This is a genomic window from Cellvibrio polysaccharolyticus (assembly GCF_015182315.1).
Taxonomy (GTDB): Bacteria; Pseudomonadota; Gammaproteobacteria; order Pseudomonadales; family Cellvibrionaceae; genus Cellvibrio; species Cellvibrio polysaccharolyticus.
The window spans coordinates 574,938-632,608 of the sequence record NZ_PRDL01000001.1; the positions used below are offsets into that span (position 1 = coordinate 574,938).

The window sequence follows — 57,671 nt, forward strand, 5'->3', positions numbered from 1 at the left end:
ATTCAGCGCAAAAGGCGCCTGGATATCGAGGATGCGTTTGCTGGACAAGGCGCGGAGGCAGGTGGCACCGCCGGTTTCGCATCCGGCTTCTTTTGCAAAGGCGTTCCCCACTTCTCTTGCAACGCTTAAAGGGAGTGGCGCACCAAATGCCGGGTGTCGGGTCATGATGCCACCGCCGCTCATGGCAATAACATGCTGGAACAGGCCTGCCGACCGGGGCGATACCATATGTGCCATTACACTATTGCCACCAGATGACTCGCCTGCGATGGTTACGTTGGAGGCATCGCCCCCGAAGAGAGCTATGTTCTTCTGTACCCAATGCAGTGCAGCTTGTTGATCCATCAAACCGTAATTGGCGACATGGTGATTTTCATCGTCCAGTGCGGAATGCGCCAGAAAGCCGAATAGCCCGAGTCGATAATTAATGGTAACGATCACCGCATTACCGCGACGCGCCAGTTTTTCGGGGTTGTAATCGCCAGCCGCGCCGACCTGAAGTGCTCCACCATGAATCCAAACGAACACCGGTTGTTTCCGGTGGTTTTCTGCCGCATCGCTTCGGTAAACATTCAGGTAAAGACAGTCTTCACTTCCGCCAGCATTGGCGAATACACCAAGATCGGCATTTTGCGCACAACTGCTTGCCAGGGCATTGGCTTTAAGCGGTGTGTTCCATGGTTTTGCCGGTTGTGGTGGCTGCCAGCGCAGTTGCCCAACAGGTGGCTCAGCATAGGGAATTCCTCGCCATGATTCGATGCCACCGGAGGATATTCCAACCACAGAGCCGGAGGCTGTCGCTATGGCAAGCGGTTCTTTGGCCTGACAAATTGCCACGGTCAGGCCAAGCAGGCTACCCAACGCTATCCGGTAGAAGCTATTGCGCTTCAATGGCGTTGTAATGTTCATCGCTGATTTTCTCCATCCAGCCGGAATTTTTTCCATCTACCTGTACTCCAGTCATAGCCAAAACATGTCGATTCTTATGCAGTTCAGGTGAAAGACATAAGGGGACTTCACCGGCAGTGGTCGCGACTGCTCATCATGGTAGGGATTTCCCATTGTGTTGATAAGATGGTAAAAACAGAATGTACTGTTGCAAGGAATTCACCAATGGCAAAGCCAACCCTAAATGATCTGCAAGCATTTGCGACAATCGCTCAGGAACGCAGCTTCGCGCGGGCGGCTGCGCAATTGGGTCTATCCCGCTCGGCGTTGAGCCACAAGATCCGAACCCTGGAGAAACAGCTGGGCGTGCAGTTGTTAATACGCACGACCCGCAGCGTTTCTACCACGGAAGCGGGTGCCCGTTTGCTCGGTGTTATTGGTTCCCGTATTAACGAAATTGAGGAAGAGTTGGGAAGTCTCAGCGCAACGCGTGCGAGGCCTGCGGGAACCGTCCGCATAACCGCCAATGATCATTCCATACAAACGACGCTCTGGCCGCGACTATTACCGTTGCTGCAAAAGTATCCCGAGATCCGGATTGAGTTCAGCGCGGACTATGGGTTGACTGATATCGCCGCGAATCAATTCAACGCGGGAGTAAGGCTCGGTGACAGTATTGATAAAGATATGATTGCCGTACGTATTGCGCCGGATATGTGCATGGCCGTTGGCGCTGCACCGGGATATTTAAAGACGCGACTACCACCCGCAACACCGGGAGAGTTAACCGGGTTCAGTTGCATTAATCTTCGTTTGCCTACCTACGGTGGTCTTTATGCCTGGGAATTTGAGAAAGAGGGTCATGAGTTAAATGTGCGTGTGCAAGGACAAGTGACCTTCAATAACGTATATCTCATGCTCAAAGCCGCTATTGATGGTGTGGGGTTGGTCTATGCACCGCGAGATCTTTTAGAGCCGTATTTTTCCTCCGGGGAATTGCTGCCACTACTCGACGACTGGTGGGCAACTTTTCCCGGCTATCACATTTACTACACCAGTCGGCATCAGGTGTCGCCAGCACTGTCTTTAGTGATAGATGCGCTGCGTTATCAATCACCATTAATAAACCCCTAATCTGTTTACAAATACAGGTGGTGAAGCTGCCAATGGGCAGCTTCACTGGTCGGGATAATTACCCCCGCTATAGTCATGAACTCACTCATCAAGCATCCGGTAATTTTTTCCGACTGAATACCGTCAAACCGGTTAGCAATAAAGTAGTCGTCAAAATCGCTACCAGACTCATCGCCATACCCACACCCGGGGATCCCTGTTCAAACTGGCCGAATACAAAGGTGGATACGGTTTGCATGCCGGCGGGGGTAACCATGAGCGAGGCGACCAGTTCGCGGGAGGCGATGGCGAAGACCATGAGCATGGCCACCAGCAGGCTGGGGGCGAGCAGGGGCAGCAGTATGTGGATAAAGCTGCGGGTAAAACCGGCGCCGGATACGCGCGCGGCGGCTTCGAGGTTTTCACCGAGTTGTCGCAAACTGGCGCTGGTGTAACGCACGGGATAAGGCAGTAATAAACAGCTGTAGGCGAGCAGCAACATCAGGCTGGTGTTGTAAACATTCACTGGCCAGAAGGTTTGATTCCACGCGAGGATCAAACCGACCGCGACCACAATAGCGGGTAAGGTGTTGGGCAATAGCGATAAAAAATCCAGCCAGCTTTTACCTTTGAAGTTGGAGCGCACCACCAGATAAGCGACCAGCGCACCGAGAATGCCGGTCACCAGCGCGGTGACGGTGGCGAGGCTGATGCTGGTAATCAGTGCTGCCAGGGCGCCATCCTGGTTGGCAAACAATGCTGCAAAATGGCGAGTGGAAAAATTATTCCACTGCAACCCGCCCGATAAAGTATCGGTAGTAGCTGTCGCCAGCACGGCAAGCAACGGCACTCCGACCGCGAGAAAACAAACCAGCGTAAAAAACGCCAGCACCGGCCAGCGCCATACACCCAGCTCGACTTTTTCAAACGGCGTTGGTTTGCCGGTGAGACTGACGTAGCTGCGTCGGTTGATCAGCCAGTGTTGCAGCCAGAAGGCGAGCAGTGCCAGTAACACCAGAATCAAGCTCAATACCGCAGCGCCCGGCATATCCAGCGGCCAGTCGGAAAAGCGTCGATGAATACCGGTGACCAATACTTCAAAACCGATGGCGGCGCCGAGTGTGGCGGGTGTGCCGAACTCTTCAATGCTGAGCGCAAACGCCAGTAATAAACCGGCAGCCAAACCGGGTAGTGATAATGGCAAAGTAATTTTCCAGAAAGCAGTCCACGGGTTGGCACCACACACCTGGGCGACGGCGGCAAAGCGGCCGCCTACCGCGCCCAGCGTGCGTGATACGGCAAAATAAATAACCGGAAAAATATTAAAAGCCATCACCAGCACTATACCGCTGAATGAAAAAACCAGGTCGTCACCGGAAAACCCCAGCAGTTGTTCATTAAAACCGTTGGTTTGCAGCGTCATTACCCACGCCAGTGCGGCGATGTAAGGCGGGATCATAAACGGCACCAGCAGCAACACGTCCCACAATGCGGCACCGGGTAATTTTGTGAGTGCACGCACTACGCCGAGTGGTACAGCAATCAGCGCCGATACCACTACCACACTGACACCGAGCTTGATGCTGTTGCCGGTTAATTCGATCAATTCCGGATCGGCAAGATTTTTCCATAACGGACTGAATGCCTGCGCCAGGCTACCGCGCGTTAACTCGGGGAAAATGACCTGCAACAAAACAAACAGCAGCGGCAAGCCGACCAGTAACAATAAACTGGCGGTCGCCACGAGCATCGGCATGCGCGCACTGATAAACGTAAGGGCGCGCATTAACGGGTCACCTTGCGAAACTGGTTGAGAATTTCACCGCGACGGGCTTCCAGGGCATGGCTATCAATTTTAATCAAAGCGATGTCAGCCAATCCCGGGCGACGGGCGGGAATATCCTCGCGGGCGGGAATTAAAAAGGCATTGGCAACGGCGGTTTGGCCTGCATCCGATAACAAATAATCGACAAAGGCTTTGGCCTGTTCCGGCTGTTTGCTGTAATTCAGAATCATGATGGGGCGCGGCGCAATAACAGTGCCGCTGGCCGGGAAAATAATATCAATGGCTTCGCCGCTCGCTTGTTGGTTGTAAGCGATGTAATCGACCGCACCAATAGCCGCCGCTTTGGCGCCTTGCAAAACCGGGTTGAGTGCACGTGCATTGGGGCCGGAAACCAGCATGCCGTTGCTGCGAAGTTGGCTGAGAAAATTCCAGGTCGCGGTTTCACCCTGAGCAGTGAGCATGCCGCCCAGCCATTCAAAGGCCGCGCCACTTTGTGCCGGGTCGGGCATTAATACCTGGCGGCGATAATCGGCATGCGTGAGATCACCCCAGTCAGCGGGTTTGGGCGTTTTGCTTTTGTTGTTCCACACCAGTGCCAGCGCGGTTACGCCCTGGGCAATGTAATGGCTGTCTTTTAAAAAATCCGGAACATGTTCGGCGCCTGCTGGCGAGTAAGCCAGTAAGTCTCCCGCTTTTTTCAAAGCCGTGGCTGAATCCCAGGAGGCCGAGATCACCACGTCGGCAACCGGGTTGCTGCGCTCGGCTTCGAGGCGCGCCATGATTTGGCCGGTGGTTCCCTGGAAAACCTGCACTTTGGTGCCTGATTTTTTTTCAAATTTGCTTGCCAGCGTTTGAATCAAATCATTCGGGTTTGCTGAATAAACGGTAAGTGATTGTGCTGTGGCGGTGCTGCCTAACACTATAAAAACAATAAAAGATAAAATTTTCATGGGGTGTCCTCTTCGGGATTCAGAAAATAAGTGAGTAATGTGGTGTGCCGTCAGGGTTTGCAAAATGGGCTCTGGCAACACCATGAATGCGCGACGGTTGGAAAAATAGCGACACTTATGCCAGCTCTCGTTCACGCACCACTGCCAGCGATAATGTCAGCGGGTTATTGTTGTGCCAGGCATGCAAGCTGCGGCTGACCAACGCCAAATTCACCGGCATATTAGCGGCAGGGCAATGGCTCAGGTGTAACTTGACTCGCGTACTCTGTGCGGTGCCCATATCCAGATCAATTTCTGCCAGATAATAATCACCTTGATAAATACGGCTGCGCACTTTACCTCTCAAGGGGCCATCGTCATGCAGCACCAGGGCGCGATGCGGCAATAGCACGCGAACATCGCCAAGGCTTGAGGCCGTCGTTGATGTTAGCGGCAGGTGATGTTTTCCCCATTGCAAACCGGCAGCGGTGATGGAGGTTTCAATAATGGTGCCCGCATCCAGAAATTCAGCGATGTCCGGTGTGGCCGGCTGGTTAAATAATTCAACCGGTGCAGCCAGTTGCGCGATACGGCCGTTGTGCATAACCGCCACTTTGTCGGCCAGCGCAAATGCTTCGTGTTGATCGTGGGTTACGAACACCGCAGTGAGGCCCAGGTCATCAATCAGGGTGCGAATTTCCAGAGCCAGTTGCGTCCGTAAATTTTTATCGAGATTGGATAGTGGTTCATCCATCAGCAGTAAGGCCGGTTGTGCAACAATTGCCCTGGCCAACGCAACACGTTGCTGTTGCCCGCCAGACAAAGTGCCGGGGCTGCGGTCAGCCAGGTGGGCCAGCCCCACCAGATCAAGCGCCCAGCTGATACGCTGCTGCTGTTCTGTGTGTGGCAGTTTGCGCATGCGCAGCGGGAACGCGAGATTTTCCGCTACGGTCATATGTGGCCACAGTGCATAGTCCTGAAAGACCATGCCGAGCCCGCGTTTTTCCGGCGGCAAATTTATTTTTTCGTTGGCGACCAGGGTGCCGCGAATACTGATTTCTCCGCTATCGCCGTCCAGCAGCCCGGCAATGCAGCGCAGTAACGTCGTTTTGCCGCAACCCGAGGGGCCGAGTAATGCCAACACCTGGCCTGGTTCCAGTGACAGATTGAGATTATCCAGTGCGATGTGGTCACCAAAGGTTTTACCCAGGCCACGAATGCGCAGTGGTAGTGAGTTTTCATTTGCAGAGATCATGGCGTGTCTTTGAAAAATAGGGCTGGACGGAGTGCCCGCCTTCAGCCCGGATAATAGTGACATTATGGTGACGTTTTGATGACAGATCCGAGTCGAAGCCTGCTTTGCTTTCAACCCGGCCTGTGTTGTGTCCCGAGTGCCTGCCGGTAAAAAATACCGGCAGGCTGGTCGTCGATTAATAGCGTTCCATAATGGTTTCTGTTTTCAACGCCGAATCTGTCAGCAACCAGCCTTTGCTATCCAGCAATTGGAATAACTGATCACGTTCGTTGGCGGCCGTTAATGCATTGCCGGTTTTGAATGAGGCCTCAACGAGATATTCCATGGCTGTGCCGGTTTCGTTGCGGATATGCCAGATTTCGATATTCAGTTCCAGGCCGTTAAAGTCACCGGTGTAACGTTCGAAATAGACACTACCGAACAAACGTGCATTGTCGATTTGATCGTAACCCCAGCCAGTGCTGTTCCAGTGGGTCAGTAACGGCACAATGTTGGCGGCGGCAATGGTTTTATTATCGGCGAGGTTGGGTAAATTAAGGCCGCTGTACAGTGGCAGAGTCAAATCAACATTGCGTTGAAAACTGACGGTTTTTCGGCTGTATCCCCAATCCACTTCCACTTCATTGCTATTACAAAGCGTAACGCCTTGCTGGTAAGCGGTTTGCAAGGTGCTGGCGATAGTGCCGGTAGTAACCGCTTGACGTTTTTTGTATTGCAAGCGGTAGGTATTTTGATCTTCACGCTTGCGGGTGCGAATGCTCCAGCCTTCGTCGTACAAGTCCAGTGCATTGGTATCCATAAATTGCACCATAAACTTTCTTACCGATGTGCCGGTGGCAAGTTCATTGCGTAGGCTGCTGATTAACTTCTGGCTGCTGTTCAGCACGATATCCGGATTTAACAGCGCTTTAACTTCATAAGAACCCACCTCAGCGGGTGCATCGCACGAAAGCGCGGCATCCAGGTTTGCTGAATCTACGAATAAAGTGCGCTGAAAATTATCCGGCCCTGTGCCAGCACTATTACTGCGATCACGGGCACGAATGCTGATGCGTGCGGATTGAATACCACTTAATGCTGCAGTATTGCGAAGATCGGCGGTTACCAGATTGCGCCATTCACCCGGCACATTATTGAGTACAAAATCTTCGCGCAATTGCAGGCCGCTGTTAACGCCGCTGCTGCAGTCATGGCTGCTATAAAAATCTACATTGAGGCGAATACCCAGAGCGTCATGCGGTGTAGGGCTCATCACCCTGACGGATGGGCGCAAGTCAGCGGTACCACTGACTGTTACGCATTGGTCAAGGCTGCTGCTGCCGAAGTTGCCGGTCAGGTTTTGAAAATAAAAAGCCTTATTGCCAACCGATGTTGTGTTTAATTCACCTGCGCCAGCACGCAAAGCGGTGTCGCCATCGCGATCAAGGCGCCAACCGCTATTGGCCAACAAATAATCCTGATGGCGCACATCTATATGATCAAAATTACCGTTGCGAACCAGGTTATCACTGCTGCCGGGTTGGGTAATTTGAATGTCGTCTACCCAGATACGCCGTACAGATGATGCAGCGTCATCGCGCACGCGCAATGAAAAACGCATGACGTTGGTGCCCGCCGGAAAATCACTGGCGCTATGAATTAATGGGCCGCTAGTGCCGTGGGTTGCCGCGGTAATGGTTTGCCATTGATTGGTTTGCAGACCACTGACAGAGCCGAGTCGAATATCCCGGTCAGCATTGGCTAATGAACCGCTGGTCAAGCGGCGAGTGGTAGCATCACCTTGCATATCTTTTTCGCAACTTTCCATGTCGCGGTAAAAGGTCGGGTTCACGCGCAGGCGCAAATCGTTGGATACCGGGCTGACATTGGTGCGCACTTGAAAACTGATACTCAGATCTTGATTCGCATCCAGCGGCATACACTGATCAAGTTTGTTGTCCCCGAAATTGGCACTGAGGGTGTGAAAACGAAACACGCTCTGGTCGGTCGCTGCTGCAACCCCCAGCGTTTCGATAACACCGCCATTAGTACCCAGCAATGTCCAGGCGGGCAGTGCGCCTTTTCCGGCTGCGGTGGTGTAGTGCTGACTACCGGCAGTGCGGCTGTTCAGCTGAGAGAAGTTATTGTTATCCAGCGCCAGACTGCAAGGTGACAGTACGGCAATGCCGAGCCCCAGCGTGACAAATCCTGATGAAAAATACTTAAGCATGGTCTTGTTCCTGATGATCATGGCAGAGAAATATTCCGCAAAAAAATGGCATGCCACAGCGTGCGCGCAGCGATAGCGATTTTTTAAGGAATATAGAAGAGAGCCAGCGAGAAACACCACTCGCCGTCTGATCAGGTAGTGGGTGACAATGCGGATATAGCAGTAAACACGGAGCAGCCGCAGGCCTACCGCCAAACAGGTAAGAAAGCACAGGTTGTTATCCTCTTTGGGACTTGATCAGAAACTGTATGCTCGTAAAGACCTGCTACAAGAGAATGACGACTGTGTGAATTATTGATGACACGGGCGGACTGTGAACCTCAGGGGGGCATCATGCCAGCTAGGGTGATTAACGCTTTTTCAATGCGCGGGCTCCACACCAGCGCGCAGGACAGCCGAATAAAATTACGGTACTGCTGGCCGGGTGAAAAGATAGGGCCCGGTGCAATACTGATACCTTGCGCCAGGGCTTTGCGGGCGAGATCAAAGGCGTCCACGTAATCCGGTAATTCCAGCCAGAGCACAAAGCCACCTTCGGGGCGGGAATGCGTGTTCCTTCCGGAAAATATTCCAGCAAGCGCTGCGTCATCTGCGCAATGGCTTGTGCATAGTTGCGGCGTACTTTGCGCAAGTGCCGTTCGTAAACACCGCTTTCAAACAAATCGGCTACGGCCAGTTGCGGCAGGGTGGGTGTGGCAACGTTCAGCACATATTTCAAATACTCGACGCGCTGCTGAAAGCGGCCGGCGGCAATCCAGCCGATGCGTAAACCGGGTGACAGGGTTTTTGATACCGAGCTGCATAAAATAACGTTGTTGGTTTTGGTCATGCCCATACATAGCGGCGGCCGGTGTCCTGAAAAAGCCAGGTCACCGTAAATATCATCTTCAATCAAAACAATATTTCGACTATCCAGCAGTTGTACCAATCGCTGCTTGTTGTCTACCGGCATGCAGTAACCTTGCGGGTTGCTGAAATTGGGCACCACCACACAGGCTTTTACAGGCCAGCGGTTGATTGCCAGTTCCAGCGCATCAATCGCCATACCGGTTTGCGGATGAGAGGGGATTTCCAGTGCTTCAATGCCGAGCGACTCCAGCACTTGCAACAGACCATAAAAGGCGGGCGACTCAATCGCGACAACATCGCCCGGTTTGGTAACCGCGCGCAAGGCAATACTTAAAGCTTCCTGGCCGCCGTTGGTAATAACCAGATTGTCGGGGTTCACTCCGCAACCGGCTTCGGCCATGCGCCGCGCAATTTGCCGACGCAACTCGGGTGCGCCAGGCGAGAACTCATAATTGGCCGAGCGCACCCGGTGGTGGCGAGCCGCGCGTATCAGCGCCTGTTCAATCGCGCGTGTGGGTAAAAATTCCGGGGCAGGTATTGCCGTTCCCAGTTGCACCATCGCCGGGTTGTTCGCCGCTTTAATTAATTGCAGCACCATGTCTTGCCCGGTGACCAATGCCGGGGCTGTGGTGCTGTTTAAAAAGCGGGGTTGCGGGCGCTGTTCGTTGTGCCGAGCGCGAACGTAAAAACCGGAGCGTTCGCGACTTTCCAGTAAACCCTGATCTTGCAGCAAGCGGTAGGCTGACATAACCGTGGCAATACTCAGGTTACGTTGTTTACCCAGTTGTCGCACGCCGGGCAGGCGATCGCCAGGCTGAAAGCTGCCCTGTCGGATCAAGTCGTGTAGTTCGTTAGCCAGTTGCTGGTAGCGGGTTTCCATGGTGCCGATTTTCCGGCCGAACAGGGTGTCGGCATAGGTACAGAAGGATTATTTAATCATCGGTACAGATAGGAAAAAAGTCCAACTGTACCGATGCAATTTTTATTTTTTGCAACTGTAACGATGGTGGCGGAATTTCTAGAGTGAACTGTCTGCGAACAGGAAACCCCTTATGAAATTCCCTATGTATATTGTTGATGCTTTTTCTTCATCGGCTGATCCTTTTAGTGGCAACCCGGCAGCGGTATGCATATTGTCTGAAAACCGGTCTTCGGCGTGGATGCAGCAGGTAGCAGCAGAAATGAATTTGTCAGAAACCGCGTTTCTGCAACGTCGGGATGGTGATAGCTGGAATTTGCGCTGGTTTACTCCCCGTTGCGAAGTGGATTTGTGCGGCCATGCCACCCTGGCGGCGGCGCATGTGATCTGGCGGGAGCTGGGCGATAGCCGCTGGGATTTGTTGTTTCATACCCGCAGCGGCTTGCTCACCGCGAGTAAGGCGGAGGCGATGATTTCGCTCGATCTGCCCGCAGACCCGCCGCAAAAACTGGATGTGGCACCCGAAGCGCTGACGAGGTTATTGGGGCAAGCGCCTTACTGGGTGGGGCAGGGGCGGCATTTTTTATTGGCTGTGGTGGAAGACGCCCGGCTGGTGCGTAATCTTCAGCCCGACATGTCGCTGGTAGCATCGCTGCCTGCGCTCGGGCTTATTGTTACGGCGCCTGGTGATGAGCCGGGGTTGGATATGGTGTCCCGCTTTTTTGCGCCTCGCATGGGTGTGCCGGAAGACCCTGTCACCGGAGCAGCGCATTGTGTGCTGGCGGTGTATTGGTCAACGCGGCTGGGCAAAAACCGCTTGCAAGCCTTTCAGGCCTCGCAACGTACCGGAAGGCTCGGGTTGGAAATTACTGGAGATCGGGTTTATTTGTTAGGCCGCACCCGAACACAACTGGCCGGTGAATTTCGCGGTTGACCACAACGATTTTCAACCGGTTTGCCCTACAAAGCAGGAGAAACCCGTCTTTTCAACTTGCATTTACCATTCTTAGGTGTTTATTTATCGTTTTTCGATAATTAATAGTTGAAATTCATGATTTTTTCGATATGCTTGGTTTTTTCGGCCGGGAAGCAAGGGAGAGTCTGATATGAATGTTCAGCAACATGAGCGCATCGCTCGCATTAAACAGTTAAGTCATTATCTGTACCTATGTCTGACCGGGATATATTACTTACTTCAGGTTTTATGCCCTTTGGCAGTGATTTTTGCTTTGGTCAGTATTGGGGGTAAATTCACATTTATGGGGGTTGTTTCGATTAATAATACAGAACTATTTTTTCTGCAACGCCTCATCATTGCGATAGTTATGATCATTATTTTTTTCCTGATATTGAAACTTACCCATCACTTTCGTGAGTTAATTCGGCATTTTGCCAATGGTGATATTTTTAATAAAAAAGCTATAGAACATGCTCGCAAGGCTTTAATGAATGGGCTTGTAATCTATGGGGTGTACTTGAGCGGTATGTTTGCGGGCTGGGTTTATACTTTTATAAAATATCCATCGATATTAATTTCAATCAATGGTGGTTTTATCGTTGGGTTTATATTTTTTGGTTTGATGTATGTATTGCTGTGGGCGCTCGAAATCGGGTGTGACATCAACGAAGAATCCGAGCTGACAATATAAGGAGTGTGTATGCCAATTATTGTTAATTTGGATGTCGTTCTCGCCCAAAGAAAAATGCGTCTGAATACTTTGGCGGAACTGGTGGGTATAACTCCACAAAACCTTTCGGTACTCAAAACCGGCAAAGCCAAGGCCATACGTTTTGATACCCTGGATAAAATCTGTGAAGTGCTGTCGTGTCAGCCGGGAGACATTTTGGCCTTCACGAAAGACTCTATTCCTGATTCCTAGGTAATCTTTTTCCCTATTTCCTATTTCCTATTTCCTATTTCCTATTTCCTATTTCCTATTTCCTATTTCCTATTTCTGCGCTGAGCACTTATCAGTGGCTTGGGGATTCTTTGCCACAAAATTTTGAAAAACTTGCAAGGAAAGCATTATGAATTGGTTAAAATTATTTTCAATCGGTTTGCTATTTTCATACTCAAGCCATTCGCTGGCAGAAAAAAACTACATTGTTCCGTCTATGGTAACTATTCCGGCGGGAATATTTACTATGGGAAGCAACATCGGAGAACCGACCAAGGTACCTCACTTTCCTGAGTATATTGTGAAAGTTGATACATTTCAGCTTTCACAATATGAAGTCACAATCAAGGAGTTTCGAAAATTTGTCGAGGCGACAAATTATGAGGCTAGCTCCGAATGCTGGACCCGAAAAACAGGAACGAGACATGTTGAATTCTTGCCGGGAAGCTGGAAATCGCCCCAAAATGCCCCCTCCGATTTTCACCCGGTAATGTGTATTGGACAAAAGGATGCAAAGGCATACATTACCTGGTTGTCGCATAAAACGGGGACAAAATACCGGCTTCCTTCCGAGGCAGAGTGGGAATATGCCGCCAGAGCGGGTTCAAAGGAGGATTATTTTTTTGGTGGCGATGAGAAAAATTTGTGTGAATATGCAAATGTTTTTGATGAGTCTGGAGCGCGCGCATTTGAGCGCGATATAGGTTTGGATTGGACGGGGGTTGACTGTAATGACCATGCGGAATACACCTCAATTGTGGGCGTGTACCAGCCAAATGCTTTTGGACTCTTCGATATGATTGGTAATGTGGGAGAGTATGTAGAGGATTGCGAGCACGCCAATTACAACGGCGCTCCATCAGACGGCTCAGCCTGGGTAACTGAGTGCGGTCGGCAGCAATTTTTCTTCGGAATGATCAGGTTTGACAAAAAAATTATTCATCGTGGCGGCAATTATAGTTCAAATGGAGCATGGAGCCGTCTTTTTGTGAGAGGGCATGCCGGCGAGTCCAACCCCAGTAGTCTTGGTGAGGGGTTTCGACTTGCTCAGGATATTGAAGAGGATACATCCATTCTTTCAGCGCATCGGGAAAGCACTTATATATTTTTAAAAGAACTCTATCGCGCGCAGCAGCAATTCAGGGAGTCGCTGGAAAACTCCTCAAAATGATAATTTCTGTGTTTGATTGCTTTTTCCAAACAAACGCTATTATTTGTTGCCGATGCCCTGAACATTCAGACGAATGGCACGAGCCAGTTCAATAATCGACAGTGGCGCCGAGCCTTCGGCTTTATTGCTGAGTGTGACGTAAACATTTTGCCCGGCGCCTGCGGTGCCGGCAATGACGCGAACCAGAGCGGAGCGGGTTTCCAGATCGGGATCAACCATGCGGTTAAAAGGTAAATACAAGTCCCGCGCTTCTTCATAACCGTAAGCGCCGTGCAGCGCATTCAAATTCCAACGGCATACCAGCGGGCCGGGCCAGAGCGCACGTAAAATCGGTAACTGCTCGGCAATCGGCGGCATCTTGGGGTGTAGCCCCATACAATAAGTTGCGCCGGCATCGCGCAGTGCTTGCACAAATTGCGGCACCAGCCACTGCGGGTCGCGTACTTCTACGGCCACCACACCATCCGGTGCAATGCTGCGTAAATCCGGAATGGCTTTTAATAAACGGTGCAGCCGGTTAATCATTTCCGGCATGCGCATTAGCAATTGTCCGGGCAGCGGGCTGATTTGAAAAACCAGTGCGCCGAGTTTGCTGCCCAGGCCTTCCAGCGCGGGTTCAACAAATTTTTGTACGGCTTCAGCGGCGTTTAAGAAGGTGGCATTGGCGCGCATGCCCCGGCCGGATTCATCGCGCACCAGCGCATCGGTGACCAGGCTGGGTGCTTTGACCACAAAGCGAAAATCCGGCCCGACTTGCGAGGCGTGTTCGGCAAATTGCGCAACGTTCAACGGACGATAAAAACTGCGATCAATACTCACCGTGCGAAACAGCGGGTGCTGCGAATAAGCGGTTAAACCCTGGCGGGATAAATGATTGGCGGTGTATTCGCCATCCCACACCAAACCATTCCAGCCCGGATAATTCCACGATGATGTGCCCAGCCGCAAATGGGCCGGCAACGCATCGGCCAGCGCCATTAATTCTGCTTCGGCTACCAGGGGTTCAACCGGGGTGCCGGATTTTATTAGCGGTTTTTCGAAAAGAGGTTCCTGTTCACCGAACAGCGACTTTTGCATAAAAAATCCATCGTGCGGATGCGTGGTTTCACGCATTATAACCGGCCTGTCAAACGCAGATCGTGATTGGCTCAGCGGATCAGGCGGTAACACATATCTGGTTTCTGCCAGCGTTTTTTGCCTGGTAGAGCAACGCGTCGGCGCGGCCGATGGCGGCGGGGAGATCCTGAAGCGAGTTGACTTCAACCAGACCAAAACTGCCGGTAACTTTTTCAGCGCTGTGGCTGAAGGTGGTTTGTTCCAGTTGGTAGCGAATACGTTCCGCCAGACTGCTGGCATCGGTCATGTTGTTGCCTTTCATCAACATAACAAATTCCTCGCCCCCAAAACGGGCAACCAGGTCGCCGCCCCGGACATTGGTCAGCAGGGTGCGGCTGACTACTTGCAGTACCTGATCACCCTCCAGATGACCCCAGTTGTCATTGATGTGTTTGAAATGATCAATGTCGCACACCAGCAAAAAATACCGCTGGTCGCCGGGTTGGCTCATAAAAATTTTGGCAGATTCAAAAAAACCACGCCGGTTCAGCAGCAGAGTGAGCGAGTCGCGATAACGTTCATCACTCACTTTTAACAGGATATCCCGCACTGTGATGGCAAATACCACCAGCGCAAACCACAGGCAAAGCAGCACACTGGTTGCCAGCATCAACAGCCATAAGTTGGAGCGGGTCAGGTTATCCATATCCACTGCTGGCACAAAGCTGTAAACCACCAGCGGGCGGGCAAGCGTGTAGGCAATGGATACGCTGTAGGAAATGTTCAACACCCGCTCAGACAAGTCTTCCGGCGTTGGGCGCGCAAAAAGGCTGCGCACGGCCAATAGCTGCACCAGTGCAATACCGGCATTTAAAATGACGATACGGAACCACAAGCGGTCATCAATATGGGAAAAATAGAACAACAGGGCCAGTGTTATAGCGGCGATTAGCAGTGCAATACAAGGATGGGCGTGGCTGCCGTTGCGCACTGCCATGCCTTGCGCGACTGCCCAGGAGCCAAATAAATAAAAGGTCGCAATGACAACCGACCAGTCAGCCAATTGCGCATTGGTCATCAAACTTTGCGCGCTTAATGCCAGGGAAGGGATGATGTAGCCGGCGGCTACCCAGGATAAAAACCTCTGGTCGCGCAAGATCCATCTGCCAAGCAGGAAGGCCAAACCCAGGAGTAACAAACAGCCGGGAACGATCAAAACAAAATATTGAGGTTCTTGCTGGTTCACGGGGGTAATGATCAGTAGATATTAAGCCGCCAGCATACTTTATTCTGCCTGCAGAAAACAACGCGCAGACCGGGCTGCGCGTTATCGTAGGGTATTACTCGGTAGGAATCAGGCCCAGATTGGTAACGATTTGAGCGGTCGGCTCGGTCTGGTTCATGGTGTAAAAATGCAGGCCTGGCGCATCGTTCTCCAGCAGCACTTCGCACAGCTCGGTGACCAGATCAATACCAAAACTTCTCATGCTGGCTTCATCGTCGCCGTAGTTCTCCAGCGCCTTGCGCAACCAGCGGGGAATTTCTGCTCCGCAGGTGTCTGAAAAACGGGTCAGATTGCGGTAGTTGAGAATGGGCATAATGCCGGGGTAAATCGGCTGGGTGATGCCTTGCTTCTGACATTGGTCAATAAAGTAGAAGTAAGAATCCGGGTTGAAGAAATACTGGGTGATGGCACTGTTGGCGCCCGCATCAAACTTGCCTTTCAGGTAACGCACATCATCGCTGTAGCTTTTGGCCTGCGGATGAATTTCCGGATAGGCTGCAACTTCGAGGTGGAAGTCATCACCGAAATGCTTGCGAATAAAAGCCACCAGCTCGTTGGCATACACCAACTGGTAAGTGCCGCCGATACCGGAGGGCACGTCACCACGCAACGCGACAATACGCTCAACGCCCATGTCTTTGTATTCGCGCAGCAATTGTAAAATGGTTTCTTCGTCATCGCCACCAAAAGACAGGTGCGGTGCAGCCGCGATGCCGGCTTCACGCAATGAGGTGATAACGCCTTTGGTATTTTCGCGAGTAGAGCCACCTGCGCCGTAAGTCACCGAAAAAAAGTCCGGTGCAAAGGCATTCAACTGATTGCGCACAGTAAGCAGTTTTTCTTTGCCTTCCGCGGTACGCGTTGGAAAAAACTCAAAACTTAAACGCGGACTTGAATCGTTCATATTCTATTCCTGTGGGTTGGCGCTCAGCGTCCAACAAAATGGCCGGTCGGATTTTTGCTCCGACCGGCTTATTTATTAGTATTTGTAAGCATCCGGCTTGAACGGGCCTTCCACTTCTACACTGATGTATTCCGCTTGTTGTGGTGTCAGGCGAGTAATAACACCGCCGAAACCTTCCACCATGTCTTTGGCCACTTCTTCGTCCAGTTTTTTCGGCAATACGCGCAAATACAAATGCTCATTTTTCTGATCGGCCGGCAAGTCAGCAAACTTGCGTTCGAACAAATACATTTGTGCCAGCACCTGGTTGGCAAAAGAACCATCCATAATACGCGACGGGTGACCGGTGGCATTGCCCAGGTTAACCAGGCGGCCTTCAGACAAAATAATCAAATGATCGTTGGTGGCTTTATCGCGGTACACTTTATGTACTTGCGGTTTAACCTCTTCCCACTCCCAGTTTTTGCGCATGAAAGCAGTATCGATTTCGCTGTCGAAGTGGCCAATGTTACAAACCACAGCGCTGCGCTTCAGAGCACGCAACATGGCTGAGTCACACACGTTTACGTTACCGGTGGTGGTTACAATCAGATCGGTGGTGCCGAGAACAATGTGGTTAATATCTTCGTAGTTGCCGGTGTTCAAACCGTCATTATAAGGAGACACCACTTCGAAACCGTCCATACACGCCTGCATGGCACAAATCGGATCGATCTCGGTCACTTTAACAATCATGCCTTCCTGACGCAGAGACGCAGCAGAACCTTTACCCACATCGCCGTAACCAATAACCAACGCTTTTTTACCCGACAGCAAATGGTCGGTGCCGCGCTTGATAGCATCGTTCAGGCTGTGACGGCAACCGTATTTGTTGTCGTTTTTGCTTTTGGTAACGGCATCGTTCACGTTGATAGCTGGAACTTTCAACTCGCCTTTTTTCAGCATGTCAGCCAGACGGTGCACACCGGTGGTGGTTTCTTCAGAAATACCGTGAATGTTATCCAGCAGATGCGGATATTTTTCGTGGAGGATTTGGGTCAAATCGCCGCCATCGTCCAAAATCATATTGGCGTTCCATGGCTGGCCATCTTTTAGAATGGTCTGCTCAATACACCACCAGAACTCTTCTTCGGTTTCGCCTTTCCAGGCAAATACCGGAACGCCGGCAGCAGCAATAGCAGCGGCAGCGTGATCCTGGGTAGAGAAAATATTGCACGACGACCAACGCACTTCTGCGCCCAGTTCAACCAGTGTTTCAATCAACACGGCGGTTTGAATGGTCATGTGAATACAGCCAAGAATACGCGCGTCTTTCAGCGGCTGGCTGTTTTTGTACTTGCGACGCAATGCCATCAGTGCGGGCATTTCGCCTTCAGCAATATCAATTTCCTTACGGCCCCAGTTAGCATCTAATGCAAACTGCTCGGCGGTTTTAGCGGCAACTTTATAATCTGTAAAACTCATCGTTCTTGTCCTGTATCTGGTTACATGGTTTGGCTGGTGGGAAGAATAAATATTTTTTACATATTTCAGTTTGCTGACTAAGTCCCTTATTTTTCGGAGCAGCATGGCACCTACTATTCTGTCCGTTTGTCATTAGGACACTTGTTCCAAAAACGCATGAATACATCCCTGTAGCTCCGACGAGTCATCCTTGACTCGACGGTTTTGGAGCAAGTGTCCTAACGCCAAACTACATTGTGCCAGCCTGATATGTTTTTCATATTTATTTCCGGTCAGCTTGCATGTCTGGTAAGTATTTTTGTGTTCAGTACTTGGCTGGCATCAAATGAGCGCCTCAATCTTTCTATTAAAGCGCTTTCTTCAACAAATCAGCCTTGTCAGTTTTTTCCCAGGTGAAATCCGGCAGTTCACGACCAAAATGGCCGTAAGCAGCGGTCTGGCGATAAATCGGGCGGCGTAAATCCAGCATCGCAATCAAACCGCGCGGACGCAAATCAAAATGCTCGCGCACCAGATTAATAATTTCCGCATCAGACAATTTACCGGTACCAAAGGTATTCACGGAAATTGACGTCGGCTCGGCCACACCAATGGCATAACTCACCTGAATTTCGCAGCGATCTGCCAAACCGGAAGCGACAATATTCTTCGCCACATAACGACCGGCATAAGCGGCAGAGCGATCCACTTTTGATGGGTCTTTACCAGAGAAGGCGCCGCCACCGTGACGAGCCATACCGCCGTAGGTGTCTACAATAATTTTACGACCGGTCAAACCGCAATCGCCCACCGGGCCGCCAATAATGAACTGACCGGTTGGGTTAATGTGATATTGGGTGCCAGCGTGCAACCACTCGGCAGGCAACACTTTTTTAATAATTTCTTCACGCACCATTTCACGAATATCAGCTTGGCTAACATTCGGTGAATGCTGGGTAGACAATACCACTGCATCCACTGCAACCGGCTTGCCATTTTCGTAACGCAAAGTCACCTGACTTTTTGCATCCGGGCGCAACCAGGGCAGCACATTGTTTTTGCGCAAATAAGCCTGACGCTCTACCAAACGGTGTGCGTAATAAATCGGTGCCGGCATCAGCACATCGGTTTCATTGGTGGCATAACCAAACATCAAACCCTGGTCGCCAGCGCCGAGGTCTTTTTCTTCGGCTTCGTCTACGCCCATGGCGATATCGGAAGATTGTTTACCGATTGCGTTCAATACCGCACAGGACGCACCATCAAAACCCACGTCGCTGGAGTTGTAGCCGATATCCAGAATTACCTGACGAATCAGATCTTCCAAATCAACGTAGGTAGAAGTACGCACTTCACCGGCAACAATCGCCATGCCGGTTTTTACCAGGGTTTCAACGGCAACACGCGCGTGTGGATCGTCTTTAATGATGGCATCGAGAACGGCATCGGAAATCTGATCCGCCATCTTGTCGGGATGGCCTTCGGATACAGACTCGGACGTAAAAACGGCATATTCAGACATGATTTTTTCCTTCAAAAAATAGCAATTAAATCGGCTACAAAAATGTGGTAAATAATTTTAAACGATTAACACGGGTTAGCGTTGGCACACTGCGAGTTTGGTGTCAGGTCGCGTATTTCAAAACCGTCGGGTCATGGATGACCCGTCGGAGCTACAGGGATGTATTCATGCGTTTTTGAAATACACGACCTGATGCCAAACGGTTGCGAAGCACAAGTCGCTTTTAACCAGGCTTAAAAAACTGTCGCAACTGCACCTGAAAACCATTGCGCAGCGCAACATAAACACTCTGTCCTTCTTCCAGCCCGGCTGCTTTCGCCCAACGGCTAAAATCCTGCGGCTCAAAACCCTGCCACAAATCACCACACGTCTCGCGTGCCCAGGTTTGTTCGTGACGACACAAATCGGTAATCAACAACGCACCGCCGGTGCATAACGCATCCGCCAAATGCTGAAAAATATCGGCGGGTGAAGGCGTATGGTGCAACACCATATTCACCACAATACAATCCACCGCGACCGCATGTTTTGCCAGCACCGCCGTATCACCACCAATAAAGGTGATATTGCCCAGCGCATGTTTGTTGGCGAACTGCTGCGATTTTTCCAACATGCTATCGGCATTATCCAGCGCAATCACCTGATCAAAACGCTGCGCCAGCACTGCCAAAAATTCACCTTCACCGGGACCAACTTCCAACGCGCGGGAAGTGGCCGGCAGCGGCGTGTTGTGCAACAACTGGCTGATGTGCTCGGCATACACCGGGTAGCTGGCAATCAAATCCTGCTGGGCACGAAATTTATGGGCGTTATCCAGAAAAAACTGACGCGATGCTTCGCTGCGCTCTGCCTGCAAGCTCGCCAGTTGAACGGCCAGATAATCGGCAATCGGGCGTTGATCCAGCGTTTGAAACAACTGCTGCTGCAATGCCGCCAGCGGGTGATCCGGGGCAAAACTGGCGCGACGGTAAAAGATGGAATTCCCCTCGCGACGGGTGGTCAGTAACCCTGCACCGGCCAGCACCTTTAAATGGTGGCTCATGCCAGACTGCTTGACGCCAAACAATCCGCTCAGCTCCAGCACCCCGAAAGAGTCTTGCGCCAGTACGCGCAAAATATCCAGACGCAAAGGATCGCCCGCCGCCTTTAACAGGGCTGGAAGCGAAAAATCGGGGTCGTCGAGGGTTTCAGACGTGGCCTGAAGGCTGGTAATCAACATGGCGGCGAGTCTAGCAGGTTGGTAATTCTATATCAAAATATTTTGATATAGGGTGGCTGTAGCCCCCATGAAAATGCAGTTGAGAGTCATTTGTTGGCTTTCTATACGTCTGCGCCTTTACGGACTGCGACAGGTAAGGGAAAATGCTGCCTTTTGTTTATCCTGTTTGCAGGATTTTCCAGGCGTATACATCAACCAACCAATGATTCAGGGCCCAGCAGAGGCCATTCAAGCTTGTCGCAGACGACCGCAATCGGCTGGCCGTCCTTTTATAACAATTGCGTAACGAATTTAAGGAGCTTTAAGCCTCATGCCTTCTCGTACCGAACTTGCCAACGCCATCCGCGTTCTCAGTATGGATGCTGTCCAGAAAGCCAATTCCGGACACCCGGGCGCTCCCATGGGAATGGCAGACATTGCCGAAGTCCTCTGGAATGATTTCCTGAAGCACAACCCGAAAAACCCGTCATGGGCTGATCGCGACCGTTTTGTACTGTCCAACGGTCACGGCTCCATGCTGACTTACTCTTTGCTGCACCTTTCCGGCTACGACCTGCCGATTGAAGAGCTGAAGCAATTCCGTCAGTTACATTCGAAAACTCCGGGTCACCCGGAACTGGGCTACACCCCGGGCGTTGAAACCACTACCGGCCCGCTGGGTCAGGGTATTGCCAACGGCGTCGGTATGGCCGTTGCTGAAAAAATCCTCGCTGCCCAATTCAACCGTGAAGGTCACGACATTGTTGACCATTACACCTACGTATTCCTCGGCGATGGCTGCATGATGGAAGGTGTATCTCACGAATCCTGCTCACTGGCCGGTACTCTGGGCCTGGGCAAACTGATCGCTTTCTATGATGACAACGGTATCTCCATCGACGGCCACGTTGAAGGCTGGTTCACCGATGACACGCCGAAGCGTTTTGAAGCTTACGGCTGGCATGTTATCCGCTCGGTAGATGGTCACGATGCCAATGCCGTTCGCGCTGCGGTAGAAGCTGCCCGTGCAGAAACCGGCAAGCCAACCCTGATTTGCTGTAAAACCGTTATCGGTTTCGGTTCGCCGAACAAACAAGGCTCTCACGATTCTCACGGTTCGCCGCTGGGTAACGATGAAGTGGCACTGGTGCGTAAAACCCTCGGCTGGGCTCACGAGCCGTTTGTTATTCCGCAAAATGTCTACGACGGTTGGGACGCAACTGCCAAAGGCGCTGCTGCTGAAAAAGCCTGGCAAGACAAACTGGCTGCTTACCGCGCTGCTCACCCGGAGCTGGCTGCTGAATACGAGCGTCGTGTGGTTAACAACGAACTGCCGGAAAACTTTGCAGAAGTTGCCAATGCATTTATTGCAGAAAGCCAGGCCAAAGGCGAAAAAATTGCCAGCCGTAAAGCCTCTCAAAACAGCATCGCCGCTTATGCTGCGGTACTGCCGGAACTGCTGGGCGGTTCTGCTGACCTCGCCGGTTCCAACCTGACCATCGTTAAATCGTCCAAAGGTATCGAAGCTGCAGATGCCAGCGGTAACTACATTTATTACGGTGTGCGTGAATTCGGTATGAGCGCCATCATGAACGGTATTTCTGCCCACGGCGGTTTCATCGCTTACGGCGCTACCTTCCTGATGTTCCAGCAATACGCCGCTAACGCTGTGCGTATGTCTGCGCTGATGAAACTGCGTAACGTGTTTGTTTACACCCACGACTCTATCGGTCAGGGTGAAGACGGCCCGACTCACCAGCCAATCGAAGTACTGGGCACTCTGCGTTTGACGCCGAACCTGGAAACCTGGCGTCCGGCCGATGCCACCGAATCAGCCGTTGCCTGGAAAGCCGCTATCGAGCGCAAAACCGGCCCGTCTGCTCTGGTATTCAGCCGTCAGAACCTTGACCCGATCAACCGTACCGATGCACAGGTTGCTGACATCGCTCGCGGTGGTTACATCCTGTCTGACAGCGAAGGCGAGCTGGATGCCATCCTGATCGCTACCGGTTCGGAAGTTTCCATTACTCTGCAAGCGGCTGAAAAACTGCGTGCCGCCGGTCGCAAAGTGCGTGTGGTTTCCATGCCGAGCACCAGCGTATACGACCAGCAAGATGCAGCTTATAAAGAATCGGTTCTGCCGCTGTCTGTACTGAACCGTGTTGCGGTTGAAACTGCACACGCTGACTACTGGGCAAAATACGTGGGCCTCGATGGCCGCGTCGTCGGTATGACCACTTTTGGTGAATCTGCACCAGGTGGCGTACTGATGGAACACTTCGGCTTTACCGTTGACAACATCGTCAACACCGTAGAAGAGTTACTGCAAGACTGATGACTCGAAACACCCGGCTACGGCCGGGTGTTTTGCTTCACAAATAAGATTTTTTAGAAAAATGGCCAAGTGTCGGTTTTTATTCGGAGCAAACCATGACTGTAAAATTAATGAAAGACCAGGATCTCGCCGGTAAGCGCGTACTGATTCGTGAAGACCTGAACGTACCTTTGGATAACGGTCGCATCACCAGCACCGTGCGTATTGACGCTGCCATTCCTACCATCAAGGCCGCGCTGGAAAAAGGCGCAAAAGTTGCCGTTATGTCTCACCTCGGCCGTCCGGACGAAGGCGTGTACGAAGAATCTTCTTCATTGGCACCGGTAGCCAAATACCTCAGCGAAAAACTCGGCCGTGAAGTGCCGCTGGTAAAAGACTGGGTAGACGGTTACACCAGTGACAGCGACCTGGTATTGCTGGAAAACGTTCGCTTCAATGTTGGCGAAGGTAAAAATTCCGATGAGTTGGCGAAAAAAATGGCCGCTCTGTGTGACGTATTTGTTATGGACGCCTTTGGCACCGCACACCGTGCGCAAGCGTCTACCCATGGCGTAGCCAAATTTGCACCGGTAGCGGTTGCCGGCCCGCTGTTGTCTGCTGAACTGGAAGCGCTGGGCAAAGTGCTCGACAACCCGGCTCGTCCGCTGGTGGCGATTGTTGGTGGTTCAAAAGTTTCCAGCAAATTGAGCGTGCTCGAAGCCGTATCAAAAATTGCTGACACCCTGATCGTTGGTGGTGGTATTTCCAACACCTTCGTAGCCTCTGCCGGTAACGAAGTAGGCAACTCACTGTACGAAAAAGATTTGATCCCGGAAGCACAACGTCTGCGCGCTGCAACTGACGTAGTGTTTGCGACTGACGTACGTGTCACCAAAGAAGGTTTTAAAGCGTGGAACCACAACTCTGTTGCGGTCGCTAAAAAAGCCAACGAAATTCAGGCTGACGAAGAAATTATCGACTACGGCCCGGAAACCGCTGCACGCGTTGCTGACATTATCAAAAACGCCAAAACCATTCTGTGGAACGGCCCTTGCGGTGTCTTTGAATTCGATGCTTTCGCACAAGGCACTGAAACCATCTCCCGCGCCATTGCCGACTCGGAAGGTTTCTCGGTAGCTGGCGGCGGCGACACACTGGCAGCCATCGACAAATGGAACCTCGCTGACAAAATCTCCTACGTATCCACCGGCGGCGGCGCCTTCCTGGAATTCGTAGAAGGCAAAAAACTGCCAGCCGTTGCGATTCTGGAAGAGCGCGCTAAAGGCTGATTGCTGAAGCGCTCAAGTACTTTTTGAGCGTAAGATAATAGCCCGGTTTTCATCCGGGCTATTATCTTGTTTGTGCCTGTTGTTATTTTCGTTTCTCTTCAAAGTCATTATTTCACTAGATTACGTCATTCGGAGCTCACGGTTGTATATCCTGAAAGCATAGATGAATGATGAGCGGGCTTTTTCATTGAACAGTAGGTTTTGAGGAAATTTGCATGTGACGGTAATTTTTCGACGGCTGCAGCAATATTTGCTTTCATTGAGTTGAGGCCGGAAAAAATTCTCTCATCAGTTAAAGTATGTGGAATGTGATGGTAACCTTGAGGTTCTATACGTTGCCCTAACATTACCTGCAACCATGAAGTCACTCTAAAAACATCATCTGCGTCATGGTGCACATGGCCGGTTGCTTTGAAGAACTCAATTTTCTCTGCAAGCGAATCCGGTATGGTCATATCGCGGCAGTCGCGCCAGTAGGGGGTGTCATCGCGCTCGGTCGCTTTGTAGTGCAATATAATAAAATCTCGCACATGTTCGTACTCGCTACGAGCTAGCTCATTGTAACGGCGAATCAACGGCTCATTACATCCTTCAAATGGGAATAGCTGCAGTAATCTGAGTACTCCTATTTGAATCAAGTGAATACTGGTTGACTCTAGCGGCTCCACAAATCCACCCGCCAAACCTACAGCAACACAGTTTTTTACCCATGATTGCTTGCGGCGCCCGGTGTTGAATTTAAGCAATCGAAGCTCTGCTTTGATGTCTCCATCCAAATTTTGTAACAAGGTATTTCTTGCATCTTCATCGGAAATATACGCGCTGGAATAAACATGGCCCGTACCCTGGCGATGTTGCAGCGGAATTTTCCACTGCCAGCCACTGTCATGGGCAATCGCTCGGGTATAAGGAGGAATGTCACCGGAAAATTCTGTCTGTAGCGCCACAGCGCTGTCATTGCGCAGCCACTGTCCCCACTTTTCGTATCCGGCGTTTAATGTGTCTTCAATAAGCAGCCCGCGGAATCCGGTGCAATCGATAAACAAATCACCTTCAATGCTGGTACCTGACTCCAGCACCACAGATTCAATAAAGCCAGTATCAGCATTTTGTTTAACCTGAGTGATTTTCCCTTCAACACGCGTTACGCCTTTTTCTTCGCTAAGCTTGCGCAAAAATTTGGCGTAAAGGCTAGCGTCAAAATGGTAGGCATAGTTGAGTTTCGGGTTTTCGGTGGGGGCAAATTTATGGGCTTTTGCAGCTTGTAACTCAAAGCAGAGGTCATCAAGCTCGCCTTCATAACCCCGGGCTTTAGCGGCCAGCCAGTAATGATAGAAATCACCCATCCAGTTGGGCTTGCCGAATGATCCAAACGGATGGATATACCGATCACCCTTGCGCGCCCAGTTTTCAAAGGAAATGCCCAGCTTGATACTACCCATGGTTGCACTTAAAAAATCTTTCTCATCAATGCCGAGAATTTTGTGGAAAGAGCAGATAGTTGGAAAGGTCGCTTCGCCTACACCTACCGTACCTATTTCAGCTGACTCGATGAGTGTGATATCTAACAAGATACCTAGCTGATTTGATAGCGCCACTGCCGTGCACCAACCTGATGTTCCGCCGCCGGCGATTACCACTTTTTTTATTTTTTGAGACATTTCCACCTCGGTAGTCATTATTTTATTAAAAGCCACGGCATGCTTGTAGCCGCTACGAGCGTTGCGGTGGCGTTTTCCGAAGTATCACAATGAGGCAATTGTAGCGCTATTAATTTTGACTATTAAGAAGCTCCGCAGGGCGCTGCCATTTTATTGGCAATAATCAATCCCTAAACCATCCTCAATCCTGTACATAAAGCCAGCAAAGGAATTTGCTATGATGCGCTCGCGTAGTTAGCTTATTCCATTAGAGAGCGCAACAACCTTCATTACTGTGTTAACTGTTGTGCACGGCGCGCATTTTTATGTAGTTGCGATGGCGACTTCAATGTTGAGCATTGGTACGGTTGGATAATGGTTGGTTAAAAACCACACCAATTCACCTACTCATCTTGTTCGTAAGTGGGAAACACCACCACATTGAACACTTTGCCATCAAACACCCATGCCATTATTTCCAGTTGTTCATCGTAATAACTTTTACCATCGGAGCCATAGTCTTCATCGAGTGAAAATGCAGGAAATTGTTCTTGTAGTACATGTTCGGAAATACCAACAATGGGCTTGGCATTTAACAACTGCTGTTCATCGGACAAAGTAATCGAAGAAAGCCGATCATCCTCAAATGCTAACTCAACGCCATTGGCATATTCCCAAATATCTTCCTCGGCGGTCGTTTCTTTGCCGATTGGAGCGCCCAGTTCTGCCTGAACCTGCTTTTGGCTCATGCCAAATTTAATCGTATCAACCCCGATTTTTGGATAAATTTTCATTGAAACCTCGTGTGATTTTTGTGATTTATACCTGGCAGCAAGATAGACTCGCTGCGGGCGTTAAATTAATATTCGCGGATTCAAGTAATAACTGCAATTCAATTACGCTGTGCAATTCCCCTCGCAGCCCCTTGAATAACTTATTTGGGGATCGGCAATCTCGTGTTTTCGTTGGGTGATTGTTGAGACGATCCATAACATGTTGGATCGCTTTATCACTTACCTGATTAAAATCAGTACCCTTGGGAAAATACTGCCGAATAAACCCGTTTGTATTTTCGTTGATTCCTTGATCCCAGGAGGCATAAGGATGCGCAAAATAAATATCCGCATCCAGGGCTTGAGCCATTTTTTCATGCGCTGAAAACTCAAGACCATTGTCGAGCGTAATGGTTTTAATTCGATCTTTGAGCGATTTCATTCCTCTTATCGCTGCCTGAACCAATAAATCTGCATGCTTGCCCGTTAACCTGATAATCACGTATAAAGCGTTTTTCGTTCCACCATGGTTAACAAAGCGCTCTGGCGACCTTTGCCTATAATCGTATCACCTTTCCAATCACCAATACGGCCACGCTGTGTAACTACCGCCGGTCTTTCATCAATATCCACGCGGTTTTTAATTCTTCATCGTCGGTCATAATTGCCATAGCGCTTACGATAGGCTTTGATATCACGCGCAGGTGCCTATAAAAGTCGCCGTCCGCTGCTTTGTCCGCATAAATCAATTGATAAGTGTTTCATGGTGCAGCGACAGATTTTTGTGCGCCTTCAAATAATCGACCGCTTGCTGCGGTCTCAGCTCCTGACGAATGAGCTGCTCAATCCAGCCCCGCACCTCGTCGGTAATTTTTATAGCCTTGGCGACCGTTGCTCGACGGTTATCACTAAGCCGGTGGGCTTGCGCAGGCCTGTACCCTCTCAGCCCACCATTGCGCCTCAGCTCTCTGCTGATTGTCGCGGGGCTTCTTTCCAGCCCTGCAGCAATCTGGTCTTGTGTTAAACCTGCTTTCTTTGGCGCGTAAATTTGGTATCTTTCGTTTTCGGTCTGCTGGCGGCAATTCATCTGTGCTTCATCTCTTGGTCGGGAGAAGCTCAGACTCTACCAGCTGACCTCTCACTTACCAATTGCATTTATTATCCGAAACCGCCACCCGCGATTTTTAATCTAATTATAAAATTCTTGCAATATTACGCGCCATCGCTATGATTCTTCACTCCCTGAATTCAGGGTGAGAAAGGCGCTCACGCCCATTAGCCCTTTCGGGATTCAAAGTCTTCCATTAATGAGTGATCAATTTCCACCTGTTGGTGGAGAAATAAGGAAATGAATGTGAAAATATTTTTTGTGCTGATAATTAGCTTCCTGATGACTGCGTGTGCCGGCCCCAGATACGGCGGTGTTGCTATCCCCGATGAAGTAAAAAACAAAAAAATTGATGTGGTAATTATCCGGGATAAAGAAACCAGAGAAGGTTTTGGTAAGGCCATAGAAAGCTGGCTTAGAAAAAATAACTATCGTTACACAGTTCAGCCAGATGGTTCCCGACATGACTTGAAAAAGATAACAATCGAATACGTCGGTCATTGGAAGTGGGATTTGGCGCTCTATCTGAGCGAAGCAAGAATCGAGGCCTTTAACCAGGGTCAAAGAATTGGTGAAGCTACTTATAAGGCACCTAACACATTGAACAATAATAAATTTAGTAATGCTGAAGAGCGCATCGAGTTTATGATGCGAGTGCTGTTCGGGCAAATATCTCCTGAAGAGGCCACCAGGTCGATTTAGCCGAATTTTCGGTGATTCAGGAATAGATCCTTTCATCATCGTAGTAATGCTTTAAGGGTAGTAAATGCAAATTCAGGATTTAACTGTTACCAGTTTTTTGCAATTACAAGCATCCATTACTAGCGAGCTGCGATCACGCGGCGTTGTTCGAACGCATAATAATCCGTTGGGAGATTATACTGAGTGGCTTGTGGCAAGAGCTTTGAATCTTAAGCTGCAGGCCAGTTCAACGGCAGGGTATGACGGCATAGGTCGCGACGGGTTGCGGGTGCAGATAAAGGGGCGGCGAACCACGCCCAATAGCTCATCGCGCCAGTTAAGTGCCATAAGAAAATATGATGAAAAGGATTTTGATGCGCTGGTTGCGGTAATCTATGATGAAGCTTTCAACATCATCGATGCGTTACTGATCCCGCATGGGGTAATTCGCGACTATGCAGTTTATCGCGCCCATGTAAATGCCCATATTCTTATTCTTAAGGGGGCAATTCTAAAAGACCCGAGAGTGCAATGCATTAAATCCAAAATTGTAGAATCGATGCTTTAGCAGGATAAAAATCCAGCCTGCACTCTCAAAGGTCTAATTTTTTATTAGATGTCCATAACCGCTTACTGTTCCGGGGCAGCCCCAAAAGGTAAACCCAAATAAACCCGCAATGCCGTGGCTAAAACTTTACCCGTAACAACGATATTTCTGCCCGTATCTTCCAAAACCCCTCCTGATATATCGGTAGCTTTTACTCCCAATTTTTTAAGTTGGTTTTGATCCGGAGATTTGATGTAACAGGCTCTTCGTCTTTCGGATGCATTTCCGCCCACCGTCCAGGTTTCTTTGCAGAAGTATTCCGTACCGGATGCGGCGAGGGATTCTTCTACGTTTATCGTCGGGTCATCCTGCACGACCTCCAGGTATTGATCGGGGGCGGGGGTGTTGACGGCTTTCAAGGTTGAATGGCAGCCGGTGATGCAGAAGGTTATTGCTATCAATAAGATGGGGTATTTCATGGTTCGTCCTTGTTGGGTGTTATAGGATATGACTTGATATTAAAATTATCCGGGAAGGATATTCGATTATGGGTTTTGTGGCGACAAGTATTGATGGCCTGTTTTTTCTATAATGATTCGCGCTTCGCTTACCGCCGATGTTGAAACCCTTATCACTCTTTGGCAAAGCTTTACTTGCATATGCCATTCATCATCAGGCTGTTTACCTGGTGGATGTGAACGAACAGAATGAGCCTGCCGTCGGTTTTATCGTCATGCGGGGTTTGAGGTTATTGGCCCGTCACCGTTGGACGGGCAAGGCAGGCCTTATCCGCTTTTGTCTGGTCAGTTGTCGTCACATGAGCTGAGCTAATCGCCAAATTCCGCTATTCCATGCGGTCAATGACCATAAAACGTATTAGAATCCATCCTTCCTCTTTCTCACCGTAACTCCGGAGCACTTATGATTCGCCATATTCTTTTTATAAAATTCAAACCTTCTGTCGTGGCAGCGCAAATTGACGAAGTAAAAGTGCTGTTTGAATCGATGGCGAAGATTGCCGGTGTTGATGCGGTGGAGTGGGGCGTTAATGACAGCCCGGAAGGTTTGGACAAGGGCTACACGCATATCGTGTTGATGACCTTTGCCGACGAGGCCAGCCGTCAGGCGTATTTGCCGCATCCGGATCATGAAGCGTTAAAGCAGGTTTTTGTGCCTTTGCTGGATGACATCATTGTTCTGGATTACTCCCTGTAAATTGCCGGGCAGCGCCGAACAGATTGCCGGTTGCTGCCCTACCTTTTTTATCCCGTCTGAATTACCAATCCATTGGCCGGGTAGCGGTTCATTCCGTAGTCAGTTTTACTGTCTTAACCCTGGCTATAGTAAAGAGTGTCATTCTTACCTCAAGTAGAAACAGGAGCGTTGCTATGATTACCCGACTCGCCGTTGGATCGTTATTTTTGCTGCTTACTCTGCAAGTCTCTGCTTCCCCGGCCTGCAGCCACCTCAAAGGCTGTGAGCGAAAGTTTTGTGAAATCGAACAGGAGCTTGGGGTCGCTAAAGCGGCAGGTAATAACAATAAAGCAAAAGGTCTTACCCGATCTCTGGAAAACGCAAAGGCCAGCTGCACCGATAAGAAAATCCGTGAAAACTTGCTCATGGATATTGAAGAAACCCGCTCGGATATTGCCGATTATGAATCAGATATCCGTGAAGCGGAAGAAGATGGCAAGCTGGAAAAAATTACCAAATACAAACGCAAAATTGCCGGCAAGGAAACCGAACTGAAACTGCTCGAGGATGAGTTAACCGAACTGGATAAGTAAGTCGTTTTTCAGGAGCCTGTACTGTGTTGGGTGTGGTGGATTATCCTGCGTTTGTTATCGCATTTGTGTTACTGCTTGCACTGCCGGGGCCGGGCAATCTGGCTATTTTTGTTGCCACGGGCCGGGCGAAGTTGCGCGGGGGGCTTGCCGCTACGCTCGGAATTATTCTCGGTGATCAGGTGTTGTTCTGGACCGCCGTGGCGGGGTTGGCGGCTATTCTGGCAACCACGCCGGGTATATTGCTGGTGGTTCAGGTACTGGGCGCGGCTTACCTGATATGGCTGGGTGTGCAAATGTGCCGCAGTAGCGGTGCCGCTTTACCGATGCTTCAACTCAAGCCCGGTGGGTACTGCTGGCAGGCATTCTTAATTACCTTGTTAAACCCGAAAGCCATCATGTTTTATATGGCATTTTTGCCACTGTTTATTGACCGCGAATATCATCAGGGATTGATCACCTTTACCTTTATGGCTGCCAATGTGGCCGTGTTAACCCTGTTGTACGGATTGATCGTGAGTTTGCTGGTGCTGCGTTTTTCTTCGGCCGTGAGCGCTCGGCCTGCGGTCAGAAAAACATTGGAATGCGGTGCAGGAATGTTGCTGATTGGTTTCGGTTTGCAGTTATTGTTATCCAGGCTTTGATTAAAAACGGGCGCACAAAGCGCCCGTTTTTTTGGCATTAAACCGCTGCCAAAGCTTGTTCAAGATCGGCCAGCAAGTCGTCAATGTGTTCAATGCCTACTGACAAGCGCACCGTATCTGCACCTACACCCGCTTTCTCCAATTCTTCCGGTGAAAGTTGACGGTGAGTGGTAGAAGCCGGATGCGTAGCCAGAGATTTCGCATCGCCAATATTCACCAGCCGCGTAAATAACTGCAGTGCATCAAGAAAACGCGCACCGGCTTCGCGGCCATCGTCTGCTTTCAGGTTGAATGTCAAAAGCCCGGAAGCTTTGCCGCCCAGATATTTTTGCGCAAGCTCATGGTAAGGGTTATCGGGCAATCCCGCATAGTTCACCTTTTTAACTTTCGGGTGCTGCTGTAAAAATTGGGCAATTTTCAGGGTATTGTCATTAATGCGCTCAAGGCGCAGCGCCAGCGTTTCAATGCCTTGCAAAATTAAAAAGGCATTAAATGGCGAGAGTGCAGCACCGGTGTTGCGTAAAGGCACAACCCGGGCGCGACCAATATAAGCCGCAGGGCCCAGCGCTTCGGTATACACCACGCCGTGATAGCTCACATCCGGTTCATTTAAACGCTTGAAACGTTCTTTGTGTTCTGCCCAGGGGAATTTTCCGGAATCAATAATCGCGCCGCCTACGCTATTGCCATGGCCGCCGAGGTATTTGGTCAGCGAATGCACCACGATATCTGCACCGTGTTCGAACGGACGCAACAAATAAGGCGTGGCGACGGTGTTGTCCACAATCAGTGGAATACCGTGGCGGTGGGCAATTTCTGCCACGCGCGCAATATCGGTCACATTGCCTTGCGGGTTGCCCAGTGACTCTACAAAAATGGCTTTGGTTTTTTCGTCGATGAGCGGTTCAAAACTCTCCGGATTCAAGTGATCCGCAAAGCGCGTGTTAATACCGTACTGTGGCAGTGTGTGGGCAAATAAATTGTAGGTGCCGCCGTAAAGTGCCGTGGAAGAAATAATGTTATCGCCCGCTTCGGCAATGGTCAGTATCGAATAAGTCACCGCAGCCTGGCCGGATGCCAGCGCCAGTGCTGCAATACCGCCTTCCAATGCGGCAAGACGTTTTTCCAGCACATCGTTAGTGGGATTCATAATGCGGGTGTAAATATTGCCCGCTACTTTCAAATCAAATAAATCAGCACCGTGTTGCGCGCTGTCAAAAGCGTAGGCCACCGTTTGGTAAATTGGCACTGCTACCGATTTGGTAACCGGGTCGGGTGTATAACCGGAGTGAACGGATCGGGTTTCAAATTTCCATGTATCAGACATGCATAACTCCATCGACGTTAAATGTTATTGGTGTACCATGGCAAACGATTGTAGGGATTGTTTGCCTGAAGCGAAAATGGCGTATTTGTATAAGCTTATAGCAAGTTGTGATGACACTTCCCGAGCCTTCATTTTTCAATGTTGCAAGATCCATCTGCCCCGGTTTGTGGTGGGACGATTTTTCGTCGATCAACCGCGTTGATGCACTTGCCAAAGGCGCAGCAAAAAACCGGCTCGGTGGTTTTTCAGTACAGCGAGCGAGTCGGACTAAACAGCGCAAGGTTTTGAAAACATGGTTTCAAAACTATAGAAAAATATAACGATTTATTTGGCCCGGTTGCCGCATATTACCCGGAAGAAAGTCATGACAGCGCATCGCTGATTGCCAGGGTGCAAGTACTGCAAACGATTTTCGCTTGCTGGAATACAGTACAGGATATTGCTGTAAAAAATCTGCCCACATTGGAAACACATTATCAGCAGCAAGCCTTGATATGCGCCTGTTACTTTCCTCTGTCAGGCACCCATACAACGTGCAGGGCTTGAAAGCCGCTTATTAAGGCAGCTTGATTATTGGGGGGTGAAATTTTCTATCAGAGCCGTGAGTTAAAGCAGACACAAGCAGATGCTACGGCGAAAGAATAAAGAACAACCAACAAAGCCCTGCGAAGGCCAACGTGTCGGGAAGGTAACAGGGCTTTACAGTTTCAATATCATGCCGGCGTTACCATGGCATGGTGTGATTGTCACAGTCGACGCTGGTGGATTTGATGTAAACTGCGCGATTGTGCCGCATCGTCTATATTTTCATAGGTTGCCCCTTCCAGGTTTTTCTGATCAAACGGAGTCGTCCCGGTGAAACTCATACTAAAAATTCTTGCCGCATTGGTGGCTTTATTACTGATTGCCATACTCGTGCTGGTGCTGTTCTTTGACCTGAACATGCTGAAACCGCGTATTGAGGCGGCAGCCCGTGCGCAGGGTGTCGATTTACGCATCGGTGGTGATATTGGCTGGACTTTCTGGCCCAGCGTCGGGGTTGCCGTCAGTGATATCCGTGTGGCGCCTGTTGCCACGCCGGAAGAGGTATTGGCCGAGCTGGATAAAGCCAGTTTGCTGGTGGAGCTGATGCCTTTGTTCAAAGGTAACGTGGTAGTGCATCACGTACTGGTGGACGGCGCCCGTATTGATTTGAAGGTGGATCGCCAGGGTAATGGCAACTGGGAGAAGCTGACCGCTGAAAAAGTGCCCGCCGATGTAGCCCAACAACAAACCGGCGCCGGTGCTGACGGCGCTGCCCCCGGTGAGCCCGCCGCTGCGGAAGGGCAGGAATTACAACTGTCGGTTGAGCGTATCAGCCTCAGCAACAGTGCTCTGAACTATAACGATGAGCAAAGCGGGCAGCGTATTGCGCTGGAAGATATCCGCCTCGACGTTAACCAGTTTAATCTGCAAGCCCAACCGTTTGATGTCTCCGTAGCCCTGAAAACCCGCCTCGAAAGCGAGGGTAGTGCGCCGATGAATATTGCGCTGCAATCCGGCAATCGAGTGCAACTGCAAAGCGATTTGAATGGCGCCAAAATTACTGGCGGTGAATTGAATCTGGTGATCAACGACAGCGGCAAGCTGGCAGCTACCTATGAGGTGAACCTCAATGACTTACAAGGTGATTTGCGCTTTGACGGTTCGGTTAAGGTGCCTGCCTTTGATGCCAAAGCGCTGCTGGGTGCGCTGGGCACACCACTGCAAACCCGCGAAAGCTACGCACTCACCAAAGTCGCACTGGATACGCGGGTTGTGGGCAACAAAAACTCGCTGCAAGCCGAGCCGCTCACCATTACCCTGGACAAAACCAACCTCACGGGCAGCTTTGCCATTAGCGATTTCTCCCGTATGGCCATGAAACTGGCTATTAAAGGTGATCAACTGATAGCTGACGATTATCTGGCTCCGGAAGCGCAAACGACAGCAGCGCCGGCGGCTGGCACGGGTGGCTCTACCACGGCGGGCGGTGCTGCGGTAGCGGTTGACGATGGCGATGAAGAGTTGATCCCGCTGGATGTGTTGAAAACGCTGAACCTGGATGCCAGCCTCGATTTCGACAAAATTACCTTTGCCGATATTCCGCTGGAAGCGATTCGTGTGCGCCTCAACGCCGCCAATGGCCAGGTCAATCTCACCCAAACCGATGCCCGTGTTTATGACGGTACGCTGGCCGCCAAAGGCAGCCTGGATGCACGTGGCAATACCGCGGTGATTCGTTTTGATTCAGCGCTAACCAACGTGCAAATTGAACCGGCCATGAAGGCGCTGGAACTGGGTGACAACTTCGGCATTGCCGGTGGTATTAACGCCAATCTGCAAGCTAACACGCGCGGCATAACCATGAACCAGCTGGTGGACGGCTTGCAAGCCAATGCCGATTTTACGGGCGCACATGTGCGCTTTTCGCCGCTGAACATTGAGCAAAAATTCTGCGAACTGGTTGATCTGGTCAATAAAAGTGATACCGCCGGTCTGGCATCCTGGGATCCGTTTACCGAGATGCGCGAACTGTCTGGCAAAATCACCATGGCGAACAGCGTAGTGAATGTTGAATCCATCAAGGCCGGTGTGCATCAATTGGAATTGGGCACCAACGGTAAAATTGATCTGGCGGCGGGCGGTTACGATTTGCTGTTGCCTATGAAATTATTAAACGAAGAAACTAGCGAAAACGGTTGTCGTGTACCGGGCAATTACTGGATTAACCGCAGCCTGTCGCTGTTGCGCTGTCACGGTTCTTTGGAAACGCTCAACCCGCTCACCGATTGTCGCCCCGACTCGAAAGGCCTGGCCAATTTGACCAAGGATTTTGCCGAGTTCAAATTGCGTGAAAAACACGGTGACAAAATTGATGCCGCTGAACAAAAAGTGGATCAGAAAAAAGAAGAGCTGCTGCAAAAACTGGATAAAAAACTGGGCGGTGACGGTGATAGCGACGCTGCCAAGAGTTTGTTGAAAGGCTTATTAAAAGGCGGCAGCCGATCCTCTGCCGCTACCGAGGAATAATCGCGCTCTATGAGTCAAACCTTCTCCAAAGCCGTGCTTGCCTGGTACGACAAGCACGGTCGTAAACACCTGCCCTGGCAGCAGGATATTTCGCCTTACCGCGTCTGGCTGTCAGAGATCATGCTGCAGCAAACCCAGGTCACCACGGTTATCCCTTATTTCGAGCGCTTTATCGCCCGCTTTCCGGACGTGCGCAGCCTGGCGCTGGCACCGGTGGATGACGTGCTGCATTTGTGGACCGGGCTTGGCTATTACGCCCGCGCTCGCAATTTGCATCGCTGTGCGCAAACGGTAGTGAGTGAATACGGTGGAGAATTTCCTGACACGGTGGAAGCGCTCAGCGAATTGCCAGGTATTGGTCGTTCTACGGCCGGTGCGATTGTCAGTATTGCGTTTAAGAAACGCGCTGCGATTCTCGACGGCAATGTAAAGCGGGTGCTGGCTCGCCATCAGGCTATTGCCGGTTGGCCCGGAGAAACCGCTACCTTGCGCTCACTGTGGGAGGTGGCCGAACGTTTTACACCGCCCCGGCGCGCCAACCATTACACCCAGGCGATGATGGATATGGGCGCAACCCTGTGCACCCGCTCGCGCCCGGCTTGCGAGCGCTGCCCGGTGCAGTTTGATTGCGTAGCTTACGGGCAAGGCAATGTGCTGGACTATCCGGGCAAGAAAAACCGCAAACCTTTGCCGGAAAAAAGTGTACAGCTGGTGATGGTGCGCAACCCGGCGGGCGACATTTTGCTGGAGCAGCGCCCGGACAGCGGCATATGGGGCGGTTTGTGGAGTTTTCCGGAAGTCGCTTCCGATCTGGATGCCAGTGATTGGGTGCAAGACAAGTTTGGTGCGGTAACCACGACCGAGCTATGGGACACCTGGCGTCATACTTTCAGCCATTACCATCTCGATATTACCCCGGTGCTGGTGCAGCTGAAAAAATCGCCTGTGGCTATTTCTGAAAAAAAAGCGCTGTGCTGGTTTAACCCGCTGGCGCCGCAAGCACTGGGGTTGGCGGCACCGGTGAAAAAGCTGCTGGATAAAATCGCAGAGGCCGACCCCCGGCAAGCACCGGCTGGCGGTCGTAAAAAAGCTGTCAGGCGCTGAGGGCTGGCAGTACGCGGTTTCTGCCGCTGCGCTTGGCCTGATAGAGCGCGGCATCCGCTTCGCGAATCAAATGCTCAAGCGTCATCTCTTCTTTGTCTGCCAGCGCAAAACCGGCGCTGACCGTGCAATAAAACGAGTCGTTGTGCTGCAAGGGTATTTCCATCTCGCCAAACTGTTTGCGAATCCGCTCGGCAACCCGCGTGGCCACCAGCGATGTGCTGTTTGGCATAACCAGTACAAATTCTTCGCCGCCCAATCGGGCGGCAGTATCGGTAGTGCGGTAATTTTCGCGCAGTACCTGAGCAAATTGCATAAGCACTTTATCGCCCCTATCGTGACCATAACGGTCATTGACCTGCTTGAAACCGTCCAGATCAAAAATAATCAGGGCGCTGTTCAGCGGCATATCATGGTTGCCATAAATAGCAAAAAGCGCCCGGCGGTTAACCAGGCCTGTCAGCGGGTCGGTCAGTGCTTCATGACGATGTTTGCGTGCCAGACGCGATTGGTGAAGGGCGAGCGAAGTGGCACCGATGCCGGTCATGCCCATAATGGATGCCACCGCGTTTAATCGCTCTGCCCAATTGTCAGGTGCTTCGGTCATCACCAGTGGGCTTTCGATAGCGATCATCACTGCGCAGCAAATAAATGTGATCGCCACCATGCAATACAACACAATAATGCCCATGATCGGGCCAAATACTTCATGGCGGCGATGCCAGAACTCGTAAGCACTGGCAAACAGCAGCAGTGCCAGAATCATATTCAACAGGAAGGCGCCGATACCGCTCAGGCCAAATAAATAGGGGGTGGTAAAGATGGCCAGCAGCAGAGCTGCGCGTTTGATAATGCGTTTTACGGGCGAGCGCTGTTGCCGGTACTGCCAGGCCGCTCCCCAGATAAATGTCATACCGGTGATCAAAAAGACAAAAGCACAAAAGCACAGCCAGACATAATTCATGCCGGCCGCGTAAAAGCTGAAAAGAGTTATACCGATGACCAGTTGCGCCGCACCCAAACACCAGGTGAGCAGAAAGCTTTCACTGCGGGCATTTAACCAGGCGGTGAACAGCACAACACACATGGCACATCCGGAAAAACTGATGCCAAGCAGTAGTGAGCTGAAATCAAACAAGATCATGGGGCCTTTCTGTAAGGGGGGCACAGTATAGCCGGTTTGGCATGCAAAACCATGCGGGGCTGAGTAAAAATTAATCGCATTTCCCGCGTCACAGTCGTGCTTGAAGGTGTACAAAACCCGGGGTTGCGTGCGGCCTTGTGGACAAAGTGCGGTGCTACTGGCAGGGCATTTTGTTACTCTAGCGGCTTTTCATTAACGGAGAGGCCACCATGTCCCGAATGGTTCATTGCAGAAAATATCAGCAGGAGTTGGAAGGGCTGGATCTGCCGCCTTATCCGGGTACCAAAGGCCAGGACATTTACGACAATGTGTCGAAAAAAGCCTGGCTGGAATGGATGGCGCACCAGACCATGCTGATCAACGAAAAGCGACTGAATTTGATGGAGGCGTCCACGCGTACTTATCTGGCTGAACAAATGGTACGTTTTTTATCCGGTCAGGAAGTCGATCAGGCCGATGGATACGTCCCACCGGATAATAAATAAACAAATTGGGCTGAGTGATTGATAATTAGGAAAATTTTCAATTTTTACTCTTGACGAGATCCCGACAAAAAGGTTTAATGTGCGCCTCTTGTGTCGGGTCACCCACACAAAAGATTGCCCGGATAGCTCAGTCGGTAGAGCAGTGGATTGAAAATCCTCGTGTCCCTGGTTCGATTCCGGGTCCGGGCACCATACAAAATATGATGCTACGCATCATCAAAAAAGCCCGCTACCCAGCGGGCTTTTTCGTTTCTGTTCAGTACACTTTTTTTCTCTTTTTGTTGCACAGCGGCGTTGTTAATAAAAATTTATCCCGGCTGCATCCATTTTTTCTCCTTGTGCGTCTCTTGTTTATCATCCTCACGGAAAAGGTATTACGGTTATGTCTTCCCTGGCGTTCAGAAATCTGTGCGGCGTTATTTTGCTGTTGTGCATGGCGATGGTTGCCGGTGCATCGGAGTCCGTGACTATCGAGGTGGGGCAGAGCAGTAGTGAGGTGGCACAGCCTCCGGTGCCGGAGAGCTTTCGGGAGCTGGACAAATTTCTGGATGGGTTTGGCAACAACAATGATGGCCGCGCCTTTCTGGACGGTATGGCGCTGATGATCCCCATTCTTGCGGTATTGCTGATTTTCGGGGGTCCGCTACTGCTGGTTATTCTGCTTGCGTTGATGCATTTCCGCAGTCGCAACCGCCAGGCGGAGCTGCAACATGCCAGTATTGCCCGGGTTGTTGAAAGCGGCCAGCCGGTGCCGGAAGACATTTTGCGGCAGTCATTGCAAGGCACTGTACACCAGGGCGCGCGCGGTCTGCGCAATATCGGCCTGGGATTGGGGTTACTGGCATTTCTCTGGATGGTTTTCGGGCCGCGTGCCGGGGCTATCGGTTTTCTGTTTATTGGCATCGGCTTGTCGCAAGTGGCGATATGGAAGTTTGTTGATAGTCGCCCCTCCGGTGCGAACTCCTTTACCTCCAGAGACCAGTAGCCACTATGGTTCCCGATCAGGAGCTGATCAAACGGGTAATAGAAGTCAGGGATCAACACGCTTTCTCACAACTGGTTTTACGTTATCAGTCTGCGCTGCGATTATGGTCGCGGCGGCTGTGCGATGGTGATGCGGCGCTGGCGGACGATCTTGCCCAGGAAACGTTTATCAAGGCGTGGGTTGCCTTGAAAGGTTTTCGTGCCGACTCGAAATTTTCGACCTGGCTGTACCGTATTGCCTTTAATACGGCGGCCAATCGCTGGCGCAGTAAAAAGCCGGAGTGGTGCAGCCTGGATGAGGTGTATGACGAGCCGCCGATAGAGAATTGCGAAATCCGCAGCTTTGCCAGCCATCGCGATGTTAGTCAGGCGCTGACGCAACTGAGCACCGCACAACAATTGGCCATCAGGCTATGTTTTGATGACGGCTTCTCACATGAAGAAGCGGCAGAAATCATGAACTTGCCACTGGGAACGCTGAAAGCGCATATTGCCCGTGGTAAACAAAAGTTACAGAAGTTGCTACAGGACTGGCATCCATCCCAGCAAGAGAGGTCATGATGGCAGATGAATTGGATCAGCTATTAAAAGCACACTTTGCCGAATCGTCGGAGTACTTGTCAGACGATGGTTTTACCGATGCCCTGATGGGACACATTCCGAAAGCGCCGGCACGGCGCTGGTGGTTAAGCAAGGCGGTGCTCACCGCAGGAGCAGTAATTCCGGCAGTAGCCATCCTGCTTCTCGCCCCCTGGGCGCAGTTGCGTGAGGCATTGTGGGCCATGTCATTGCAGAATTTGCTGTTAATAGGCTCCGGGTTTTCGGTGGCCGTCGTTGCCGGGTGTTTGGCCTGGTTGCTGCGGGAGATCATTGTCTGACGGCAGGCGGGACGGGTTAACGACCCATTAACCCGTCGTGGTTCAGGGTTTCCCGCTTTTTCCAGGAAAAGTGGCACGCGTCGGTATCCTGTAACAATAAATATGGGACGACAGCGCCTGGAAAAAACGGCATGTTTGACGGCATTGCAGCGCTGCTGCCGAATTGCCTTCTCTGGCCACTACTCTTTTGACGAGCGTTTTATGTCCATTCGTCCGGTTCATGTGATTTGTCTGCTGCTTATCTTCTCCCCGCTGGCGGTGCTCTGGTATGTCACCAGTGTCAAGTCCGAAGCCACGGTAATCAATTTCTGGAATGGTAATAAAACCCCCGGCCGCCAGGCCTATGAGCGCGATGTGCTGGATGCTGTGTTGCTGGCAACGCGCAAAGGTTACGGCAATGTGCCGGTGGTAGAAGATCGCCGCGATTTGCCGGTTGCCAGCGACGAGACGGCGATTTTCCGTAAAGGGGGCGCTGACATTTTTGGCACGGTGGCGGGTAACCCCAAGCTGGCAAACGAAGACAAATTACTGATTCCCTTCCCGATGATGAAAGGCTTATTGGGTTATCGGTTGTTGATAATCCGCGCCGAAGATCAGGAAAAGTATGCCGCTATTCAAGGTATTGAAGGTTTGCGAGCACTTACTAATGGTGTGCCGGACGGTTGGGCAGAAGTCGATTTGTTCCGCGCTAATGGCATCCCAGTAGAGGCGGATCTACGCTTCGATAACCTCTTTCAAAAACTCGGCGATCGTCAGTTTGATTACACCACCTTTGGCGGTAACGAGATAGAACAGGTATTCAGTGAGCACGTCGCCAGCCGCCCCGATTTGGCGCTGGAGCAGACGCTGCTGCTGTATTACCCCTTTCCGCTGGTGTTTTACGTCACGCCCAGCGATCCGATACTGGCGCAACGTATCCGTCAGGGGATGGCAATTATCTCGCGCAATGGTGTGCTCGATGGCATTTTCGAGCAGCACTTTGGTGAAACGGTAAGGCGCTTGAATCTTGCCGAGCGTCGCAAGTTGGTACTCGATAATCCGTTATTGCCCAAAGAGCTGAAGAGTTTTCAGCCCGACTTACCCTGATACACATCCCCGGCCTGCTCCGGAAAACGGAGCGGGCTTTCTGTCTTTCGCACGTTCGCAAATGTCCCCTGCGTACACTGTTACATAAGGCCAGCAGCTTTTCTCTTTAGCGGCTCCTTTCTCCAATCCCGGCTTTTCCGCGATCCGGGCTCCGCCGGAATTCATCTTTTTAGCCTCAATAACCATCATTCAAATAGCAACCAGTGGCGTTTTTTTCTCCACTCATCGCCGTGGAAACACGCAACATCCGATAATGGCTGGTTTTTTCAAGCTATTGAATTAAAAGAATTTTTATCTTCCCACTTTGTTGAAATGAAAGTGAGATAGTCCATGTTGGCCCTAATCGGCAAAGTGGGACGACGCCTTATATCGCTTCTCCAACAATGGCGAAGCTGGTCAGGATGGCTGATGAGATAACGCCCGCATCGCCTCCTGATCGCTGTCATGTAACTACATCATGACGGTTACATAAGAAATGTTTCACTCCCCCGGCAGACGTTGCCACCACTCGGATCTTTCGGCGCTGACAGGTTTACCGGGAATAATAATGCCAGACGGACATAGAACCGGAGTCTTCTCATGAACACAAAAACATCAGGCTTTAACAAAAAACTTCTCGTAACGGCGGTTACGTCGGTGATTCTTGGCGCAAGTGGTTTTGCCAATGCCCAGAGTGGCGATCCTATTGAAGAAATCGTAGTGACGGGCATTCAGGGCAGTTTGCAGCGCTCCATGGATATCAAGCGTGAGTCACAAGGTGTGGTTGATGCAATTTCTGCGGAAGATATTGGCAAGTTTCCTGATACCAACCTGGCGGAATCCTTGCAACGTATCACGGGTGTATCTATTGACCGGGCTAACGGTGAAGGGGCTCGTGTAACTGTTCGTGGTTTCGGTCCTGACTACAACCTGGTCACCCTGAACGGCCGTCAAATGCCCGCGTCTTCTATGGAGGACACCACCGCGTCTGCTTCACGTTCCTTTGACTTCTCCAACCTCGCCTCTGAAGGCATTAGTGGTGTAGAAGTGTATAAAACCGGCCGCGCCAGTATTACCAGTGGCGGTATCGGTGCGGCGATCAACATTCTCACCAATCGTCCTCTGGATAATCCGGGCATGAAGGCCAGTATTGGTCTGAAAGGGGTGATGGATCAGTCTACCGATAAGGGAGATTCCATTACTCCCGAGATATCCGGTATCTATTCCAATACGTTTGCAGATGACACTTTCGGGGTGTCTTTGTCGGCTTCTTATCAGGAGCGCGAGAGTGGCAGTAAATCAGCAAGCACAGGCGCTGGCTGGTGGTCCAATCCGGGTACAGCTGACCGCGACTGGGGTGGTGGCACCGGTGCCTGGGGTGGTATTCCGCACGAAGGACAAGTTAACCGTCCCGGTGAAGGTGATATCTATTCTATCCCGCAACAGCTGAAATACGACTTCAACGAAGTTCAACGTACCCGTACCAACGGCCAGTTGGCATTACAGTATCGTCCTGTCGACAATATCACTACCACGCTGGATTACACTTACTCACAGCAGGAATTCTCCCAGCAATTTCATGATCTGTCTGCCTGGTTTGCCTGGAACAATGGCGGCACCATGACGGGTGAATGGACTGACGGTCCGGTTGCATCGCCGATTATGTATGCGGAGGAGGCTGATCATAGTGACTACGCCATGGGTGCTGGAGACTATTCACGCATCAATGAAAACAAATCGCTGGGCTTCAATGTTGAGTGGGCAGTTAATGATCGCCTGACGTTGGAATTTGATGCGCACCAGTCTGAAGCGGAATCGCGTCCTGATGGTAAAAATGGCAGTCACAACGTCATCGGCACCACAGCGGCGGTACGTGGCAAATCTACCGCCTGGTTCACCAATAAATTCCCTGTTCTTCAAATTGAACTGGAAGACGGTGCAACCGCCGTTAATCCTGAAGATATTCGCATTAGCGGAAGTTCTTTCCGTAATAGCTACACCCTGTCCGAAATCGATCAGTACCAACTGAAAGGCTCACTGGAGTTTGATAACGGTTCCAGCGTTGACTTTGGTGTGGCTTCTACCACCGTGGAAAATACTGGCCGATACACCAACGTTCAGCGTGATACATGGGGCGGTGTTGGTGAAGCGGGTGATTTCGACACCAGCTTCTGGAGACAATCGCGCCTGGCCGGAGAGTTCGATTTACCGGGTAGCAGTGATCCGCGAGCGGTTAACCAGACATTCCTGTTCAATTTCGAAGATGTAAGAAAGCGCGCTCAGGAGCTCTACGGCAGCCAGGCGGGTTCTACCCGCCCGGGTGATTGTGGCAATTGGTTCTGCCCATCGTCTGATTACATCAATGGTACTGACCGTTTCACTAAAGAAGAAAGTGAAAGTGCATTCCTGCAATTTAACCAGAGTGTAGAGCTGGCCAGCCGTCCGGTGAATATCATCACTGGTCTGCGTTACGAATCCACGGAAGTCACTTCACGATCAGCAACGCCGACTTATGATGCGGTTAACTGGGTGGCTGACAACGAAATGTACCTGCAATCCTCCGGCGTTCAGGAATATGTTACCGGCAGCGGTAAATATTCTCACTTATTGCCGAGTTTGGATGTTGATATTGAAGTGGTGGATGACGTAATTCTGCGTGGTTCCATCAGTAAAACCATTGCTCGTCCCGGATACGGCGACATTCAGTCCGGTGCAAGTCTGAACGGGCAAGCGCGGGTTAATGGTGGCCAGGCGAGTCGAGGCGATGCGGGTCTGTTACCGTTTGAATCGACCAACTACGATCTCTCTGCCGAGTGGTATTACAACGACGCCAGCTATGTTTCTCTGGGCTACTTTAAAAAGAATGTTAAGAATTTTATCGGTACTCGCGTAATCCAGGAAAACTTTTACGGCTTGCGTAACCCGGCATCCGGCCCTCGCTACAATGCCGCTGTTGCAGCGCTGGGAACTACCGAAGCCGGAGCCATTCGGGAATGGATCATTGCGCAGGGCGGCCCCGGTGTGAGTGGCAACGATATCATTGCTCTGCCGGAAGATGATTTGATGGAGTTTGATGTAACGGTACGTTCAAACGAAAAAGAAGCATCTATCAATGGCTGGGAAGCTGCGGTTCAGCATGTGTTTGGTGAAAGTGGTTTCGGTGTCATCGCCAACTACACGCTGGTAGATGGTGATATCGGCTATGACAACCAAAGTCTGGATGAGCAATTTGCTCTGCTGGGTTTGAGTGACACTGCTAACCTGGTCGGTTTCTACGATAAGGATGGTTTGCAGGTGCGCGTTGCTTATAACTGGCGCGACACCTTCCTGAGCTCAACCGGGCATGGTACCGGGAACCCCAACCCGGTTTATGTTGAAGCCTACGGTCAGGTTGATATCAACGTAAGTTATGATATTAACGACAGTCTGAGTGTTTTTGCTGAAGGTCTGAACGTGACTGACGAATACACCCGTTCCCACGCTCGCACCAAATTGCAGCTCATGAATATGACTCAGCTGGGGCCACGTTACAATATCGGCGTTCGTTACACCTTCTAAGCCGATAAATGAAAAAGGATGATCAGGGCCGCTGCAACGCAGCGGCTTTTTTACATCGACGTAAGCTTTCTGTGTAATTTTCTGTTTTATAGCGTCAATTGAAAATAAAAATAGGTCGTGCGGAGATGATATGGCTAATCATGTATTGTTAAATAATATCGCCCATAAAAATATCAGAGTAATTACCGACCGGTCAGAAAGGTATGGGGATGATGTTATGTTTGCCATCACCTTTCCTTTGGAATTCAGAAGCGTTCAAGCCGACTATCCAATATTTTTTCATAAAAACAACCAGACTGGAAAATTTCACGCAATTGCCTTATTTGGTTTCAAAGATAAAGAAAACCTTTTTTTGACGGAGAAAGGGTGGGATGCCGGTTATATTCCATTGACGATCACGCGCCAGCCTTTTCTTATTGGCTTGCAGCAGTACCAGGAAGATGGTGTGACCAAAAAGCAAAGAGTTATTCATCTTGACATGGATAACCCGCGAGTCAATGAAACAGCCGGGCAGGTGCTTTTTCTGGAGTACGGTGGCAATACCCCCTATCTGGAGCACATGGTGTCGGTTTTGGAAGCCATTCATAACGGCTACGAAGACAACGAAAATTTTATTGCCAAACTTCAGCAATTCGACTTGCTTGAATCTTTTCTGCTGGATGTCAAATTACATGATGGTTCCGGTAGTCAAATGCAAGGGTTCTACACGATCAATGAAGACAAGCTGGCGGCGTTGAGCGGTGATGCATTGGCAAATCTGAACAGTCACGGCTATTTGCAAGCCATTTATATGGTAATAGCGTCGCACGCGAATATCCGCACGCTGGTTAATAAAAAAAATGAGAGATTGCAAGCCGGCCGGTGAGCAAGTTGAAGGGGTTAATGTATGACCGCGAAGGGTATAACCAGGGTTGTTATTGTCGGCGGCGGAACCGCGGGTTGGATGGCGGCGGCTGCGCTGTCAAAATTTCTGGGAAAAACGCTGGATATATCGCTTATCGAGTCTGATGATATTGGTACTGTCGGCGTGGGTGAAGCCACCGTACCACCCCTGATCGACTTCCATAGATTGCTGGGCATTAACGAGCCGGATTTTATGGCGGTCACTCAGGCAACCATCAAGCTCGGTATCTCTTTTGAAAACTGGAAAGAACAAGGCGATAAATACATTCATGCCTTTGGCAATACCGGCAAGGATCATTGGGCGGCCGGGTTTTGGCATTGTTGGCTCAAGGGCTTGCGCACAGGCGTAAGCGATAATTACGGTGATTACAATGTCGAGCATCTGGCAGCCAGGGCAGGCAAGTTTGCCATTCTGCCCAAATCAAGAGATGGCTATAACTATCAGGTAAATTACGCCTACCATTTTGATGCAGCGCTGTACGCAAAATTTTTAAGAAAGCTGGCAGAAAATAATAATGTCACACGCATTGAGGGAAAAATAACCGGCGTAGTAACCGGTACCGATAACGGTTTCATTGAGTCAGTTACCCTGGCATCCGGCCAGATTATAGCAGGCGAGTTGTTTATTGATTGCTCCGGTTTTCGGGGGTTATTGATTGAGCAGACACTGCACACAGGTTACGAAGACTGGTCTCATTGGCTGCCTTGCGATAGCGCGGTTGCAGTTCAAACTACGTTGGTTAAATCACCGGTTCCCTATACGCGTGCTATCGCACGGGATTTTGGTTGGCAATGGCGCATTCCCTTGCAGCATCGGGAAGGTACCGGACTGGTGTACTGCAGCCGTTATCTCAGCGATGAAGATGCAAAAAAAACCTTACTACGAAATGTCGATGGCGAGCCGTTCTTTGAGCCGAGGGTTATAAAATTTCGTCCTGGACAGCGCTTGAAGCACTGGAATAAAAATTGTGTTGCCCTCGGGCTCGCCAGCGGTTTTATTGAGCCTCTTGAGTCAACCAGTATTCATCTGATTCAGCAGGGGATTCTGCGTCTGGTGCGATTATTTCCTTCCGGTGGTGTCCGGCAATCAGATATTGATACCTTCAACGCGCAGACCAAAATTGAAACTGACAATGTCAGGGATTTTATCATTCTGCACTACCATGCCACACAGAGAACGGATACCCCTTTCTGGCGCTATTGTCGCAACATGACGGTGCCGGATTCTCTGGCGAAGAAGCTGGAACTGTTCCGGCAATCCGGAAAAATTTTCAGAGTTCCCGGTGAATTTTTCGGAGAAAATTCCTGGGTTCAGGTTTTGCTGGGCCAGGGGGTTGTGCCACAGCACTATCATCAGATTGTTGACATCATGAGCGATGATGAACTTGCGGAATTTTTAAGCAGTGTGAAGCTTTCTGCTCAGCGTTTGGTTGAGCAATTGCCAAGTCATCAAGACTTCCTTGAACGTTATTGCAAGGCGAAGCCTGAAAGGTAGACGTTCCTGATGGCAGAGCTGATGAAGCGGGCTTCGTATATTGAGTTTTACATCCTGCATAAGCGGCTATCCCGACTTCCTCCTTTTCAGCATAACTATCAGCAAATTGTCCCACCTTGCTACTTTTATCCAACATGGGACGACCGAATGTGACCGCCTTGCGATGATGCCAGTATTGGTGTTCATGCCGGTCGACTTTATTGGGCATGTCTTTCTGTTTGAATACCAATTCGGGCTTTGGGAGCAAGTCAGGTGCTTCCAGGTCGCTCTCGGAAAAATCGGGTGCTTGCCAGCCCGGTTTTCTCTGGCGGGCTTTCTTGTTGGCTCCCTCTGGTTGTTACAGACGGGAGTCCTTTTTAAAAAAATTAATTCAGGCCCGATAAAACCTTAATGCACCTATGTGATTGCGATAAGGCACCATCTTATTCAGGGAATTATTCATAATGACCAAGTCAAAAATTTTGCTGTTTGCCACTGCTCTGACACTCATCGGCTGTACGGACAGTGAAAGAGATACAGGCCAAAAAGATCTGCCTGTTAACGCTCCGGGAGTTGAATGGCCTGCTATTAAAAGTGATGTGGTAAGGGATGACGCCATAGAGTCACGTGTTAATACACTGCTTGAAAAAATGTCCCAGGAAGAAAAAGTTGGCCAGATCATGCAGCCGGAACTGCGGCACATTACGCCGGAAGACATTAAAAAATACCACGTTGGCTCGGTATTAAATGGCGGTGGTGCTTTTCCGAATGACAACAAGTACGCAAAACCTGGTGATTGGGTGGCCTTGGCGGATACTTTTTATAACGCGTCCATGGACGACAGTGACGGAGCTATTGCTATCCCTATTATTTGGGGAACCGATGCGGTACACGGTCACAACAATGTGATTGGCGCGACCATTTTTCCGCATAACATCGGCCTGGGTGCGATGAATAACCCGGATTTGATCGAAAAAATTGGCGCTGCCACCGCACGGGAAATTGCGGTGACCGGTATCGACTGGAGCTTCGCCCCCACGCTTGCGGTAGTGCGTGATGATCGCTGGGGAAGAACCTACGAGTCTTATTCCGAAGACCCGGCCATCGTGAAAGCTTATGGCGGTCGTATGGTGAAAGGTCTGCAAGGCGAAGCGAATACCCCGCAATTTATGGCGGCGGATCGGGTGGTTTCCACGGCCAAACATTTTATTGCTGATGGGGGTACGCAAGGCGGGGTAGATCGCGCCAATGCCGATATTTCAGAAGAAGAACTGCGTGACATTCATGCTGCCGGTTATTTTTCCGCACTGGCCGCTGGCAGCCAAACGGTGATGGCATCGTTTAACAGCTGGCAGGGCGAAACGCTGCACGGCCATCAATATTTGCTCACCGGTGTACTGAAAGAAAAAATGGGCTTTGATGGTTTCGTGGTTGGCGATTGGAGCGGCCATGAATTTGTACCCGGCTGTACCCGCAACAGCTGTGCCCAGGCAATCAACGCCGGCCTGGATATGTTTATGGCGCCCAATGAAGATTGGAAAGAACTCTACGCCAACACCCTTGCGCAAGTAAACAGCGGTGAAATTTCGCAAGCCCGTCTGGACGATGCGGTACGGCGTATTCTGCGCGTTAAAGTGCGTGCCGGTCTGTTTGAAAAGGGCGCGCCGTCCACCCGGGATTTTTCCGGAAAAGAAAACTGGCTGGGCGCCGCAGAACATCGTGATATTGCCCGACAAGCCGTCCGCGAATCGCTGGTATTGCTGAAAAATAAAAATCAGTTATTACCCTTGAAACCTGACGCCAAAATATTGGTAACCGGCGATGGCGCCGATGATATTGGCAAACAATCCGGCGGTTGGACAATCTCGTGGCAAGGCACCGGAAATAGCAACAGTGACTTCCCCAATGGCGTATCCCTCTTTGCCGGTATTCAGGAAAAAGTGAGCGCGGCTGGCGGCGAAGCCTGGTTAAGTGAAGATGGCAGTTATCAGCAGAAACCCGACGTAGCCATCGTGGTCTTTGGCGAAGATCCCTATGCCGAAATGCAGGGTGATATTCAGCGCCTGAAGTTGCCCGACAACAACAGTTTGGCGTTGATGAAAAAATTCCGTGCCGAAAATATCCCGGTGGTGGCTTTATTTATTACCGGTCGCCCGCTGTGGGTTAACCGTGAACTGAATGCGTCTGACGCGTTTATGGTGGTATGGCTGCCAGGCTCTGAAGGCGCCGGTGTCGCCGATGTTATTTTCCGCAACGCTGCCGGTGATATGGATCATCCGGTAAAAGGCAAGTTGTCATTCTCCTGGCCGGCAACGCCGGATCAGACGCCGTTGAACCTGGGCGATAAAAATTACGCGCCGTTGTTTCCTTTCGGCTATGGTTTAAGCTGGGGCGAGAGCGACACACTGGATGATAATTTGTCGGAAGAAGCGGGCAGTGTGTTAGCGGATACCTCGGAAGAATTAAGAATTTTTGATAACCGTCCCCTGGAACCCTGGCACCTGATCATTTCCGATCAATTGAATAATCATCTCACCGTGACCGGCAGCTCGGCGCAATTGCAGAGCATTTCGCTACGCGCTATGGACCGCCATGTACAGGAAGACAGTCGCCAGATTACCTGGCGCGCTGGCCAGCAAAGCCGTGTCAGTTTTACCTCGCATCAGCGCACGGATCTTACTCCATGGCTATCTGAAAATGCGGTGCTGAAACTGGAGATGCGAGTGGACAAACCTGCCGATAGCGCTGTGCTACTCGGTATGTATTGCGGTCAGGATTGTCAGGGCAGCATCGATATTACCGCTGCGCTACAAGAAAAAACCGCCGGTGAGTGGTTTGAGCTGGCCGTTCCGCTGTCGTGTTTCGCATCAGAGCAATTCCGTCCCGGAATGGTGTTGTCACCGTTGGTATTAATGACGGATGGCGATCTCACCCTGTCGTTGCACGATGTGCGTATTACTAAAAAAGAGGCCAATTTTTCTTGCGATTAATGGTTTTCAAGTAGCACCTTATCGACGTTTTGGCAGCAATCGCCAAAACGTCGAGTGATTTTTATTTCATCACTTTTTACCCATAACGATATAAAACGAGGTAACTATGAAAAACGTCACAAAGCAATATACCCCTGTCCCCTGGTTAGCCGTCAGTGCCGGTTGTTTGTTGTTAACCGCGTGCGGTAGTGATTCAAAAACCAATTTTACCCCAGGCAGCAGTTCGTCATCTTCCAGTATGGTTTCGTCATCATCCAGCCAGGCCAGCTCCGAACCTGCCTCCTTATGGAATCTGGTGTGGTCTGATGAGTTTGATGGCAACACCCTTGACCGTGAAAAATGGTCGTTCGAAAAAAATTGCTGGGGTGGCGGTAATAACGAACTGCAATGCTACATAGAGAGTGATCGCAACGCCTATGTTGCCGATGGCAAATTACATATTGTTGCACTCAAGGAAAGCACCGATGGCCCGTCGTTGAATGAGGAAGATCCGGGCTATCCTGGTGCGAGTGTCACGCGGGATTATTCATCAGCGCGTTTACGCTCAAAAGGTAATGGCGATTGGACATACGGGCGTATTGAAATTAACGCACGTTTGCCGCAGGGGCAAGGTATTTGGCCGGCATTCTGGATGCTGCCCAGTGAAAACCGTTACGGTGGTTGGCCACTCAGTGGCGAAATTGACATTCTGGAAGCGGTTAATCTCAACACGCCCGGTTTTGAAAATACCGTGCATGGCACACTGCACTACGGACAAACCTGGCCTAATAATCAATACACCGGCACCGAGTACAGTCCACCGCAAAATACCTGGGAAGTTTTTCATACTTACGCCGTGGAATGGCAAGAAGGTGAAATCCGCTGGTACGTAGACGAGGTGCATTTTGCAACGCAAACATCGGATGGCTGGTTCACCTATTATTGGGGCGGCGATGAAAAAGGTTTCACTACCGGTAGCCCGGCAGCACCTTTTGACCAGAATTTCCATTTACTGTTGAACCTTGCTGTGGGTGGCAATTGGCCCGGCAGCCCGAATGCAGAAACAGTATTCCCGCAAACCCTGGAAATTGATTATGTGCGGGTTTATCAGTGCAGCCTTGATCCGGAAACGGGTAAAGGTTGCGCTACTTCCATCAACCCGGAAGTAACCCCGCTGCCAGGTGTGCCTGCACCACAGCAAAAAGAAATTTCTCTCTACAAGGATGGGCCGCAAACCCTTGAGTTTTCTATCCAGGGTGGCACGGTCAGCAATACTCTGCAACCGGCGCATTGGGATAATGGTAGCGGTAATGTATCCGTCAGCTTTGCCGATTCATGGAATATTGCATTTGCGGGTTTGCCGGGGAATGCTTTTTTATCATCGGGTGATATGAGTGCGGTAGACGGTGTAAAAAACGGTTTCAAGCTCACCAACATGGCCAGCAACGGTGAGTTGAAATTTGATCTGTTTGTAGAATCAATTGATCCTGAAACCGAATTGCATATCAAACTCGACAGCGGTTGGCCGAATGTCAGTTATGTCGCCATTGATACGCCAGCGGTAGGCGAGTGGACGCCGGTTGCTATCGCTTTGCATCAACTGCAACCGAATAATGTTGAACCGGGTGCGGTTGATTTTGCGCATGTGCTCAATCCATTTGTGATTGAGCCTTTCAATGGCAAAGCCAGTGTTCGTTTGAATAACATTCGTTTTGTGTGCGCCGGCATTTGTAGTGTTGACCCGGTGCTGGAAGGGGTGACGTCGGTACTGGATCAAACCTTTTCTATCTACGAGCAAGGTGGTGTTGGCCCCAACTGGGATTTCGGTATCGGCTCGTGGGATAACAACAGCGGTCATGTACAAGTCTCCCGGGTAGCGGTTGCCGGACGTGGGGAAGTGATTGATGTACGTTTCGGTTCAGTGGCTGGCCAGAATGGATTAATGTTTATTCAATCTACCACACCGAAAAACGCCACTGCCTTTCTGGACGGCGGCTATCTTGAATTTGATATTAAAGTGATCGACTACGGTGCCAGCAATCAAACCCTTATCGTAAAAGCGGAAAGCGGCCCGTCAACGGGTACTGCGGATATTGCACTAACACCGCCACCCGCGGTGGGAGAATGGCAAACCATCCGGATGGATGTTCGTGACATGGTAGAGCATGAAGGCACCAACAGCGCCTTCAATCTGGCGGCGTTCAATACGCCGTTTGTTTTTTTACCCGCGTGGGATAATCAGGCTGGTGTGCATGTGCAACTTGATAATATTCGTTGGGTAAAATAAAGGTCTTGCTATTGGCAGGTCCCTGGCTGCTTGGAACCCCCGGGCTGGCACAATGCAAGTTTGGCGTCAGGAAGCTTGTTTCAAAACTGTCGAGTCAGGGACGCCCGCCATGGATGGCGGAAGTTAGAGCAACGCGGTTGCCGCAACGCAGGAGCAGTTGACTCGTCACAGCTACGGATTACTATTGGCAAGCCTTTTCATTCGCCCGCTTTAACGCCACTTTCAAGCACACCACGCTTGCGGAACTCCGTGGGTGAAATACCCACCAGCCGATTGAAAAAGCGATGGAAGGCTGATTTGCTGTTAAAGCCGGCTTTAAGCAAAATATCCAGAATGGTCATGTCGGCGTGATCGGCATCAATCAGCAGGCGCTTGGCTTCTTCTACCCGGTAACTGTTCATAAACTCAAAGAAGTTGGTGCCGTAATGTTTATTGATAACCGCAGACACTTCTTTTACCGGCAAATCTACCCGGCGCGAAAACTCCTCAATATTCAAATTCTGCTTTAAAAAAAGTTTCTGGCTTTCCATGCCTTGCTGCACTTTTTCAATAGCGCTGCTGGTCAGCTTCTCATCAATTTTATCCCGGGCGGGTTCTTCACGGGTGGTAAGCAGCTTGTGGGCGTACACCAGGCTGTAGGTGAAAAGCGCATTGATCAAAATAAAAATAATGTAGTTATCGGCAATACCGAAACTGTCAGAAACATCCGGTGAGGCAGTTTGCGCAATAATATGCGAGAGGCCACTGAGCGCCCAGCTGGCGAGAAAACCAATCGTCAGAACATTAAGCCAGCCAGGTTCGGTGCTGGAAAAATCGGAGTACTGGTTTTTTAATTCGGTGAAATATTTTCGTGTTTTCACCACCGCCGCAATGCCATAAACAAACGGCACTATTTTGGCCAAATGCCAGACAAAGTTCACCAGCTCCCGCTCAAGCGCGGTGCTATCAACCGTGCGGAAACTTAAATCGGCACTGGCAATACCAAACACCGCCAGCCAGATAAAAGTCGCTATTACCGGCGCTGCGTGCCACCCGTGTGAGGGTTTTAATTTAAAACCCTCCTGGGTCAGCGCGACAACATAAAAATATAAGATGGGGCCTTTTAATAGCAGGGCGGCCACCAGGAAGTAGGGTAGTAATTGTTGATCAAATAAAGGCGTGATGTGAACGAAGCCGTTCCAGAGAATCAGAATGCAGCTTGAGCCAATGGCAATACAAAGTAAAAAACCGGTCAATAAAAGGCTGGCCAACCGGTTGGTGACCGGTAACACCGCCTGAAAAATTGCCAGCAGCAGACACTCTGCAATGGTCATCAACAGGACGACATCATGAATATTAAAAATATGCGCTTTCATGAATTAACCGAAACTTTATCGTTATCGAAGGCAAATTATAGTGGAAGTGCTTGCCGCTGTCCCGATTGAAGCAGAATCACCGGCGGATAGCCAGTTGTAAACCACCACACCGCAAAATGACTGCCATTAACGCTGCAGGAAAAGGCTGCCGTAAAATACGCTGGGCCGAAAGAAATGATAAGCACTGCACCTGAGCCGAGTAACCACGCAGAGGTTAACTGCCAGTACTAAAAGCGCGCTGTGGAGAATGAGAATAATTACGAAAAGTATTGTTTTGTCAGGCGAGGGAATTTGCGAAGTGCGTTGCCATCCAACTCCAAACCTCTACTATGCCGACGACCAATCCCGCGCTATGCTCATGGTTTCGGATTTGACGATTAACAGTTGCTTATGATGTTGACCCCTGCACAGCTTACCCGGCTGGCTGAAGACATGCCTCTGCTGCAATTTGATATCCAGGCAGATGAACAATGGGCTCGCAGCGCTTTGCCGCACGACTACCTCGCCGCCTATGGGCTGGATTTTCAGGCGCATTTTCCCGGCTTGCGCCATGCCTTTGGTGCGGTGGAAAGCGGTGGCTTTCGCATTGCCACCCATTACTGGTTGCCGCAGAATCCGCGCGGAACCCTGGTGGTTATCCATGGCTATTATGACCATGTAGGGATTTTTGGCCATGCCATCCGCTTTGCCCTGGAGCATGATCTGGCGGTTGTTACCTTTGACCTGCCGGGTCATGGCCTGAGCAGTGGTGAGCAGGCGGCGATTGATTCCTTTGACCAGTATGGCGATGTGTTGAGGGATATCCTTTCCCGGGTGCGCCATCTGTTACCTGTTCCATTTTTTGGCTTTGGCCAAAGTACCGGCGGCTCGGTGTTGCTCAACTACCAGTGGCGATTCGGCGACAACGCTGACAACGTCTCGCTGGAAAAAACCGTGTTATGTGCCCCGTTGATTTTGCCGTGTGGCTGGCAGCTGGGGCGGTTTGCGTTTTATCTGGCGCGTCCGTTTTTACGCCGGCTGGCTCGTGGTACGTCCAATAGTTCCCACGATCCGGCGTTTACCCGTTTTATCCAGTCCGGTGATCCCCTGCAATCCCGCTATCTTTCCCTGAAGTGGGTAGGCGCTATGGCGCTATGGCACGACAGCGTGCGCTGCGCCAGATTACTCGACAAATCCATCCTGGTGATTCAGGGGACTGGTGATAAAACCGTGGATTGGCGCTACAACCTTGAGCAGATCCGCCAGAAAATACCCTCCGCCCAAATCCACCTTATCCCTGATGCGGGTCATCAGCTGATCAATGAAAGCCCTGAATATCGCAATCAGGTACTGGCCGAGATGGAGCGCTGGTTGGCACCTTGAGGCTGCAACCTTTATATTTTTTCCAATAAAAAAGCCGAAACCCGTGAGGATTTCGGCTTTTTTACGGGCGCTGCTCCGAGGAACGCACCCTCGTCTTGCTGATCGTCGGGCTGGAAACCGGTGTAACTCCGTTGACTCAACGACTAGCGTTGAGTCGGAAACGTGTAAATCAGAACAATACGCGACAACGAATGGTTCCTTCCACATTGCGCAGCTGCTCAAGAGCAACCTCACTATACGGGGAATTGATGTCTAATACTACATAGCCCACTTTATCATTGGTTTGCAGATATTGCGCGGCAATATTGATGTTATTGTCAGAAAATACCTTGTTAATGGCAGAAAGTACACCCGGAACGTTGGCATGAACGTGTAACAGGCGGTGTGCTTCCGGGTGTCCGGGCAGTGCCACTTCAGGGAAGTTGACCGAACTGGTGGTGGTGCCGTTGTCAGAATACTTGATCAGTTTTTCTGCCACTTCTACACCGATATTGGCCTGGGCTTCCATGGTGGAGCCGCCGATATGCGGGGTCAAAATCACGTTTTCCAGGCCGCGCAGCGGGCTGATGAACTCATCGCCATTGGCTTTGGGCTCTTCCGGGAATACGTCAATAGCGGCGCCGGTCAGGTTGCCAGCTTTGATTGCATCGGCCAGGGCATCGATATCAACCACGGTACCGCGAGAGGCGTTGATCAGGATGGCCCCTTTTTTCATCAGCTCGATTTCACGACGGCCCATCATATTGCGGGTGGCACCGGTTTCCGGTACGTGCAAGCTGATGATGTCAGAAGTTGCCAGCAGTTCATCGAGGCTGCGCACCTGGGACGCATTACCCAGCGGCAGTTTGGAAACCACATCATAAAACTGTACGTGCATGCCCAGCGACTCGGCCAGTACGCTGGTCTGGCTGCCAATAGAGCCGTAGCCGATCAAACCGAGGGTTTTGCCCCGAATTTCGTAGGAACCGGTGGCTGATTTGTCCCAGCCGCCGCGATGGCAGATGAAGTTCTTGGACGGAATATTGCGCAGCAACAGAATGGCTTCGGCAATAACCAGCTCGGCCACCGAACGGGTGTTGGAGTAGGGGGCGTTAAAAACGGCTACGCCGAATTCCTGGGCGGCTTTCAAGTCCACCTGGTTGGTGCCAATGCAGAAGCAGCCGGCGGCAATCAGTTTTGGCGCATTTTCAAAAACGCGGCGGGTCAACTGGGTGCGTGAGCGCAAGCCAACAAAATGTGCATCCTGAATTTTTTCGATCAGCTCATCTTCTGCCAGCGCAGTTTTCAGGTATTCGATATTGGTGTAGCCGGACTCCAGCAGGGTATCGACGGCTGACTGATGGACACCTTCCAGCAGCAGAAATTTGATTTTGCTTTTGTCCAGGGACGTTTTGCTCATGAATATTTAACCTCGAAGACGGGCTGATTCGGGTAGCTGAAAAAGAAAGGAAAAACCGGAATAAAAAGAAGGGCGGCATAATACCACAGGCGCCGCCCGGTGTAAGACGCACTTGCCCGATTATTGGGCAAAAACAGCACCGATAATGCTACTTCCGCGACCAATCGGGTCTTTACGGATCTGTTTCTCTTCTGTCGCGATCTGGCGGAACAGGCCATTCAGGCTTTGCTCCAGCACATGTTGTTCAAGATCCAGCGACGGCTTGTTAGCCAGCGGCAGCTGGTTGTAGGTGTTTAACAATTGCTGATACTGGTTATAAAAGCCGATTTGTTGCAGGTTCTGTTTGATGATGGGCGCGTAGCGCTGACGCAATATCGTTTCGGTTTGCTGGCGGAAATAGTCGGTGGCGGCGGTGTCGCTGCCACGAACAATCCCCAGCGCATCGGTAATGGTCATGTTCTTAACCGCGGTAATAAAAACTGCCGAGGCTTCGGCGGCGGCCTTTTCGGCGCCCTGGTTCATCAGGTTTTCAACCCGATCCAGCTGCGAGCCAAGGCCGAGTTGACGCAAATTTTTGGCCAGCGGTTGCAGGTTCTCTGGCAGAGCAATGCGATACAGAGCGCTTTGGCTGTAACCACCGGTGGTCGCCAGTTGCGTAGCGGCCCTCGTGCTGCCCAGTTCCAGCGCTTCCTTGATACCGCGCACCAGCTGCGCCTGGTTGTTATAGCCGGAGGCGCTGGCAACGTCAGCCCCGGTTTGCATCACCTGCGGCAGGTTGGCAGAGCAGGCGGTCAGGGTAAGCAGTGGCAGGGCAATGCAGAGTGTTTTCAGAAGAGGCATAAATCGGTTTCCAATATCTATTCATGTGTAAAAAGCTAACAGTATCGACCCTGGCAAAAAAGGCTCAGTTGATGTCGATAACTTCAATAACAAGCGGGTTTGAAAGGGTGTCATAGCGCCAGCGCACATTCACATCACACAGGCGGGCGCCGTAAATACGTTCGGCATCCGGTTGCTGATAGGCGGGGCGGGGGTCCTGTTGCAACACTTCCACCAACAATGTCCGTAAATTGCCATAAAGCGACCTGTTGCTCTGCTCCAGCTGCGCCAGACGGGTTTCTGCC

At 50.7% G+C, this 57,671-nt stretch carries 46 protein-coding genes, 1 tRNA gene and 1 pseudogene (2 of these 48 cut by a window edge); 26 read left to right on the forward strand and 22 right to left on the reverse strand.

Features of this window, described 5'->3' with window-relative positions; translation table 11 throughout:
- Positions 1-909 carry the 5' portion of a carboxylesterase/lipase family protein gene (locus C4F51_RS02635; protein ID WP_193906916.1) on the reverse strand. It extends 687 nt beyond the left edge of the window, so only the first 909 of its 1,596 coding nucleotides appear in the window; its start codon is at positions 907-909; its stop codon lies beyond the left edge, outside the window.
- A gap of 204 nt (positions 910-1,113) precedes the next feature.
- Here C4F51_RS02635 and C4F51_RS02640 point away from each other — a divergent pair, with 204 nt between their 5' ends.
- Positions 1,114-2,022 carry a LysR family transcriptional regulator gene (locus tag C4F51_RS02640; RefSeq protein ID WP_193906919.1) on the forward strand — a complete coding sequence of 303 codons (909 nt, stop codon included), beginning with the start codon at positions 1,114-1,116 and terminating at the stop codon, positions 2,020-2,022.
- Between the two features lie 88 nt (positions 2,023-2,110).
- On the opposite strand, the gene C4F51_RS02645 is transcribed toward C4F51_RS02640, so the two are convergent.
- The 5 genes from C4F51_RS02645 to C4F51_RS02665 all read right to left on the reverse strand — a co-directional run bounded on the left by C4F51_RS02645 (position 2,111) and on the right by C4F51_RS02665 (position 9,909).
- The gene (locus C4F51_RS02645; protein WP_193906921.1) at positions 2,111-3,787 is read right to left on the reverse strand and encodes an ABC transporter permease; all 1,677 of its coding nucleotides are present in this window, start codon (positions 3,785-3,787) and stop codon (positions 2,111-2,113) included.
- On the reverse strand, positions 3,787-4,737 hold the full coding sequence (locus C4F51_RS02650; protein ID WP_193906923.1) for an ABC transporter substrate-binding protein: 951 nt from the start codon (positions 4,735-4,737) through the stop codon (positions 3,787-3,789). Before C4F51_RS02650 ends, C4F51_RS02645 begins: the two co-directional genes overlap by 1 nt.
- A gap of 115 nt (positions 4,738-4,852) precedes the next feature.
- Positions 4,853-5,971 (reverse strand): ABC transporter ATP-binding protein, encoded by a 1,119-nt coding sequence (locus C4F51_RS02655; protein WP_193906925.1) that lies wholly within the window; start codon positions 5,969-5,971, stop codon positions 4,853-4,855.
- 175 nt (positions 5,972-6,146) lie between these two features.
- Positions 6,147-8,180, reverse strand: a complete 2,034-nt coding sequence (locus tag C4F51_RS02660) for a hypothetical protein (RefSeq protein WP_193906927.1) — start codon at positions 8,178-8,180, stop codon at positions 6,147-6,149.
- Positions 8,181-8,529: 349 nt separating this feature from the next.
- Entirely contained in the window at positions 8,530-9,909 is a 1,380-nt protein-coding gene (locus C4F51_RS02665; protein WP_235992260.1) for an aminotransferase-like domain-containing protein, read from the reverse strand.
- A gap of 172 nt (positions 9,910-10,081) precedes the next feature.
- On the opposite strand from C4F51_RS02665, the gene C4F51_RS02670 reads away from it, so the two are divergent.
- The 4 genes from C4F51_RS02670 (at position 10,082) to C4F51_RS02685 (ending at position 13,017) form a co-directional block, all read left to right on the forward strand.
- Positions 10,082-10,882: a PhzF family phenazine biosynthesis protein gene (locus C4F51_RS02670; RefSeq protein WP_193906929.1), complete on the forward strand. Its 801-nt coding sequence runs from the start codon at positions 10,082-10,084 to the stop codon at positions 10,880-10,882.
- Positions 10,883-11,054: 172 nt separating this feature from the next.
- Positions 11,055-11,597, forward strand: coding sequence for a DUF2975 domain-containing protein (locus tag C4F51_RS02675; RefSeq protein WP_193906931.1), 543 nt, complete (start codon positions 11,055-11,057; stop codon positions 11,595-11,597).
- Between the two features lie 9 nt (positions 11,598-11,606).
- The gene (locus C4F51_RS02680) at positions 11,607-11,828 is read left to right on the forward strand and encodes a helix-turn-helix domain-containing protein (protein WP_193906933.1); all 222 of its coding nucleotides are present in this window, start codon (positions 11,607-11,609) and stop codon (positions 11,826-11,828) included.
- 148 nt (positions 11,829-11,976) lie between these two features.
- The gene (locus C4F51_RS02685; protein ID WP_193906935.1) at positions 11,977-13,017 is read left to right on the forward strand and encodes a formylglycine-generating enzyme family protein; all 1,041 of its coding nucleotides are present in this window, start codon (positions 11,977-11,979) and stop codon (positions 13,015-13,017) included.
- Positions 13,018-13,056: 39 nt separating this feature from the next.
- On the opposite strand, the gene C4F51_RS02690 is transcribed toward C4F51_RS02685, so the two are convergent.
- The 6 genes from C4F51_RS02690 to C4F51_RS02715 all read right to left on the reverse strand — a co-directional run bounded on the left by C4F51_RS02690 (position 13,057) and on the right by C4F51_RS02715 (position 20,446).
- On the reverse strand, positions 13,057-14,130 hold the full coding sequence (locus C4F51_RS02690; protein ID WP_235992261.1) for a DUF72 domain-containing protein: 1,074 nt from the start codon (positions 14,128-14,130) through the stop codon (positions 13,057-13,059).
- Positions 14,131-14,173: 43 nt separating this feature from the next.
- The gene (locus C4F51_RS02695; RefSeq protein WP_193906936.1) at positions 14,174-15,229 is read right to left on the reverse strand and encodes a GGDEF domain-containing protein; all 1,056 of its coding nucleotides are present in this window, start codon (positions 15,227-15,229) and stop codon (positions 14,174-14,176) included.
- A gap of 184 nt (positions 15,230-15,413) precedes the next feature.
- Positions 15,414-16,262, reverse strand: coding sequence for a methylenetetrahydrofolate reductase [NAD(P)H] (gene metF / locus C4F51_RS02700; protein WP_193906938.1), 849 nt, complete (start codon positions 16,260-16,262; stop codon positions 15,414-15,416).
- 75 nt (positions 16,263-16,337) lie between these two features.
- On the reverse strand, positions 16,338-17,726 hold the full coding sequence (gene ahcY, locus C4F51_RS02705) for an adenosylhomocysteinase (RefSeq protein WP_193906940.1): 1,389 nt from the start codon (positions 17,724-17,726) through the stop codon (positions 16,338-16,340).
- 346 nt (positions 17,727-18,072) lie between these two features.
- Positions 18,073-19,227, reverse strand: a complete 1,155-nt coding sequence (metK, locus tag C4F51_RS02710) for a methionine adenosyltransferase (RefSeq protein WP_193906942.1) — start codon at positions 19,225-19,227, stop codon at positions 18,073-18,075.
- Between the two features lie 223 nt (positions 19,228-19,450).
- Positions 19,451-20,446, reverse strand: coding sequence for a metalloregulator ArsR/SmtB family transcription factor (locus tag C4F51_RS02715; protein WP_193906943.1), 996 nt, complete (start codon positions 20,444-20,446; stop codon positions 19,451-19,453).
- Between the two features lie 310 nt (positions 20,447-20,756).
- Here C4F51_RS02715 and tkt point away from each other — a divergent pair, with 310 nt between their 5' ends.
- Both tkt and C4F51_RS02725 read left to right on the forward strand, forming a co-directional pair.
- Positions 20,757-22,760, forward strand: a complete 2,004-nt coding sequence (gene tkt, locus C4F51_RS02720) for a transketolase (RefSeq protein WP_193906946.1) — start codon at positions 20,757-20,759, stop codon at positions 22,758-22,760.
- Between the two features lie 95 nt (positions 22,761-22,855).
- Entirely contained in the window at positions 22,856-24,028 is a 1,173-nt protein-coding gene (locus C4F51_RS02725; RefSeq protein WP_193906948.1) for a phosphoglycerate kinase, read from the forward strand.
- Positions 24,029-24,153: 125 nt separating this feature from the next.
- On the opposite strand, the gene C4F51_RS02730 is transcribed toward C4F51_RS02725, so the two are convergent.
- From C4F51_RS02730 to C4F51_RS02740, 3 genes and pseudogenes are all read right to left on the reverse strand, one after another.
- Positions 24,154-25,689, reverse strand: a complete 1,536-nt coding sequence (locus C4F51_RS02730) for a tryptophan halogenase family protein (RefSeq protein WP_202987598.1) — start codon at positions 25,687-25,689, stop codon at positions 24,154-24,156.
- A gap of 383 nt (positions 25,690-26,072) precedes the next feature.
- Entirely contained in the window at positions 26,073-26,462 is a 390-nt protein-coding gene (locus C4F51_RS02735) for an outer membrane protein assembly factor BamE (protein WP_193906950.1), read from the reverse strand.
- A gap of 121 nt (positions 26,463-26,583) precedes the next feature.
- A pseudogene (locus C4F51_RS02740) lies at positions 26,584-27,528 on the reverse strand (IS30 family transposase); the annotation flags it as partial.
- A 267-nt stretch (positions 27,529-27,795) separates the two neighbouring features.
- Here C4F51_RS02740 and C4F51_RS02745 point away from each other — a divergent pair.
- Complete coding sequence (locus C4F51_RS02745) at positions 27,796-28,251, forward strand: Sbal_3080 family lipoprotein (protein ID WP_193906952.1); 456 nt, start codon at positions 27,796-27,798, stop codon at positions 28,249-28,251.
- Between the two features lie 64 nt (positions 28,252-28,315).
- Entirely contained in the window at positions 28,316-28,798 is a 483-nt protein-coding gene (locus tag C4F51_RS02750) for a DUF6998 domain-containing protein (RefSeq protein WP_193906954.1), read from the forward strand.
- Positions 28,799-28,860: 62 nt separating this feature from the next.
- Here the strand turns inward: C4F51_RS02750 and C4F51_RS02755 are convergent, their stop codons facing one another.
- Entirely contained in the window at positions 28,861-29,256 is a 396-nt protein-coding gene (locus tag C4F51_RS02755) for a hypothetical protein (RefSeq protein ID WP_193906956.1), read from the reverse strand.
- 442 nt (positions 29,257-29,698) lie between these two features.
- Here C4F51_RS02755 and C4F51_RS02760 point away from each other — a divergent pair, with 442 nt between their 5' ends.
- The 3 genes from C4F51_RS02760 (at position 29,699) to C4F51_RS02770 (ending at position 31,205) form a co-directional block, all read left to right on the forward strand.
- Positions 29,699-29,992, forward strand: coding sequence for a Dabb family protein (locus C4F51_RS02760; RefSeq protein WP_193906958.1), 294 nt, complete (start codon positions 29,699-29,701; stop codon positions 29,990-29,992).
- A 173-nt stretch (positions 29,993-30,165) separates the two neighbouring features.
- Positions 30,166-30,564 (forward strand): DUF1090 domain-containing protein, encoded by a 399-nt coding sequence (locus tag C4F51_RS02765; protein ID WP_193906960.1) that lies wholly within the window; start codon positions 30,166-30,168, stop codon positions 30,562-30,564.
- 23 nt (positions 30,565-30,587) lie between these two features.
- Complete coding sequence (locus tag C4F51_RS02770; RefSeq protein WP_193906962.1) at positions 30,588-31,205, forward strand: LysE family translocator; 618 nt, start codon at positions 30,588-30,590, stop codon at positions 31,203-31,205.
- Positions 31,206-31,242: 37 nt separating this feature from the next.
- Here the strand turns inward: C4F51_RS02770 and C4F51_RS02775 are convergent, their stop codons facing one another.
- On the reverse strand, positions 31,243-32,532 hold the full coding sequence (locus C4F51_RS02775) for an O-acetylhomoserine aminocarboxypropyltransferase/cysteine synthase family protein (protein ID WP_193906963.1): 1,290 nt from the start codon (positions 32,530-32,532) through the stop codon (positions 31,243-31,245).
- Between the two features lie 855 nt (positions 32,533-33,387).
- On the opposite strand from C4F51_RS02775, the gene C4F51_RS02780 reads away from it, so the two are divergent.
- Together C4F51_RS02780 and mutY are read left to right on the forward strand one after the other, a co-directional pair.
- On the forward strand, positions 33,388-35,583 hold the full coding sequence (locus tag C4F51_RS02780; RefSeq protein WP_193906965.1) for an AsmA family protein: 2,196 nt from the start codon (positions 33,388-33,390) through the stop codon (positions 35,581-35,583).
- Positions 35,584-35,592: 9 nt separating this feature from the next.
- Positions 35,593-36,687 carry an A/G-specific adenine glycosylase gene (mutY, locus tag C4F51_RS02785; protein ID WP_193906967.1) on the forward strand — a complete coding sequence of 365 codons (1,095 nt, stop codon included), beginning with the start codon at positions 35,593-35,595 and terminating at the stop codon, positions 36,685-36,687.
- Here the strand turns inward: mutY and C4F51_RS02790 are convergent.
- Positions 36,677-37,828 (reverse strand): GGDEF domain-containing protein, encoded by a 1,152-nt coding sequence (locus C4F51_RS02790; RefSeq protein ID WP_193906969.1) that lies wholly within the window; start codon positions 37,826-37,828, stop codon positions 36,677-36,679. The genes mutY and C4F51_RS02790 overlap by 11 nt on opposite strands.
- Positions 37,829-38,037: 209 nt before the next feature.
- Between C4F51_RS02790 and C4F51_RS02795 the strand changes: the two genes are divergently transcribed.
- The 11 genes from C4F51_RS02795 (at position 38,038) to C4F51_RS02845 (ending at position 52,431) form a co-directional block, all read left to right on the forward strand.
- Entirely contained in the window at positions 38,038-38,313 is a 276-nt protein-coding gene (locus C4F51_RS02795; protein WP_193906971.1) for an oxidative damage protection protein, read from the forward strand.
- A gap of 116 nt (positions 38,314-38,429) precedes the next feature.
- Positions 38,430-38,505: transfer RNA gene (locus C4F51_RS02800), tRNA-Phe, on the forward strand.
- A 190-nt stretch (positions 38,506-38,695) separates the two neighbouring features.
- Complete coding sequence (locus C4F51_RS02805; protein WP_193906973.1) at positions 38,696-39,298, forward strand: DUF6249 domain-containing protein; 603 nt, start codon at positions 38,696-38,698, stop codon at positions 39,296-39,298.
- Between the two features lie 5 nt (positions 39,299-39,303).
- Positions 39,304-39,858 carry an RNA polymerase sigma factor gene (locus tag C4F51_RS02810; protein WP_193906974.1) on the forward strand — a complete coding sequence of 185 codons (555 nt, stop codon included), beginning with the start codon at positions 39,304-39,306 and terminating at the stop codon, positions 39,856-39,858.
- Positions 39,855-40,175, forward strand: coding sequence for a hypothetical protein (locus C4F51_RS02815; RefSeq protein ID WP_193906976.1), 321 nt, complete (start codon positions 39,855-39,857; stop codon positions 40,173-40,175). The genes C4F51_RS02810 and C4F51_RS02815 overlap by 4 nt, the downstream gene beginning before the upstream one ends.
- A 201-nt stretch (positions 40,176-40,376) precedes the next feature.
- Positions 40,377-41,261 carry a type 2 periplasmic-binding domain-containing protein gene (locus C4F51_RS02820; RefSeq protein WP_193906979.1) on the forward strand — a complete coding sequence of 295 codons (885 nt, stop codon included), beginning with the start codon at positions 40,377-40,379 and terminating at the stop codon, positions 41,259-41,261.
- A 579-nt stretch (positions 41,262-41,840) separates the two neighbouring features.
- A complete protein-coding gene (locus tag C4F51_RS02825) occupies positions 41,841-44,798 on the forward strand; it encodes a TonB-dependent receptor (RefSeq protein ID WP_193906981.1) in 2,958 nt (985 codons plus the stop codon).
- A 130-nt stretch (positions 44,799-44,928) separates the two neighbouring features.
- Positions 44,929-45,663, forward strand: a complete 735-nt coding sequence (locus tag C4F51_RS02830; protein WP_193906982.1) for a SapC family protein — start codon at positions 44,929-44,931, stop codon at positions 45,661-45,663.
- Between the two features lie 21 nt (positions 45,664-45,684).
- Positions 45,685-47,196, forward strand: coding sequence for a tryptophan halogenase family protein (locus C4F51_RS02835; RefSeq protein WP_193906985.1), 1,512 nt, complete (start codon positions 45,685-45,687; stop codon positions 47,194-47,196).
- A gap of 443 nt (positions 47,197-47,639) precedes the next feature.
- A complete protein-coding gene (locus C4F51_RS02840) occupies positions 47,640-50,165 on the forward strand; it encodes a glycoside hydrolase family 3 protein (protein ID WP_193906987.1) in 2,526 nt (841 codons plus the stop codon).
- 106 nt (positions 50,166-50,271) lie between these two features.
- Entirely contained in the window at positions 50,272-52,431 is a 2,160-nt protein-coding gene (locus C4F51_RS02845) for a glycoside hydrolase family 16 protein (protein ID WP_235992262.1), read from the forward strand.
- A 197-nt stretch (positions 52,432-52,628) separates the two neighbouring features.
- Here C4F51_RS02845 and C4F51_RS02850 read toward each other — a convergent pair whose 3' ends face one another.
- Entirely contained in the window at positions 52,629-53,786 is a 1,158-nt protein-coding gene (locus C4F51_RS02850; protein ID WP_193906989.1) for an AraC family transcriptional regulator, read from the reverse strand.
- Between the two features lie 390 nt (positions 53,787-54,176).
- On the opposite strand from C4F51_RS02850, the gene C4F51_RS02855 reads away from it, so the two are divergent.
- Positions 54,177-55,148: an alpha/beta hydrolase gene (locus tag C4F51_RS02855; RefSeq protein ID WP_193906991.1), complete on the forward strand. Its 972-nt coding sequence runs from the start codon at positions 54,177-54,179 to the stop codon at positions 55,146-55,148.
- 169 nt (positions 55,149-55,317) lie between these two features.
- Here C4F51_RS02855 and serA read toward each other — a convergent pair whose 3' ends face one another.
- From serA to tsaA, 3 genes are all read right to left on the reverse strand, one after another.
- Entirely contained in the window at positions 55,318-56,547 is a 1,230-nt protein-coding gene (serA, locus tag C4F51_RS02860) for a phosphoglycerate dehydrogenase (RefSeq protein WP_193906992.1), read from the reverse strand.
- Positions 56,548-56,667: 120 nt separating this feature from the next.
- Positions 56,668-57,387, reverse strand: coding sequence for a DUF4197 domain-containing protein (locus tag C4F51_RS02865; protein WP_193906993.1), 720 nt, complete (start codon positions 57,385-57,387; stop codon positions 56,668-56,670).
- Between the two features lie 64 nt (positions 57,388-57,451).
- Positions 57,452-57,671 carry the final stretch of a tRNA (N6-threonylcarbamoyladenosine(37)-N6)-methyltransferase TrmO gene (gene tsaA, locus C4F51_RS02870; RefSeq protein WP_193906994.1) on the reverse strand. Its footprint extends 497 nt past the window's final position, so 220 of the gene's 717 nt are visible here — the last part of the coding sequence; its start codon lies off the right edge, out of view — the gene reads right to left on this strand; the stop codon is at positions 57,452-57,454.

What these genes read in the sequence shown, in the direction of transcription:
- C4F51_RS02670 (WP_193906929.1), top strand. Translation starts at nt 10,082, where the DNA reads ATGAAATTCCCTATGTATATTGTTGATGCTTTTTCTTCATCGGCTGAT.
- C4F51_RS02690 (WP_235992261.1), bottom strand. Translation starts at nt 14,130, where the DNA reads ATGCGTGAAACCACGCATCCGCACGATGGATTTTTTATGCAAAAGTCG.
- C4F51_RS02735 (WP_193906950.1), bottom strand. Translation starts at nt 26,462, where the DNA reads ATGAAAATTTATCCAAAAATCGGGGTTGATACGATTAAATTTGGCATG.
- C4F51_RS02845 (WP_235992262.1), top strand. Translation starts at nt 50,272, where the DNA reads ATGAAAAACGTCACAAAGCAATATACCCCTGTCCCCTGGTTAGCCGTC.
- C4F51_RS02725 (WP_193906948.1), top strand. Translation starts at nt 22,856, where the DNA reads ATGACTGTAAAATTAATGAAAGACCAGGATCTCGCCGGTAAGCGCGTA.
- C4F51_RS02665 (WP_235992260.1), bottom strand. Translation starts at nt 9,909, where the DNA reads ATGGAAACCCGCTACCAGCAACTGGCTAACGAACTACACGACTTGATC.
- tkt (WP_193906946.1), top strand. Translation starts at nt 20,757, where the DNA reads ATGCCTTCTCGTACCGAACTTGCCAACGCCATCCGCGTTCTCAGTATG.
- C4F51_RS02730 (WP_202987598.1), bottom strand. Translation starts at nt 25,689, where the DNA reads ATGTCTCAAAAAATAAAAAAAGTGGTAATCGCCGGCGGCGGAACATCA.
- C4F51_RS02805 (WP_193906973.1), top strand. Translation starts at nt 38,696, where the DNA reads ATGTCTTCCCTGGCGTTCAGAAATCTGTGCGGCGTTATTTTGCTGTTG.
- C4F51_RS02675 (WP_193906931.1), top strand. Translation starts at nt 11,055, where the DNA reads ATGAATGTTCAGCAACATGAGCGCATCGCTCGCATTAAACAGTTAAGT.
- C4F51_RS02765 (WP_193906960.1), top strand. Translation starts at nt 30,166, where the DNA reads ATGATTACCCGACTCGCCGTTGGATCGTTATTTTTGCTGCTTACTCTG.
- C4F51_RS02795 (WP_193906971.1), top strand. Translation starts at nt 38,038, where the DNA reads ATGTCCCGAATGGTTCATTGCAGAAAATATCAGCAGGAGTTGGAAGGG.
- C4F51_RS02640 (WP_193906919.1), top strand. Translation starts at nt 1,114, where the DNA reads ATGGCAAAGCCAACCCTAAATGATCTGCAAGCATTTGCGACAATCGCT.
- metK (WP_193906942.1), bottom strand. Translation starts at nt 19,227, where the DNA reads ATGTCTGAATATGCCGTTTTTACGTCCGAGTCTGTATCCGAAGGCCAT.
- C4F51_RS02865 (WP_193906993.1), bottom strand. Translation starts at nt 57,387, where the DNA reads ATGCCTCTTCTGAAAACACTCTGCATTGCCCTGCCACTGCTTACCCTG.
- C4F51_RS02645 (WP_193906921.1), bottom strand. Translation starts at nt 3,787, where the DNA reads ATGCGCGCCCTTACGTTTATCAGTGCGCGCATGCCGATGCTCGTGGCG.
- C4F51_RS02825 (WP_193906981.1), top strand. Translation starts at nt 41,841, where the DNA reads ATGAACACAAAAACATCAGGCTTTAACAAAAAACTTCTCGTAACGGCG.
- C4F51_RS02760 (WP_193906958.1), top strand. Translation starts at nt 29,699, where the DNA reads ATGATTCGCCATATTCTTTTTATAAAATTCAAACCTTCTGTCGTGGCA.
- C4F51_RS02660 (WP_193906927.1), bottom strand. Translation starts at nt 8,180, where the DNA reads ATGCTTAAGTATTTTTCATCAGGATTTGTCACGCTGGGGCTCGGCATT.
- C4F51_RS02650 (WP_193906923.1), bottom strand. Translation starts at nt 4,737, where the DNA reads ATGAAAATTTTATCTTTTATTGTTTTTATAGTGTTAGGCAGCACCGCC.
- metF (WP_193906938.1), bottom strand. Translation starts at nt 16,262, where the DNA reads ATGAACGATTCAAGTCCGCGTTTAAGTTTTGAGTTTTTTCCAACGCGT.
- C4F51_RS02855 (WP_193906991.1), top strand. Translation starts at nt 54,177, where the DNA reads ATGATGTTGACCCCTGCACAGCTTACCCGGCTGGCTGAAGACATGCCT.
- C4F51_RS02755 (WP_193906956.1), bottom strand. Translation starts at nt 29,256, where the DNA reads ATGAAATACCCCATCTTATTGATAGCAATAACCTTCTGCATCACCGGC.
- C4F51_RS02685 (WP_193906935.1), top strand. Translation starts at nt 11,977, where the DNA reads ATGAATTGGTTAAAATTATTTTCAATCGGTTTGCTATTTTCATACTCA.
- C4F51_RS02835 (WP_193906985.1), top strand. Translation starts at nt 45,685, where the DNA reads ATGACCGCGAAGGGTATAACCAGGGTTGTTATTGTCGGCGGCGGAACC.
- C4F51_RS02820 (WP_193906979.1), top strand. Translation starts at nt 40,377, where the DNA reads ATGTCCATTCGTCCGGTTCATGTGATTTGTCTGCTGCTTATCTTCTCC.
- C4F51_RS02840 (WP_193906987.1), top strand. Translation starts at nt 47,640, where the DNA reads ATGACCAAGTCAAAAATTTTGCTGTTTGCCACTGCTCTGACACTCATC.
- C4F51_RS02775 (WP_193906963.1), bottom strand. Translation starts at nt 32,532, where the DNA reads ATGTCTGATACATGGAAATTTGAAACCCGATCCGTTCACTCCGGTTAT.
- C4F51_RS02715 (WP_193906943.1), bottom strand. Translation starts at nt 20,446, where the DNA reads ATGTTGATTACCAGCCTTCAGGCCACGTCTGAAACCCTCGACGACCCC.
- C4F51_RS02790 (WP_193906969.1), bottom strand. Translation starts at nt 37,828, where the DNA reads ATGATCTTGTTTGATTTCAGCTCACTACTGCTTGGCATCAGTTTTTCC.
- ahcY (WP_193906940.1), bottom strand. Translation starts at nt 17,726, where the DNA reads ATGAGTTTTACAGATTATAAAGTTGCCGCTAAAACCGCCGAGCAGTTT.
- C4F51_RS02655 (WP_193906925.1), bottom strand. Translation starts at nt 5,971, where the DNA reads ATGATCTCTGCAAATGAAAACTCACTACCACTGCGCATTCGTGGCCTG.
- C4F51_RS02750 (WP_193906954.1), top strand. Translation starts at nt 28,316, where the DNA reads ATGCAAATTCAGGATTTAACTGTTACCAGTTTTTTGCAATTACAAGCA.
- C4F51_RS02850 (WP_193906989.1), bottom strand. Translation starts at nt 53,786, where the DNA reads ATGAAAGCGCATATTTTTAATATTCATGATGTCGTCCTGTTGATGACC.
- serA (WP_193906992.1), bottom strand. Translation starts at nt 56,547, where the DNA reads ATGAGCAAAACGTCCCTGGACAAAAGCAAAATCAAATTTCTGCTGCTG.
- C4F51_RS02810 (WP_193906974.1), top strand. Translation starts at nt 39,304, where the DNA reads ATGGTTCCCGATCAGGAGCTGATCAAACGGGTAATAGAAGTCAGGGAT.
- C4F51_RS02830 (WP_193906982.1), top strand. Translation starts at nt 44,929, where the DNA reads ATGGCTAATCATGTATTGTTAAATAATATCGCCCATAAAAATATCAGA.
- mutY (WP_193906967.1), top strand. Translation starts at nt 35,593, where the DNA reads ATGAGTCAAACCTTCTCCAAAGCCGTGCTTGCCTGGTACGACAAGCAC.
- C4F51_RS02680 (WP_193906933.1), top strand. Translation starts at nt 11,607, where the DNA reads ATGCCAATTATTGTTAATTTGGATGTCGTTCTCGCCCAAAGAAAAATG.
- C4F51_RS02815 (WP_193906976.1), top strand. Translation starts at nt 39,855, where the DNA reads ATGATGGCAGATGAATTGGATCAGCTATTAAAAGCACACTTTGCCGAA.